Source organism: Sphingobium abikonense NBRC 16140 (assembly GCF_001598335.1).
Classification (GTDB): Bacteria; Pseudomonadota; Alphaproteobacteria; order Sphingomonadales; family Sphingomonadaceae; genus Sphingobium; species Sphingobium abikonense.
Window position 1 is genome coordinate 1 of sequence record NZ_BCYT01000005.1, and the last position, 56,546, is coordinate 56,546.

The 56,546-nt window shown below is 65.3% G+C and carries 52 protein-coding genes (1 of these 52 running past the window's edge); 24 read left to right on the plus strand and 28 right to left on the minus strand.

Translation table 11 applies throughout. The features are described 5' to 3' along the window. Positions 1-439 precede the first annotated feature (439 nt). Positions 440-1,927 carry a lipopolysaccharide biosynthesis protein gene (locus SAB01S_RS07115; RefSeq protein WP_062732391.1) on the plus strand — a complete coding sequence of 496 codons (1,488 nt, stop codon included), beginning with the start codon at positions 440-442 and terminating at the stop codon, positions 1,925-1,927. 19 nt (positions 1,928-1,946) lie between these two features. On the opposite strand, the gene SAB01S_RS07120 is transcribed toward SAB01S_RS07115, so the two are convergent. Next, positions 1,947-2,375: a CBS domain-containing protein gene (locus SAB01S_RS07120; RefSeq protein ID WP_062732392.1), complete on the minus strand. Its 429-nt coding sequence runs from the start codon at positions 2,373-2,375 to the stop codon at positions 1,947-1,949. Between the two features lie 136 nt (positions 2,376-2,511). Here SAB01S_RS07120 and SAB01S_RS07125 point away from each other — a divergent pair, with 136 nt between their 5' ends. Both SAB01S_RS07125 and SAB01S_RS07130 read left to right on the plus strand, forming a co-directional pair. Next, a complete protein-coding gene (locus SAB01S_RS07125) occupies positions 2,512-2,811 on the plus strand; it encodes a hypothetical protein (RefSeq protein ID WP_021226787.1) in 300 nt (99 codons plus the stop codon). A 1-nt stretch (position 2,812) separates the two neighbouring features. Next, a complete protein-coding gene (locus SAB01S_RS07130) occupies positions 2,813-3,193 on the plus strand; it encodes an acyl-CoA thioesterase (protein ID WP_062732393.1) in 381 nt (126 codons plus the stop codon). 4 nt (positions 3,194-3,197) lie between these two features. On the opposite strand, the gene SAB01S_RS07135 is transcribed toward SAB01S_RS07130, so the two are convergent. The 6 genes from SAB01S_RS07135 to hisS all read right to left on the minus strand — a co-directional run bounded on the left by SAB01S_RS07135 (position 3,198) and on the right by hisS (position 10,698). After that, on the minus strand, positions 3,198-4,736 hold the full coding sequence (locus tag SAB01S_RS07135) for a DUF4139 domain-containing protein (RefSeq protein ID WP_062732394.1): 1,539 nt from the start codon (positions 4,734-4,736) through the stop codon (positions 3,198-3,200). A 10-nt stretch (positions 4,737-4,746) separates the two neighbouring features. Then, positions 4,747-6,150, minus strand: coding sequence for a DUF4139 domain-containing protein (locus SAB01S_RS07140; protein ID WP_062732395.1), 1,404 nt, complete (start codon positions 6,148-6,150; stop codon positions 4,747-4,749). Positions 6,151-6,276: 126 nt separating this feature from the next. Further along, on the minus strand, positions 6,277-7,107 hold the full coding sequence (locus tag SAB01S_RS07145; protein WP_062732396.1) for a DUF4167 domain-containing protein: 831 nt from the start codon (positions 7,105-7,107) through the stop codon (positions 6,277-6,279). A gap of 317 nt (positions 7,108-7,424) precedes the next feature. Continuing rightward, on the minus strand, positions 7,425-8,258 hold the full coding sequence (gene prmC / locus SAB01S_RS07150) for a peptide chain release factor N(5)-glutamine methyltransferase (RefSeq protein ID WP_062732397.1): 834 nt from the start codon (positions 8,256-8,258) through the stop codon (positions 7,425-7,427). A gap of 14 nt (positions 8,259-8,272) precedes the next feature. Then, complete coding sequence (gene prfA / locus SAB01S_RS07155) at positions 8,273-9,358, minus strand: peptide chain release factor 1 (protein WP_062732398.1); 1,086 nt, start codon at positions 9,356-9,358, stop codon at positions 8,273-8,275. Continuing rightward, the gene (gene hisS, locus SAB01S_RS07160) at positions 9,358-10,698 is read right to left on the minus strand and encodes a histidine--tRNA ligase (RefSeq protein ID WP_245646424.1); all 1,341 of its coding nucleotides are present in this window, start codon (positions 10,696-10,698) and stop codon (positions 9,358-9,360) included. The genes prfA and hisS overlap by 1 nt, the downstream gene beginning before the upstream one ends. Before the next feature lie 167 nt (positions 10,699-10,865). Here hisS and SAB01S_RS07165 point away from each other — a divergent pair, with 167 nt between their 5' ends. Further along, the gene (locus tag SAB01S_RS07165) at positions 10,866-12,806 is read left to right on the plus strand and encodes a M61 family metallopeptidase (RefSeq protein ID WP_062732633.1); all 1,941 of its coding nucleotides are present in this window, start codon (positions 10,866-10,868) and stop codon (positions 12,804-12,806) included. Between the two features lie 38 nt (positions 12,807-12,844). Beyond that, positions 12,845-13,387 carry an inorganic diphosphatase gene (gene ppa, locus SAB01S_RS07170; RefSeq protein ID WP_021226778.1) on the plus strand — a complete coding sequence of 181 codons (543 nt, stop codon included), beginning with the start codon at positions 12,845-12,847 and terminating at the stop codon, positions 13,385-13,387. 82 nt (positions 13,388-13,469) lie between these two features. On the opposite strand, the gene yczR is transcribed toward ppa, so the two are convergent. Further along, on the minus strand, positions 13,470-14,933 hold the full coding sequence (gene yczR, locus SAB01S_RS07175) for a MocR-like transcription factor YczR (RefSeq protein WP_062732399.1): 1,464 nt from the start codon (positions 14,931-14,933) through the stop codon (positions 13,470-13,472). Between the two features lie 186 nt (positions 14,934-15,119). Here yczR and SAB01S_RS07180 point away from each other — a divergent pair, with 186 nt between their 5' ends. Continuing rightward, on the plus strand, positions 15,120-16,319 hold the full coding sequence (locus tag SAB01S_RS07180; RefSeq protein ID WP_062732400.1) for an NHL repeat-containing protein: 1,200 nt from the start codon (positions 15,120-15,122) through the stop codon (positions 16,317-16,319). A 40-nt stretch (positions 16,320-16,359) separates the two neighbouring features. Here the strand turns inward: SAB01S_RS07180 and SAB01S_RS07185 are convergent, their stop codons facing one another. From SAB01S_RS07185 to SAB01S_RS07200, 4 genes are all read right to left on the minus strand, one after another. Then, positions 16,360-16,701 (minus strand): SWIB/MDM2 domain-containing protein, encoded by a 342-nt coding sequence (locus SAB01S_RS07185; RefSeq protein ID WP_009823378.1) that lies wholly within the window; start codon positions 16,699-16,701, stop codon positions 16,360-16,362. A gap of 77 nt (positions 16,702-16,778) precedes the next feature. Next, complete coding sequence (gene argB, locus SAB01S_RS07190) at positions 16,779-17,696, minus strand: acetylglutamate kinase (RefSeq protein ID WP_031298406.1); 918 nt, start codon at positions 17,694-17,696, stop codon at positions 16,779-16,781. A gap of 98 nt (positions 17,697-17,794) precedes the next feature. Next, on the minus strand, positions 17,795-18,472 hold the full coding sequence (locus tag SAB01S_RS07195) for a queuosine precursor transporter (protein WP_062732401.1): 678 nt from the start codon (positions 18,470-18,472) through the stop codon (positions 17,795-17,797). A 73-nt stretch (positions 18,473-18,545) separates the two neighbouring features. Beyond that, the gene (locus tag SAB01S_RS07200) at positions 18,546-19,163 is read right to left on the minus strand and encodes an ankyrin repeat domain-containing protein (RefSeq protein WP_062732402.1); all 618 of its coding nucleotides are present in this window, start codon (positions 19,161-19,163) and stop codon (positions 18,546-18,548) included. Positions 19,164-19,203: 40 nt separating this feature from the next. Between SAB01S_RS07200 and SAB01S_RS07205 the strand changes: the two genes are divergently transcribed. The 4 genes from SAB01S_RS07205 to SAB01S_RS07220 are packed head-to-tail and all read left to right on the plus strand — an operon-like array spanning position 19,204 to position 21,243. Further along, a complete protein-coding gene (locus tag SAB01S_RS07205) occupies positions 19,204-19,857 on the plus strand; it encodes an SCO family protein (RefSeq protein ID WP_174525627.1) in 654 nt (217 codons plus the stop codon). After that, the gene (locus SAB01S_RS07210) at positions 19,854-20,282 is read left to right on the plus strand and encodes a YcgN family cysteine cluster protein (RefSeq protein ID WP_062732403.1); all 429 of its coding nucleotides are present in this window, start codon (positions 19,854-19,856) and stop codon (positions 20,280-20,282) included. Before SAB01S_RS07205 ends, SAB01S_RS07210 begins: the two co-directional genes overlap by 4 nt. Beyond that, the gene (locus tag SAB01S_RS07215; RefSeq protein WP_062732404.1) at positions 20,263-20,979 is read left to right on the plus strand and encodes a M48 family metallopeptidase; all 717 of its coding nucleotides are present in this window, start codon (positions 20,263-20,265) and stop codon (positions 20,977-20,979) included. The genes SAB01S_RS07210 and SAB01S_RS07215 overlap by 20 nt, the downstream gene beginning before the upstream one ends. Positions 20,980-20,982: 3 nt before the next feature. Further along, positions 20,983-21,243, plus strand: a complete 261-nt coding sequence (locus tag SAB01S_RS07220) for a hypothetical protein (RefSeq protein ID WP_062732405.1) — start codon at positions 20,983-20,985, stop codon at positions 21,241-21,243. Positions 21,244-21,257: 14 nt separating this feature from the next. Here SAB01S_RS07220 and trhO read toward each other — a convergent pair whose 3' ends face one another. Next, positions 21,258-22,109 (minus strand): oxygen-dependent tRNA uridine(34) hydroxylase TrhO, encoded by an 852-nt coding sequence (gene trhO, locus SAB01S_RS07225; RefSeq protein ID WP_062732406.1) that lies wholly within the window; start codon positions 22,107-22,109, stop codon positions 21,258-21,260. A gap of 65 nt (positions 22,110-22,174) precedes the next feature. On the opposite strand from trhO, the gene pdeM reads away from it, so the two are divergent. Both pdeM and SAB01S_RS07235 read left to right on the plus strand, forming a co-directional pair. After that, entirely contained in the window at positions 22,175-22,834 is a 660-nt protein-coding gene (pdeM, locus tag SAB01S_RS07230; RefSeq protein WP_062732407.1) for a ligase-associated DNA damage response endonuclease PdeM, read from the plus strand. Between the two features lie 186 nt (positions 22,835-23,020). Beyond that, positions 23,021-25,825 (plus strand): TonB-dependent receptor, encoded by a 2,805-nt coding sequence (locus SAB01S_RS07235; protein ID WP_062732635.1) that lies wholly within the window; start codon positions 23,021-23,023, stop codon positions 25,823-25,825. Positions 25,826-25,947: 122 nt separating this feature from the next. On the opposite strand, the gene SAB01S_RS07240 is transcribed toward SAB01S_RS07235, so the two are convergent. Continuing rightward, a complete protein-coding gene (locus SAB01S_RS07240) occupies positions 25,948-26,688 on the minus strand; it encodes a YggS family pyridoxal phosphate-dependent enzyme (RefSeq protein ID WP_062732408.1) in 741 nt (246 codons plus the stop codon). Positions 26,689-26,704: 16 nt separating this feature from the next. Between SAB01S_RS07240 and SAB01S_RS07245 the strand changes: the two genes are divergently transcribed. The 4 genes from SAB01S_RS07245 (at position 26,705) to SAB01S_RS07260 (ending at position 34,089) form a co-directional block, all read left to right on the plus strand. Continuing rightward, positions 26,705-27,268: a thiamine phosphate synthase gene (locus tag SAB01S_RS07245; protein ID WP_062732409.1), complete on the plus strand. Its 564-nt coding sequence runs from the start codon at positions 26,705-26,707 to the stop codon at positions 27,266-27,268. An 88-nt stretch (positions 27,269-27,356) separates the two neighbouring features. Then, positions 27,357-30,716 (plus strand): transglutaminase family protein, encoded by a 3,360-nt coding sequence (locus SAB01S_RS07250; RefSeq protein WP_062732410.1) that lies wholly within the window; start codon positions 27,357-27,359, stop codon positions 30,714-30,716. Beyond that, on the plus strand, positions 30,713-33,199 hold the full coding sequence (locus tag SAB01S_RS07255; protein ID WP_062732411.1) for a circularly permuted type 2 ATP-grasp protein: 2,487 nt from the start codon (positions 30,713-30,715) through the stop codon (positions 33,197-33,199). Before SAB01S_RS07250 ends, SAB01S_RS07255 begins: the two co-directional genes overlap by 4 nt. Continuing rightward, entirely contained in the window at positions 33,196-34,089 is an 894-nt protein-coding gene (locus tag SAB01S_RS07260; RefSeq protein ID WP_062732412.1) for a transglutaminase family protein, read from the plus strand. The genes SAB01S_RS07255 and SAB01S_RS07260 overlap by 4 nt, the downstream gene beginning before the upstream one ends. On the opposite strand, the gene SAB01S_RS07265 is transcribed toward SAB01S_RS07260, so the two are convergent. Next, on the minus strand, positions 34,082-35,455 hold the full coding sequence (locus SAB01S_RS07265) for a cytochrome P450 (RefSeq protein WP_062732413.1): 1,374 nt from the start codon (positions 35,453-35,455) through the stop codon (positions 34,082-34,084). The two genes, SAB01S_RS07260 and SAB01S_RS07265, sit on opposite strands and share 8 nt — an antisense overlap. Further along, entirely contained in the window at positions 35,452-36,585 is a 1,134-nt protein-coding gene (locus SAB01S_RS07270; RefSeq protein WP_062732636.1) for a hypothetical protein, read from the minus strand. Before SAB01S_RS07270 ends, SAB01S_RS07265 begins: the two co-directional genes overlap by 4 nt. 21 nt (positions 36,586-36,606) lie before the next feature. On the opposite strand from SAB01S_RS07270, the gene SAB01S_RS07275 reads away from it, so the two are divergent. Continuing rightward, the gene (locus tag SAB01S_RS07275) at positions 36,607-36,900 is read left to right on the plus strand and encodes a hypothetical protein (protein WP_021226756.1); all 294 of its coding nucleotides are present in this window, start codon (positions 36,607-36,609) and stop codon (positions 36,898-36,900) included. 7 nt (positions 36,901-36,907) lie between these two features. Next, on the plus strand, positions 36,908-37,735 hold the full coding sequence (gene kdsA, locus SAB01S_RS07280) for a 3-deoxy-8-phosphooctulonate synthase (RefSeq protein WP_062732414.1): 828 nt from the start codon (positions 36,908-36,910) through the stop codon (positions 37,733-37,735). A gap of 78 nt (positions 37,736-37,813) precedes the next feature. On the opposite strand, the gene SAB01S_RS07285 is transcribed toward kdsA, so the two are convergent. From SAB01S_RS07285 to SAB01S_RS07300, 4 genes are all read right to left on the minus strand, one after another. Next, positions 37,814-39,079, minus strand: a complete 1,266-nt coding sequence (locus SAB01S_RS07285; RefSeq protein ID WP_062732415.1) for a glutamate-5-semialdehyde dehydrogenase — start codon at positions 39,077-39,079, stop codon at positions 37,814-37,816. A gap of 188 nt (positions 39,080-39,267) precedes the next feature. After that, entirely contained in the window at positions 39,268-40,368 is a 1,101-nt protein-coding gene (locus tag SAB01S_RS07290; RefSeq protein ID WP_062732637.1) for a helix-turn-helix transcriptional regulator, read from the minus strand. Positions 40,369-40,475: 107 nt separating this feature from the next. Continuing rightward, on the minus strand, positions 40,476-41,123 hold the full coding sequence (locus tag SAB01S_RS07295; RefSeq protein ID WP_062732416.1) for a class I SAM-dependent methyltransferase: 648 nt from the start codon (positions 41,121-41,123) through the stop codon (positions 40,476-40,478). A gap of 127 nt (positions 41,124-41,250) precedes the next feature. Next, positions 41,251-43,539 carry a CDC48 family AAA ATPase gene (locus SAB01S_RS07300; RefSeq protein ID WP_062732417.1) on the minus strand — a complete coding sequence of 763 codons (2,289 nt, stop codon included), beginning with the start codon at positions 43,537-43,539 and terminating at the stop codon, positions 41,251-41,253. 337 nt (positions 43,540-43,876) lie between these two features. On the opposite strand from SAB01S_RS07300, the gene SAB01S_RS07305 reads away from it, so the two are divergent. Together SAB01S_RS07305 and SAB01S_RS07310 are read left to right on the plus strand one after the other, a co-directional pair. Continuing rightward, positions 43,877-44,758, plus strand: a complete 882-nt coding sequence (locus SAB01S_RS07305) for a LysR substrate-binding domain-containing protein (protein ID WP_062732418.1) — start codon at positions 43,877-43,879, stop codon at positions 44,756-44,758. Positions 44,759-44,829: 71 nt separating this feature from the next. After that, the gene (locus SAB01S_RS07310; protein ID WP_062732638.1) at positions 44,830-45,990 is read left to right on the plus strand and encodes a GGDEF domain-containing protein; all 1,161 of its coding nucleotides are present in this window, start codon (positions 44,830-44,832) and stop codon (positions 45,988-45,990) included. 35 nt (positions 45,991-46,025) lie between these two features. Here the strand turns inward: SAB01S_RS07310 and SAB01S_RS07315 are convergent, their stop codons facing one another. Beyond that, the gene (locus tag SAB01S_RS07315; RefSeq protein WP_062732419.1) at positions 46,026-46,697 is read right to left on the minus strand and encodes a glutathione S-transferase family protein; all 672 of its coding nucleotides are present in this window, start codon (positions 46,695-46,697) and stop codon (positions 46,026-46,028) included. A gap of 185 nt (positions 46,698-46,882) precedes the next feature. Here SAB01S_RS07315 and acs point away from each other — a divergent pair, with 185 nt between their 5' ends. Together acs and SAB01S_RS07325 are read left to right on the plus strand one after the other, a co-directional pair. Then, positions 46,883-48,829 carry an acetate--CoA ligase gene (gene acs, locus SAB01S_RS07320; RefSeq protein WP_062732420.1) on the plus strand — a complete coding sequence of 649 codons (1,947 nt, stop codon included), beginning with the start codon at positions 46,883-46,885 and terminating at the stop codon, positions 48,827-48,829. A gap of 41 nt (positions 48,830-48,870) precedes the next feature. Continuing rightward, entirely contained in the window at positions 48,871-49,383 is a 513-nt protein-coding gene (locus SAB01S_RS07325) for a cytochrome b (protein WP_062732421.1), read from the plus strand. A 50-nt stretch (positions 49,384-49,433) separates the two neighbouring features. On the opposite strand, the gene SAB01S_RS07330 is transcribed toward SAB01S_RS07325, so the two are convergent. Both SAB01S_RS07330 and SAB01S_RS07335 read right to left on the minus strand, forming a co-directional pair. Then, the gene (locus SAB01S_RS07330; RefSeq protein ID WP_062732422.1) at positions 49,434-50,642 is read right to left on the minus strand and encodes an FAD-dependent monooxygenase; all 1,209 of its coding nucleotides are present in this window, start codon (positions 50,640-50,642) and stop codon (positions 49,434-49,436) included. A gap of 62 nt (positions 50,643-50,704) precedes the next feature. Next, the gene (locus SAB01S_RS07335) at positions 50,705-51,796 is read right to left on the minus strand and encodes a branched-chain amino acid aminotransferase (protein ID WP_062732423.1); all 1,092 of its coding nucleotides are present in this window, start codon (positions 51,794-51,796) and stop codon (positions 50,705-50,707) included. Positions 51,797-51,953: 157 nt separating this feature from the next. On the opposite strand from SAB01S_RS07335, the gene SAB01S_RS07340 reads away from it, so the two are divergent. Continuing rightward, entirely contained in the window at positions 51,954-52,964 is a 1,011-nt protein-coding gene (locus SAB01S_RS07340; RefSeq protein WP_062732424.1) for a threonine aldolase family protein, read from the plus strand. Positions 52,965-52,966: 2 nt separating this feature from the next. Next, positions 52,967-53,881, plus strand: a complete 915-nt coding sequence (locus SAB01S_RS07345; RefSeq protein ID WP_062732639.1) for a DMT family transporter — start codon at positions 52,967-52,969, stop codon at positions 53,879-53,881. On the opposite strand, the gene SAB01S_RS18420 is transcribed toward SAB01S_RS07345, so the two are convergent. The 5 genes from SAB01S_RS18420 to SAB01S_RS07365 form a co-directional block, all read right to left on the minus strand. Continuing rightward, positions 53,878-54,030 (minus strand): hypothetical protein, encoded by a 153-nt coding sequence (locus tag SAB01S_RS18420; protein ID WP_157078291.1) that lies wholly within the window; start codon positions 54,028-54,030, stop codon positions 53,878-53,880. The two genes, SAB01S_RS07345 and SAB01S_RS18420, sit on opposite strands and share 4 nt — an antisense overlap. A 73-nt stretch (positions 54,031-54,103) precedes the next feature. Then, positions 54,104-54,904, minus strand: a complete 801-nt coding sequence (locus SAB01S_RS07350) for a Rossmann-fold NAD(P)-binding domain-containing protein (RefSeq protein ID WP_062732425.1) — start codon at positions 54,902-54,904, stop codon at positions 54,104-54,106. Positions 54,905-54,925: 21 nt separating this feature from the next. Continuing rightward, the gene (locus SAB01S_RS07355; RefSeq protein WP_062732426.1) at positions 54,926-55,285 is read right to left on the minus strand and encodes a HesB/IscA family protein; all 360 of its coding nucleotides are present in this window, start codon (positions 55,283-55,285) and stop codon (positions 54,926-54,928) included. Next, on the minus strand, positions 55,285-55,743 hold the full coding sequence (locus SAB01S_RS07360) for an SUF system Fe-S cluster assembly protein (RefSeq protein WP_062732427.1): 459 nt from the start codon (positions 55,741-55,743) through the stop codon (positions 55,285-55,287). Before SAB01S_RS07360 ends, SAB01S_RS07355 begins: the two co-directional genes overlap by 1 nt. Continuing rightward, positions 55,740-56,546, minus strand: partial view of a cysteine desulfurase gene (locus SAB01S_RS07365; RefSeq protein ID WP_062732428.1) — the 3' portion only. 399 nt of this gene lie beyond the right edge of the window; only the last 807 of its 1,206 coding nucleotides appear in the window; its start codon lies beyond the right edge, outside the window; it ends in the stop codon at positions 55,740-55,742. Before SAB01S_RS07365 ends, SAB01S_RS07360 begins: the two co-directional genes overlap by 4 nt.

Sequence of the window (56,546 nt, forward strand, 5' to 3'; positions counted from 1 at the left end):
TAGCCAGGCGGAATAAGCCCAACCAAAACCGCTCATTCTCTAGGAGCCGTTCCTGCACAAATACATATTACTGTGGATATGTATAAGGACATATGAAACGGCTTACGCTTTCACGATAATCCAGCACCCTAAAGCGTGCCAGACACCGAGCCGCCGCCCACATGTCCCTTCATCTAACCTACAATGTCAAAGAACCAACCAACACTTATAGGGAACAGCGTACCTTCCTCGAAACTGCTTCCGAGGGAGAGTGTCCCGCAAATGTTGGCGACCGTCCCGTCAGCGCCTCGTAAAAGGCAGCGTCCCGTCCGGTGAGGCGGCATATATGGGTGGCTTTCCGAACCGTCAAACCCTTTTTGCAATTTTATTTCAGAAATTTTTGGGACCTTCCCTGATAAAGGCTCGGGCCAGCGGTCAGGATCGAGGAACGGATAGGCATATGGGTTTGCAGGATGCGGATGCGAATGACGCGGGCTTTGGCGCGCGGATACGCAGCGCCATCTTCTGGCGGTCGGGCAGCCAGATCGTCTCTCAGATGATGAGCTGGGTGGTGACGCTGGCCGTCATCCGCCTGCTCGATCCGGCCGACTATGGCCTGTTCGCGATGACGCAGGTGATCCTCAATTTCGCGACCTTCCTCAACGGCTATGGCCTGGTGAGCGCGCTGGTGCAGTCGGACAGCGTCGAACCGCATCGGCTGCGCCAGGCCTTTGGCATCATGCTGCTGCTGAACGGCACGCTCGCCCTGCTGCAACTCGCCATCGCGCCCCTGGCCGCCGACTATTATGACCAGCCCATGGTCGCCGACCTGCTGCGGGTGCAGGCGCTGCTCTACCTGTCCACCCCCTTCATCTCGATCCCCGAAGCGATCATGGGTCGCGCGCTGGATTTCAAGCGACCCGCGCTGGTCAACCTAATCGCAGCGGCCGCCTCTGCCGGCGTCGCGCTGACCGGCGCCCTGTCGGGATGGGGCGTATGGACGCTGGTGTTCGCGCCGATCGCCGGTTTCTGGGTCAAGGCGGCGGGCTATGTCATCGTCACCGGATTCCGCCCGATCCCGAGCTTTGATTTTCGCGGCACCGGCGCGATGGTCGGCTATGGCGCATCGCTGCTGGGCGGGCAGCTTTTCTGGATCGTCCAGAGCCAGGCCGACATCTTCATCGGCGGCCGCGTGCTCGATCCCCATGCGCTCGGCCTTTATGCCGAAGCCCTGTTTCTCACCCAGATTTTCGTCAGCAAATTCGTGCCCCCGCTCAACGACGTCGCTTTTCCCGCCTATGCGCGGATGCAGAAGGATGTGAGCCGGGTATCCTGGTCCTTCTGCAAGGCGGTGAAGCTGCTGTTGCTGCTGACCTGCCCCATCTACCTTGGCATGGCGGTGACCGCCGGGCCGCTTGTGGAAACGCTGTTCGGGGCGAAATGGAGCGCCATGGCGCCCTTTGTCACGATATTGGCGCTCGCCATGCCGTTCATGACGGTGCAGGTGATGTTCGCGCCGGTCAGCAATGCGCTCGGCCGCCCCGGCACCACGGCGCGAATCGCCGCGGTCGGCGCAGTGCTGATGCCGGCGGCCTTTCTGATCGGAATCCAGTTCGGGGCGATCGGCCTGGCCTGGGCCTGGCTTGCCGCCTTTCCGCTATTGACGCTGGTGACGGCGCGCCTCGCCGGTGCGCCCATGGGCCTGCGCCTTGCCGACCTGGCGCTGGCGGCCGCGCCGGGCCTGGGCTGTTCGGTGCTGATGGCCGGCGTCGTGCTGGCGCTCGATTCGGTCCTGCCGGTCCTGCCCGCACCGCTGCGACTCGCGATCCTGGTTCCCGCAGGCGGCCTCGCTTTTTTAAGCGCCCTTCTGCTGTGCGCCCGCGCCACGCTTGCGGAACTGGTCGCGCTGGTCATCCGCCGCAAGCCGCCGGTACAGGCCGCCGCCTGACCCGGCGGTCGCGCGCCGATCAGGCGGTCTGGATATAGTCGCGCATCGCCGCGGCTTCCGATTCGATGCTGTCGATGCGGAATTTGACCAGATCGCCGATCGAGATCATGCCCGCCAGTGCGCCATCGACCACCACCGGCAAATGACGAATGCGGCGCTTCGTCATCAGCGACAGGCCCTGCATGACCGATGTCTGTTCATCGATAGTGATGGCGGGCGCCGTCATCACCTCGCCAACGCTATGGTCCAGCGCGGACGGCCCGTCCTGCGCCACGCGGTAGACCAGGTCGCGCTCCGAAAAAATGCCCACGACCTTGCCATCGGCAACCACGGGCACGCAGCCGATTCGCTGGTCCGCCAGCAATCGGACGGCGCTCAGCACGCTGTCGGTGGGTTGGACCTGGACGACATCGGTCCCCTTGCGCTGCAAAATCGCTGCGATGGTCATGGCCTGCTCTCCTTGTTCGCCTGCATCCGCCGGAGCTGTTTTTCTGTTCCGCGATGGACGAGCCGCCAGCCGGGCGTGGCGACCCAAATCGTGTCCGGCGCTTGATGATCCCACGATCACGCCCCAAAGAAAAGGGATGACACGCAAGGAAGCGCTCGACGACCCGCAGATCGCGGCGACCGCCTGGGGCCGGTTTCGCCGGATCATGGCCTGGATGGCGGCCGGCGGCGTCGCCTGCGTCGGCGCGGCGCTGCTGTTTCTCTATTGGTGGACGGGCGCGCTGCCCTTGCATATGGCGATCGCCACCACATTGGGCGTCTGGCTGACCTTCATGCTGGGCACGGGGCTGATGGCGCTGGCCTTCCTGTCCAGCGGGACGGGGCATGACGAACAGGTGATTGACCGGGCGAAGGACGAGGTGCCGCTGGATGACTGACATGACGAAAGACGATCGGGGCGAGGCGGTGCTGCGCGTGATGCCCAAATTGTCGGACATCAACGCCAATGGTCATATCTTCGGCGGCTGGGTGCTCAGTCAAATGGATATTGCCGGCGGCATCATCGCCCATCGCATGGCGCAGGGGCCGGTCGCGACCGTCGCGATCGAAAGCATGAAGTTCATCGCCCCCATTTTGCTGGGTGATATCGTGTCCGTCTATGCGCGCGAAGAACGGCGCGGTCGGACGTCGCTGGCGATCCGCATCGACGTCGTGGCGACGCGCGGAATCGCGCAGGAAGAAGTACCGCTGACCAGCGGCGTCTATACGTTCGTGGCGCTGGACGCCGATCACCGGCCCCGGCCTTTTCCGACCGCCTGACGGTTCAGCGGTCGAGCCGCTCATCATAGCGATAGTCCGCTTTACCGTTCGCCGGCACGACCATGCGCCAGACCCAGCCATCGCCCCGCCGCTCCAGCCCCTTGGGGCGGGGCATGATATCCTGTAGCAAGGTCACTTCCGCCGTAACCGGCTGCGGCCGCCCATTGGTGACGCTGACGATCCAGCGCCGGCGCTTGGCGCTTTGCTGCGCGACCGTTGCGGTGATCCGCACGTCGGGGCTCTGCATCAGATCATAGTCGATCCGTTCACCCGCCGCCTTGTCCGCGACGTCCGCCTCCCCCGCCAGCAGCCGCTGCCCCGCCACTTGCTCGAACAGCGCGACGCGGCCCGCCGGCATGGCGATGCCCAGCCCGTCCTCCGCCCGGTTCTGCAAGCGTAGCCGCAATGTCATCGGCAGCGAGGGCGCAGGCCCGCCGATCGTCGCGGCGTACAACCGCTCTGTCACCACGCCGGGTTGGCGGAGCAGCGCCACCTGCTTCTGCCCGCTCGCCGCGACATCGACCGCGAATGGAATGCGATAGAGTTTGAGGTCGCCGACATCCTCGGGCGGTGGCGGCGGAGGGGGTGGTGGTGGCGGCGGTGGTGGTGGGGGTGCTGGGGCCGCCAGTCGCGCGCCGGTCACGACGATATCCTCGGCCCGCTCCATCCGCTGCGCCATCGCCGCTGGCGGCACCCCCCAGCGCGGATGAGTGCTGGTGCCATCCATCGGCCAGCAGCGTAAGCTGAGCGCGCCAGCCGCCTGCCGCCGCAGCAATGCTTGCGCTTCCCGATTGGGATGCCCGGCAATCACCGCGACCTTTGCATCAGCAAAGTCCGTCACGCCGCCATTGGCCAGCGTCAGCCACGCCATCAGGTCGATGCGACCGTCCGCGCGCCGCTCGGCGACATAATTGGCCGCCCAGTCGAACCCCTGCGCCAGATAGGTGAGCTGCACGGTCGCACGCATTGGCCGGTCGGCGGTGGCGATAACGGACAGCGTCGGCCGCGCCGACAGGCCGGCCGGCACCTCCGGGTACAGCATCCTTTCGGGCAGGCCGCTGCACCCCAACGCCTCATAGCCCTGCGCCGTGCGCACGATGACGCCGCCCGCCGGCCCCGCCGTGATGACCGCATCCTGCTCCGTCACCCGGCCCGTCGCGCGATCGGTGCGGCGCAGCCTCACGCTGCGTTTCAGATAGGCGTCGACCAGTCCTGCCGGCGACAAGAGCCGCGCATCGCGATTCTTTTCCCGCACCCCGTGCGGCAGACCGGACAGCACGGCCGTTTCGGGCATCAGTCCTTCGGCCACGCCCTCGAACCGGATCACGCTTTCGCCCCGGGGCAGGTCGATCGTGCGGGTTTCCGTGACGAGCGCATAGCCGCGCGGCCATTGCGGATCGATCGCGCCGCGCGTGCGGCCGGGCTGGCGATAAATGGTGAGTGCCACCGCATCGGGCCTGGGCGACACCAGCATCTGCGCGCGCGCAGGCCCTGCCGCCGCCAGCATCAGCGCAAGGACAAGGATCAGCCGACCGCCCATCATGGCGCCGCGCTCAATAGCGCGAATCGAACGTGACCAGCAGTTCGGCCGACCCGTTGGCAGGCACCGGCACGCTCCATTCCATGCGCTCGGCCGACACGCGCCGTCCCTCCAGGCTCTGCTGCACCACCCGGCTATCGCCCCACAGGCCCAGCTGCGCCAGATCGACCGTCACCGCCTCGGGCCGCGCGTTGGTCAGCGTATAGCGCATCCGCGTTTCCCAGCGATCCGCGCCCTTACGCGTGCGCTGCTCGACGGTCGGGCGGACCTTGACGTCGAAGGCCTCGCCTGTGCGCAGCGCCATGGACGATCCCATGGGCGTATGGTCGATGCGATTTTCGCCGATGAACTGCGGATCGCCGCGCGCATCGCGCATATAGACGCGGATCGTGCCGGCGGGCAGTTGATCGCCCAGGCCGCCCTGTTTCGACGTGGAAAATTTGAGCACGCTCGACGCGCTCATCGGTTCGGCGGAACTGCCCAGCCACCCGTTTACATATTCATAGGTCGACCGCGCCGGCGTGCCCTGCACATCCAGGAAACTCACCTGCTTCTGCTGCGCGTCGGCGATCGTCGTGCGCGCGGCCAGCGGATAGAGATAATAGTCGCCAAGCCGTTCGCGCGTCCCGCTTTCGGTTCCGGCGGCATCGATCGCGCCCGCTCCGGGCGCAAAGCCGCCTTGCCGGCCGCCGCCATTGGCCGGGTCGCCCGCAACCAGCAAAGTGCGCGCATTGGTGTAGGTCGTGCCGCTATTGTTGGTCAGCGTCACCCATCCCTGCATGTCCATCGCCTGCTTCGCCGCGTCGAACATCGCGACATAATCGGCGGTCCAGCCCAGATTGGGGGTCAGATAGGACAGGCGGGCCGGCAACGTGCCGTCGCGATCCGCTTCCACCGTCACCGACAATGTCGGCCGCGCACGCAAATTGGGCGGCACCCGGTCGAACACCACCCGCACCGGCAGCCCGTCGTCGCGCAGCACCTCGATCCGATTGCCGATCTGGAGCACGATGCCGCCATTGGCCGCCAGCACCTTCGCCCGTTCCCGCGTTTCCGCCCCGGTCGCGACATTGGTGCGGACCAGCGTCACCTCCTGCCCCACCGCCTTGTCCATCAGCTTGTCGGGCGACAGCAGGTCGAAATCGAAATTCTGTTCGACGATGGACAGGCCCGGACCCGACAGGTTCACCGTTTCGGGCCGGATGCGCGCCGACACATCGGGAAATTCGATGCGGTTGCGGCCCTGCGTCACCGACAGTCGCCGTTCATCCTGCACCAGCGACTGGCCGCCATTATAGATGGTGACGGCAATGTCCCCCTGCGCGCTGGCGCCCACCGGGTCGTTCCCACCCTGCGCATGGGCGCTTGCCGCCATCAGGGCCAGCAGCAACGGGGCGGGCAGGCGCGCAGCGATCATGTCTCTCTCCGGTCTTTGCCTCCGCCTTGTGCCGGATCGCGTGCGACTTTGCAAAGCGTGCAGCAAAAAGGGGACGATGCGCGCTGGCATCGTCCCCTCCTATCCCTGCAACCGGGCGCGACGCGGTTATTCGGCCGCTTCGGCCGCCTTGGCGCGCGGCCGGCGGGTGCGCTTCTTGGGCGCTTCCTCGGCCTGTACGTCCTCGTCATTGTCGGCCCGCGCGATCGAGGGCGGCAGGATCGCGGCATCCATCCCATGCGCGTCATCGGCGACCTTGGCGGCATCGACCTTGCGCGGGCGGCCGCGACGCGGCTTGGGCGCTTCGGTTTCAGCGGCAGGAGCAGCAGCGGGCGCGGCCTGCGCGGCCTCGCTCATCGCGTCGGCAGGCGTACCGGCCGGTCCCTCGACGCCACGCTCCATCCGGGGCGACGCATCCTCGTCACTGCCCTGATAGTCGCGGCGGGTGCGATCGCGACGATTGCCGCGCGTATCGCGCTGGTCGTCCTGGTCGCGGGTCTGATCCCTACCCTGGTTCCGCGATTGATCGCGGCCTTGGTCACGGCCCCGGCCCTGATCGCGCGATCCGCGCTCGGACTGGTCGGCGCGCGCATCGTCGCTCCCATAATCGGCGCTGTCGAAATCCTCGCCGTCATCGCCATAATCATCGTCATTACGACGGAAGCGCTGCTGCTGTTCTTCCTGGCGGGCGCGATTGTCGGCCAGCACACGGAAATAATGATCGGCGAACTGCAAATAATATTCGGCATTCACGCGGTCGCCGGCCATCTGCGCATCGCGGGCCATATTCTTGTATTTCTCAAGAAGCTGGGCCGCATTGCCGCGGGCGCGGTTGTCGATGCGGTTGCCATTGTCGCCGCCGCCCCGGTTGCCACCATTGGGTCGACCGTTATTGTTCCGGCCGCGATTGCGACGGCCGGATTGCCGGTTGTTGATCAAGACATGGTCCTTGCGTTCGCTATGTCAAAACTCACTGAAGACACTGTTCAGTCGCCATCCCCAAGCACGGCCATCCATCTGGCCGAATATGGCTCCGCCGGGCCTGGCCGGATGATCCGGGCCAATTGCCTGGCCGCCACCGGCGCTAGCGCAGCGAACGCCGTCATGACTTTAAGGAGCGTAAAAAACGGCCTTTTCTGTCCATGGCCATAGTAGCCAGATCACGAGATGGAGCCGTCCCTAGACCCGATGTAGTGGCTTTCCCGGCATAAACCAAGCGATTTTCGTTTTCCTGGGCGTAAATCACCCATTGCCGATCATGTCCGCGTGGCGACGATGCAGCGATCCAGCCCTGCCAGGTCGCGACGGATGGCAATGTTCAGCCCCTGCGCCGCCACCAGCGCCCCGACGCTTTCGCCCTGCCTGTGGCCGATTTCGATCGCCGCCATGCCGCCCGGCGCGATCAGGCGCGGCAGGTCCGGCGCGATGCGGCGATAATCATCCAGTCCGTCCGTTCCCGCAAACAAGGCGCTCGCCGGTTCGCGCAGCACATCACCGCTCAGCGGTTCATCGACGCCGATATAGGGCGGGTTGATGAGCAGCAGGTCAAACGCCCCCTTTACCCCCTTCGCCCAGTCGCCAATGCAGAAATCGGCCCGCCCCCCCAAGTCCAGCCGCGCCGCATTGCCCCGCGCCACCGCCAGCGCGGCCGCCGACGTGTCGATCCCAAGCCCGCGCGCCTGCGGCCATTGCGCCAGCGCGGCGAGCAGCAGCGCGCCCGACCCGGTGCCAAGGTCCAGCACCGTCTGCGGACCCCGCGCGCCGAAATGATCGACCGCCGCCTCGATCAGCGTCTCGCTGTCCGGGCGCGGGATCAGCGTGTCGGGCGTCACGGCCAACGTGATCGTCCAGAAATCACGCGTGCCGATGATATGCGCGACCGGCTCTCCCGCCGCACGCCGCGCGACCAGCGCCGCGAAATCGGCCGGCACGCTCAGGTCGCGATGCCGCATCAGCATCTCGCCGCGCGACAGGTCCAGTGCGTGCGCCATCAGCAATTCCGAGTCCAGCCGCGCCGTGTCGCTAAAACCGGCCAGACGATCGGTGGCGGCGCGGAGCGCGTCCGGGATGTTCCCGCTCGTCAGGCACATGGGGGAAGACCCCGTCAACTCACCCCGTCCAGCTGCGCCAGCCGCGCCGCTTCATCCTCGGCGATCAGCGCGTCGATGACTTCGGCCAGGCCCGGCCCTTCCAATATTTCGGGCAAGCGATGCAGCGTCAGGTTGATGCGATGGTCGGTGACGCGGCCTTGGGGGAAATTATAGGTTCGGATGCGTTCGGACCGGTCGCCCGATCCCACCATCGCCCGCCGCGCCCCTGCCTGCTCGCTCTGCGTGCGTTCGCGCTCGGCTTCATACAGGCGCGCGCGCAGCACCTGCATCGCCTTCGCCTTGTTCTTGTGCTGCGACCGCTCGTCCTGCTGCGTTACCACGATGCCGGTTGGCACATGGGTGATGCGCACGGCCGAATCGGTGGTGTTCACATGCTGCCCGCCCGCGCCCGATGCGCGATAAATGTCGATCTTGAGGTCCGCGTCGGCAATCTGCACGTCCACTTCCTCGGGTTCGGGCAGCACGGCGACGGTCGCCGCGCTGGTGTGGATGCGCCCGCCGCTTTCCGTCACCGGCACGCGCTGTACCCGGTGCACGCCGCTCTCGAACTTCAATTTCGCGAACACGCCCGCGCCATTGATGCTGGCGACCACTTCCTTGAACCCGCCCTGTTCGGACGCATTGGCGGACAGCATCTCCATCTTCCAGCCCTGCGTATCGGCATAGCGCTGATACATGCGGAACAGGTCGCCAGCGAACAGGGCCGCCTCGTCGCCGCCAGTGCCGGCGCGGATTTCCAGCATGGCGGGCCGCGCGTCGGCGGCGTCACGAGGCAGCAATTGCAGCGCCAGCGCGCGCTCGGCGGCGGGCAGCTGGCTTTTTAGGAGCTGCATTTCCTCCTGCGCCATGTCGCGCATGGCCGGATCCGCCTCCTCGCCCCCGGTCATCATCTCCAGCGCCGACAATTCCTGCCGCAAGCGCCGCAATTCGCGCGCGGCCGCCGCCACCGGCTCGATCTCGGCATATTCCTTGGACAGCCGCACGAACTGCTCGGGCGCCAGATCGGCGCGCGTCATCGACGCCTGCACCTCATCCCGGCGCGCCTCGATCTGCGCAATACGTTCGGCGGAAATGTGCATCAGGGTTTCAGTTGCTCGTTACCGGCGAAGCCACTCAACGCCAAAGCAGCTTCATGCCGCTGTCGAAATTCTTCCTGTTCGATCGCGCCCAGTAGATGCGCATCCAAATCGATAAATGAAATTGAACCTTGCTCGCCAGTCTGAAGATTCTTCACGGTCGCACATCCTTGAGCGATCTCATCATCGCCTAGAATTGCGGCGAAAGCGGCCCCACTCGCATTGGCTCGCTGCATCCGCTTTTTCATATTGCCACGATAGCTCATATTACAGGGGATGCCCGACCGGCGTAGATCGGCGACGATGCCGATTGCCTTTGCCTCGGCCGCTTCGCCCATAGGAATGACAGCTACGGCCGGTTTGTCGATCTCTGGTGCATCCACCAGCATCGCGAGCCGCTCGATCCCCGCCGCCCATCCGACCGCAGGCGTGGCGGGGCCGCCCAGATTTTCGATCAGCCCGTCATAGCGCCCGCCGCCCAGCACCGTGCCCTGCGCGCCCAGCCGGTCGGTCACGAATTCGAACGCGGTGTGGCGATAATAGTCCAGTCCGCGCACCAGCCGCGCGTTGCGCTCCCACGCCACGCCCGCCGCGTCCAGCCCCGCCGTCACCTTCTCGAAAAAGCCGCGCGCCTCGTCGGTCAGATAGGCGTCGATGTCCGGCGCGCTGTCGGCGATCGGCCGGTCGCGCGGGTCCTTGCTGTCCAGGATGCGCAGCGGGTTCTTCGCCAGCCGCTCGACGCTGTCTTCCGACAAATCGGCCCGGTTTGCCTCGAAATGCGCGATCAGCGCCGCGCGCCAGGCGTCCCGGCTCGGCGCGTCGCCCAGCGTATTGAGCGTCAGCGTCACGCCCTCGATCTTCAGCTCGCGCAGCAGCTGGTCGCCCATCACCAGCAATTCGACGTCCGCGCCCGGCTCGCCCGCGCCGATGATTTCCGCGTCCAGCTGATGGAACTGGCGGAACCGCCCCTTTTGCGGCCGTTCATAGCGGAACAGCGGCCCGTGCGTCGCGACTTTGAGCGGCGCATATTGCTGCCAGCCTTCGGTGATGTAGGCGCGGCTGATCCCGGCGGTGAATTCGGGCCGCAGGGTGATCGAATCCCCGCCGCGATCCTCGAACGTGTACATTTCCTTGGACACGACATCGGTGCTTTCGCCCAGCGACCGGGCGAACACCGCCGTCGCCTCGAACACCGGCACCTCGACCCGCTGGAACCCGTAGAGCCGGCGCACGCGATCAAAGGTCGCGACCACATGCGCGAACCTCTCCTGGAAAGCATCGGGCGTGCCGCCCAGCATGTCCTGCGTGCCGCGCACCGGGCGCGGGGTATCTATTCTGGCCATGGGGCAGCGCCTTTAGCGGCATTTCAAGTGCAAGGAAACGCGGTTTTTCGGTCGCCTGCCCTTTCCGGGCGCGTCCGCATTTCGCTCAGGGGTGGACGCACGCGCGCGCAGCCGCCATGCTTGGGCCATTCGGGCCGACCGGCCCCGCCCATCTTTCGGAGACCTCCATGATCCGCAGCCTTGCTGCCGCCCTCTGCCTGTCGACAGGCCTTGCCACCGCCATCGTTACGCCGCTCCATGCGCAGGACGCGCTACGCTCCAAGCCTACCGCCCTGCCGGTCGATGACGCGACACCTGCGCCCCGCGACACGCCCTATCCCGGCACGATCAGGCTGGAAGTCGACGCGACCGACACCACCCAGCGCATCTACCGCGTCAAGGAAACCATCCCCGTCGCCCAGGCGGGACGCATGACGCTGCTGATGCCCGAATGGCTGCCGGGCAATCACGCGCCGCGCGGCCAGATCGAAAAGCTTGCCGGCCTCACCATCACCGCCAATGGCCAGCCGATTGAGTGGGTGCGCGATCCGCTCGACGTTTACGCCTTCACGATCGACGTGCCCCAGGGCGCGACCGAGATCGTCGCCTCCTTCCAGTTCCTGTCCGCCACCCAGCCCAATCAGGGCCGCGTCGTCATGACGCCCAAGATGCTGAACCTCCAGTGGGAACAGGTGTCGCTCTACCCGGCGGGCTATTACACCCGCCAGATCCCGGTGCAGGCGACCGTCACCTACCCCGCCGGCTGGCAGGCCGCGACCGCGCTGCGCGGCACGAAGACGGGTGATAGCGTCGCCTATGAAACCATCGATTATGAAGCGTTGCAGGATTCGCCCGTCTTTGCCGGCCGCTATTTCAAGCCGGTGGACCTGGGCCATGACGTGACGCTCAACATCGTCGCCGACGACGCCGACGAGCTCGCCTACAAGCCCGAACAGATCGCCAAGCATAAGAAGCTGGTCGATGAAGCCGGCGCGCTGTTTGGCGCCTATCATTTCAACCATTATGACTTCCTGCTCGCCATTACCGATGAAATGGGCGGCATCGGCCTGGAACATCAGCGCAGTTCGGAAAACCAGGTGGAACCGGGCTATTTCAAGGATTGGGATTCGGGCAAGGCGCTGCTTGACCGCAACCTGCTCCCGCATGAATTCACTCATAGCTGGGACGGCAAGTTCCGCCGCCCCGACCTGCTCTGGACGCCCGATTTCCGCACGCCGATGCAGGATAACCTGCTGTGGGTCTATGAAGGGCAGACGCAATTCTGGGGTTATGTGCTGGGCGCACGGTCGGGCATGTTCACCAAGCAGGAAACGCTCGACGCCTATGCCAATATCGCCGCCCGGCTCGACACGGCGGTCGGCCGGCAATGGCGTCCGCTGGAAGACACCACCCATGATCCCATCATTTCCGCCCGCCGGCCCAAGGGCTGGAGCAGCTGGCAGCGATCGGAGGATTATTACAACGAAGGGCTAATGATGTGGCTGGAGGCCGACGCCATCATCAGCAAGGCGACCCGTGGCCGCAAGGGCCTCGATGATTTCGCCAAGGCCTTTTTCGGCATCAAACCGGGCGACTGGGGCCAGGTCGTCTATAATCGCGACGACATCATCGCGACGCTCAACGGCATCGCGCCCTATGACTGGGCCGGTTTCTTCCAGAAATATGTCGATCGCCCCACCGGCGAAACGCCCAAGGGCGGCTTCTTCATGGGCGGCTACAAGCTCGTCTACACCGAAGAGCCCAACAGCTTCACCAAGGCGGCCGAAACGTCGGGCAAATATGTCGACCAGGGGGCGGGCATCGGCGCGATCGTCAAGAATGACGGCGACATCAGCAGCGTCATCTGGGACAGCGCGGCGTTCAAGGCGGGTCTGGTCGTCGGCGCCAAGATATTGGCGGTGAACGGCAATGAATTCTCGCCCGAAGACTGGAAGGCGGCAATCACCGCGGCAAAGGACGGTAAGACGCCGATCCAGATCATCGTCAAGCAGGACAAATATTACCGCACTTTGTCGCTCGCTTATTCAGGTGGCTTGCGCTATCCGCGCCTCGAAAAGACAGGAGAGGGTGAAGGCAGCCTCGACCGGCTGCTCAAGCCAAGAACATGACTCACCCGCAGCGAAAATTGTAGGAAGAAGGCGTTTTCATGAATATCGAACTGATCTCCGTTGGCGACGATCCGCCCAACAACCTCAATGTCATCATCGAGGTGCCGGTGGGCGGCGAGCCGGTCAAATATGAGTTCGACAAGGCGTCGGGCGCGCTGTTCGTGGATCGCATCCTGCACACGCCGATGCGCTATCCGGCCAATTACGGCTTCGTGCCGCACACGCTGTCGCCCGACGGCGACCCGCTTGATGCGCTGGTCGTCGCGCGCTCGCCCTTCATTCCCGGCTGCGTCGTGCGCGCCCGCCCGATCGCGGTGCTGAACCTGGAGGATGAAGCGGGCGGCGATGAAAAGCTGGTCTGCGTGCCGGTGGATTCGACCTTCCCTTATTATTCCAATGTGGGCGAACGCGACGACCTGCCGGAAATCGTCTTCCAGCAGATCGAGCATTTCTTCACCCACTATAAGGATCTGGAGAAGAAGAAGTGGGTGCGCATCGGCACCTGGGGCGGCGCCGAAGACGCCCGCCAGATCACCGTGGAAGCGATCGAACGCTATCAGGCGGCCAAGAAGACCGCCTGATCCGCGTCCATCGGGGTTTCACGAAAAGGCCGCGCGGTTCCACACCGCGCGGCCTTTTTCCTTGGGGCACGCGCGCCGCGCCTCAGATCAGCCGGTCCGCCTCCATCGCCAGCGCGAAACTGTCGCGCCCGCGCGGCAGGCGCGCATGCAGCCGCGCGTCCGCCTCGACCAGCCGCGCCACCCCCGCCTCCATCTGGCCCTCGTCCAGCGTGAAGGGCAGGCGCAGGAATCGCTCGAACGCGCCGCCCACGCCAAAGCGCGGCCCCGCCGCCACCCGCACGCCCAGGCTTTCGGCCAGCGCCGCCAGCGCCGTCGCCTCCGCGCGCGGCAGCTCGGCCCACAGCGACAGGCCACCCGTCGGCGATTCGACCCGCCAGTGCGGCAGATGCGCGGAAATCAGGCCCAGCAGATGGTCGCGCCGGTCGCGCAGCACTTGCGCCCGCGCACCCAGCCCGACATCCGCGTCGATCAGCTGCGCCACCGCCAACTGCTCCACTACGGGGCTCGCCATATCCATCGTCGTGCGCAGCCGCCCCAGCGCCGCGACCGTCTGCGCATCGGCGCGAATCCATCCCACGCGCAGCCCGCCCCAGAATATCTTGCTCGCCGACCCCAGCGAAATGACCTGCCGGCCCGATGGATCATGGCAGGCGACCGGCGGCGGCGGCGCGAAGTCCAGCCCCATCGCCACCATCGTTTCATCGACGATCAGCGGCGTGTGCGTGCGCGTCGCCGCCGCCACCAGCGCGCGCCGGGTGGCCGGGTCCATCGAGCGCCCGGTCGGATTGTGGAAATCGGCGATCACATAGGCAAAGCGCGGCGCGGTCTGGCGGAACGCCGCCTCCATCGCGTCAATATCCCACCCCTGTTCGGGCAGGCCGACCGGCACCGGCACGACATGGGCGCGCTGCAACGCCTGGATGACATTATGATAGGTCGGATGGTCGATCACCGCCCGGTCGCCCGGCCCCGCCAGCCATTTGAGCAGCAGCGAAAATCCCTGCTGCGCACCGTTCGTGACCATGATCTGGTCGGGCGACGTCGGACAGCCGCGCCGCTCATAATGGGCGGCGATCGCGCGGCGCAGCACCATCAGGCCGAACGGATCATAGCCCAGATCGCCCAGATAGGCGGGCAGCGCCTCGACCGCATGGCCATAGGCGCGCGCAACGCCAGGCGCGGCGGGCAATGCCGCATGGGTCCAGTTAAGCAAATTGCCCCCACTCGTCGTTTCCGGCTCTGCGGCCGGCGTCGTCGCATGGCCGGCGGGCAGGCGCGTGACGCTGCCCGACCCCTGCCGGCTCTCCAGGAACCCCTCGTCGCGCAGCCGGTCGAAGGCTGCGGCAATGGTAGTGCGCGACAGGCCGAGCGCGGCGGCCAGTTCCCGTTCGCCCGGCAGCCTCACATTCAACCCGACCCGCCCGTCCAGCACCAGCATCCGCAACGCCTGCGCCAGCTGCCGATAGGCCGGCTCCGCGCTGTCCTGCGCGCGCCATGCGCCCAGCAGGCGCAGCAGGGACGGGGGGCGAAGCAGCGAAGTGGACATGCGCAATCCTCCGGGTAAGGGGATGATCCTATCCACTTATGCCAAACTGGCCCTGATCGAAAAGGCCAGTTGGGCGAAAGCTGCCTTGTTCCCTCGCGCGCGCGCGCAGCAGGTTGCGCGGGCAATCCTTGACGCCGCGCCGCCCACAGGCATGATCCCACCACCTCGCAATCCGGGAGCCTGCCCATGCGCCGCCTGCTTGCTATCCTTCTTTCCCTGCCGCTCCTCGGCGCGACCAGTCCCGCGCCCGACGCGCCGGCCCCCGCGCTCGCCCCGCTCGCCTTCGAACAGATCGCGCCTGGGGGCACGAAGATGCCGCGCTTCATGATCGACGCTGCCTGGCCCGCCATGCCGCCGGACCTGTTGCTGGGGCAGGTGAGCGGCGTCGCGGTTGGCCCTGACGATAGTGTCTGGGTCGTGCATCGCCCCCATTCCCTCACCGCCACCGATACGGGCCTGGCGCAAGACCCGCCGATCGCCGTCTGCTGCAAGCCCGCGCCTCCCGTGGTGCGCTTTGCGAGCGACGGTCGCTATCTTGGCGGGTGGGGCGGCCCCGACAGCGCGCCCAGCATCGATGGCGTCAGCCAGTGGCCCTCAAGCCTGCACGGCATCTTCGTCGACAAGGCCGGGACGATCTGGTTCAGCGGCAATGGGAAGGGCGATCATGTCGTGCTGAACTACAGCGCCGATGGCCGCTACATCCGCAGCTTCGGCCGTCGCGACAAAACCGGCGGCAACGACGCGACCGACCTGCTCGGCAATCCGTCGGACGTCAATCATAGCGAGGACATGGTGCTGATTTCGGACGGTTATATCAATCGTCGCGTCATTGGCTTCGGCGCGAAGAGCAACGCCTATAAGGGCCGCTGGGGCGCCTATGGCAAGCCACCGGTCGCGCCCACCCGCACCGGCGATTTCGACCAGAGCCATGCCGTCGACCCCGGCAAGGTCGCCGATCCCAAGGCGCCGATTTTCGCCGATATCGTCCATTGCGTGGTGCCGACGCGCGACGGCCATGTCTATGTCTGCGATCGCAACAACAACCGGGCGCAGCTATTCAGGCGAAGCAAGACTGGCGATCTGATCTTCGTGCGCGACCTTGTGATTGCAGGCGACACCGGCGGCACCCATACCGTCACCGACATCGCCTTCTCGCCCGACCCGGACCAGACCTATCTCTATGTCGCCGACATGATGAACGGCCGCATCTGGATCCTGCGCCGCGCAACCCATGAAGTGCTTGGCGCAATCGGCCGTATCGGTCGGCACGCGGGCCAGTTCACATGGCTGCACAGCATCGATACCGACAGCCAGGGCAATCTCTACGCGACCGAAGTCAACACCGGCCGCCGGGTGCAGAAATTGGTCTTTACCGGGATCGAATAAGCGGCGTTGGGCGACCGAGCGTTCCGGCCGCCCCTGCCGATCACGCCTTCTTCGCGGTCAGATGCTGGCTCAGATGCTTGTTCATTTCGAACATGCTGACTGATTTCTTGCCGAAAATCTTTTCCAGCTTGGCGTCGGCGTTGATCTGCCGCCGGTCCTTCGCATCCTGCAAGTCATGCTTCTTGATATAGTCCCAGACCTTGCTCACCACCTCGCTGCGGGGCAGGTCCTTGTCGCCGACAATCTCGGCCAGCTCCGGGGAGGGCGTGACCGGCGCGGTGATGCCGCCGCGCGCGCCGCCGGCTTTCTTGCCGGTCGCCTTGACCGTCTTTTCGGCGGCCTTGGTTTCATCCTTGCCGCGTTTTTCCGCCGATTTCGCCACGTCATGCTCCTCACCTTGCAGGGTCGATAGCCATATACGCGGCGCGCCGTCATTGGTTGCGGCCCGCGCGGCCGCGCTTATTTGTGGACCAAAGTGCCCGCGCCCTGATCGGTAAAGATTTCCAGCAGCATCGCATGGGGCACCCGCCCGTCCAGGATGACGGCGGCATCGACCCCGCCTTCGACCGCGCGCACGCAGGTTTCCAGCTTCGGGATCATACCGCCGCTGATCGTGCCGTCGGCTTCCAGCCCATGGATCGCCGCCGGATCGAGGTCCGACAGCAACTGTCCCTGCTTGTCGAGCACGCCCGCAACATCAGTGAGCAGGAAGAAGCGCGACGCCTTCAACTCCGCTGCGATCGCGCCCGCCATCGTGTCGGCGTTGACATTATAGGTATGGCCGTCCGCGCCGATTCCCACCGGCGCCACCACCGGGATGATGCCGTTATTGGCCAGCGTGTCCAGGATTGAACGGTCCACCGCGACCGGATCGCCGACAAAGCCCAGGTCGACATTGCGCTCGATGCCCGAATTGGGGTCCGCCTCGCGCTTGCCCAGCACCTTTTCGCAGACGACCAGGCCACCGTCCTTGCCCGAAATGCCGACAGCCTTGCCGCCGGCGCCCGCGATCCAGCCGACGATTTCCTTGTTGATGGAGCCTGCCAGCACCATTTCGGCGATCTGCGCGGTTTCCTTGTCGGTGACGCGCAGGCCGCCGATGAACTGCGATTCGACGCCCAGTTTCTTCAGCATCGCGCCGATCTGCGGCCCGCCACCGTGAACGACGACGACGTTGATGCCCACTGCCTTCATGAGGACGACATCCTCGGCGAAATCGCGCGCGGCTTCCGGATCGCCCATCGCATGCCCGCCATATTTCACGACGAAGGTCTTGCCCGCATAACGCTGCATATAGGGCAGCGCCTCGACCAGGGTTTCGGCCTTGGCCAGGAGCGCGGGATCGGGGGCGTGCTTGCTGTTCATGCGCGCGCGCATAGGCGTATATGCGCGCACCCGCAAGCAATTGCCAATAACTTAGCTAGCTAACTAAGTAAAAGCCCCCATTCTTGGATATGTCGCGCTCGCTGTCATTGTCACCCCTGCCGGTCCAGCCGCCGTCCCAGCCCGACCAGCAAATAGATGACCGGCGGCACCAGGATCGCCGAAAGCAGCACCTTCGCCAGCATCTGCCCCAGCAGCAATTCGCCGATCGGGAAGACGCCGTAAAAGGCGATGGTGACGAACAGCAACGTGTCGACGATCTGCGACAGGATGCTCGCCGTCGCGGCGCGCAGCCACAGCAGCCGGCTGCCCTCCCGCCCCTTGAGCGCCGCAAACAGCGTCACGTTCAGCGTCTGGGAAATGCCATAGGCGATGATCCCGCCCAGCCAGATGCGCGGCGTGCCGCCCATCATCAGCGCGAAGGCGTCGGCCCGCGCCGGGTCCATGTCCCCCGCCGCCGGGGCCGCCAGCACCAGGATAGACAGCAGGATCGACGCGATCAGCGGCAGGAAACCGATCTGCACCAGCCGGTTCGCCACCGCGCGGCCATGCAGTTCCGCCACCGCGCTGGATATCGTGACCAGCAGCAGGAAGGCGAAAATCCCCGCCTCCACCGCCAGCGGCCCCAGCCCGACCATCGGCCCGATGCCCGACAGCGGGCCGAGCGCCACCTGCTTGTTCCCCAGCACGCCCGCGATGCAGACCATGCCGCCATAGAAGATGGAAAAGAAGAAGAGCGATCGGCTGATGGGCGCGGGCGAAGTCGTCATCGGCCGCCCATATCGCCATTTGCGCGGCGGGGAAAGAGAGCGGGACTTTACGCCCCCGCTCACACCCCGCCGATCAGAAGACCGGACCCTGCACCGGCCCAGACGGCTTTGCCGCATTGCTGTCCTTGGCCGCGTCCAGCGCGTCGGCCAGCCCCGGCGTGCGATTGTCCCGTGCCGCATAGTCGCGCGCCGACATGCCCGCCAGGCTGTCGCGCTTGTCGACATTGGCCCCCTGCGCCACCAGCAGCCGCACCAGCCCTACGTCGCGCAACTGCACGGCGCGAATGAGCGGCGTTTCGCCATTGTCATTGGCCTTGTCGACCTGCGCCTTATAGGCCAGCAGCGTGCGCACCCCTTCCTCGAATCGCGCCTGCACCGCGTCCATCAGCGGCGTGTTGCCGTCATTGTCCGTCAGGTTGGGATTGGCGCCCTTGGCCAGCAGGAATGTCAGCCAGCTATTGTCGCGCCGAGCGACCACGATGTGCAGCGCATTTTCGCCGCTGGTGACATCGCGGCTGTTGATGACCGTCGAACCCGGCTTCTGGATGAAGTCCGTTACCTTCTGCCCGTCGCGATCCTTCACGGCTTTCAGGAAATTATAATTGTCCGAAAACTGCGCCTGCGCGACGCCGGGCGCGACCATCGCCATGGCGACCGGAATCAGGAAAGCGGAACGGAAGGTCTTGGTCATGCTGCGCCCTGTCTGTTTGCAAATCGGCTTCTAGCAGGGCATGGCTGGCGATGCCATGAACAAAGCCATATTGACCTGCACCCTGCCGATGCTCGCCCTGCTTTCCGCCTGCGATACGGGGGGCGGCAACGCCGCATCAAACAACGGCGCGGCGCAGGGCGACCTTGCGGGCGCACGCATCGGCGGCCCCTTCACCCTCACCAACCAGGACGCAAAGCCGGTCCGCTGGGATGATTTCAAGGGCCAGTATCGGCTCGTCTATTTCGGCTATACCTATTGCCCGGACATCTGCCCGGTCGACCTGCAACGCATCATGCAGGGCTTTGCCCAGTTCGAAAAAGCCAGTCCGCAATTGGCCGCCAAGGTGCAACCGATGCTCATCAGCGTCGATCCCGCCCGCGACACGCCTGCCGTGCTCAAAACCTATGTCGCCGCCTTTCACCCGCGCCTCATCGGCCTTACCGGCACGCCGGACCAGATCGCCAAGGTGGCCAAGGATTTCGCGGTCATCTATGGCAAGGAAGACAGCGCGGGCGCCAGCGACTATCTGGTGAGCCACAGCCGCACCCCCTATCTGTTCGGACCCGATGGCCAGCCGATCGCCCTGGTCCCGGTGGATGATCCGGGCACCCCAGACGTGGATGAAGGCGCGCCGGACAAGGTCCGCGCCTTCCTGCAACAATGGATCAAATGACCCCCTTCTGGGAAAAGCCGCTGGACCAGCTGGATCGCGCGCAGTGGGAAGCGCTGTGCGACGGCTGCGGCAAATGCTGCCTGCACAAGGCGGAGGATGAGGATACGGGCCGCATCTACCCCACCAATGTCGCCTGTCGCCTGCTCGACCGCCAGAGCGGCCAATGCAGCAATTACAAGGATCGCCGCCGCTTCGTGCCCGACTGCGTTCGGCTGACCCCGGCCAAGGTGCGCAACCTCAGCTGGCTGCCGCGCACCTGCGCCTATCGGCTGCGCGGGGACGGCTTGCCCCTGCCCGACTGGCATTATCTGGTCAGCGGCGACCGGGAAGCGGTGCATCGCGCCGGCGAATCGGTGCGCGGCTGGACCGTGGTGGAGGCGGAGGCTGGCGATTGGGAACATCATCTTGTCGACCGCGAGCTTTGAAGGCGACGCCGCAATCCTGGTCGATGGCTTGGCCGTGCTGGTGCGCGTCCGCCGATCGGCCCGCACCCGCGCCTATCGGCTGACGATCGACAGCACGTATGGCGGCCTTCGCCTCTCGCTGCCCGCGCGCGCGAACCTCAAAAAGGCGCTGGCATGGGCGCAGGATCATGAAGCCTGGGTGCGCGACCAGCTGGCCAGGCAACCCGCCATAACCCCGCTCGCCGATGGCGCGACTTTTCCGCTCGAAGGGCGCGATGTCACCATCTGCTGGGTCGCAGGCGCGACCCGCACGATCCGACTGGAGGACGACCGGCTCCTGCTGGGCGGTCCGGCCGAATCGGTCGGCCCGCGCGTCCAACGCTGGCTTGTCGCACGGGCGCGGGCGGTGCTGGATAGCGAAAGCCATGCCCTGGCGCGCGACCATGGCCTGATCGTCGCTTCGGTGGGCGTTGGCGATCCGCGCAGCCGCTGGGGCAGTTGCGCTTCGTCCGGGGCGATCCGCTATAGCTGGCGGCTGATCCTTGCTCCGCCGGACGTGCGCCGCGCCACGGTGGCGCATGAACTGGCGCATCTGCTGCACATGGACCACAGCCCCGCCTTTCACGCCGCCCATCGCCGCATCCTGGGCGCCGATCCCCGCCCTGCGCGCGCCTGGCTTCGCGCCCATGGCGCCGGCCTCCACCGCTACCGCGCCTGATCCATGGCCCGCCGCAAACGCTATCTCGTCGCGACCATGGCGGATGGCTATGTGAAACGCATCGGCCCCACCGCCGACCCGCTCACCCATTATTGGCGGATCGTCGCGCAGCTGGAAAATGGCCGGACGGAGGTGTTCTGGGGCCACACCCGTTCGCTGGCCGAAGCGAAGAAGCTAAAAGCGCCGGCCGCCGATGGCGCGAAGAGGCGCGGCTGGACCAGCTACGCCTTCGAAATCGCCGAACTGGTCGAAGAACCGCTCTGAGCGCGCATAACCGCCTAGCCCCGATGCGGCCAGGCCCCCGTTTCGTCCCCGGCGCAGACATGCTCCCCCTCGCGCGGATAGGGCAGGCCACAGGCGGGGCAGGCGACATGATTGCCCGGCTTCAGTCCATGGCCCACCGTCACCCGCTCGTCAAAGACATAGCATTCGCCCTGCCAGCGGCTCTGCGCCTCCGGCATCTCCTCCAGATAGCGCAGGATGCCGCCCTTCAGATGATAGACCGCGTCGAAGCCCCGCGCCTTCACCAGCGCGGTCGATTTCTCGCACCGTATTCCGCCGGTGCAGAACATCGCGATTTTGGGCTCCCGTCCCTTGGCGCGCAGCTGTTCGGCCAGCCCGTCGAACCAGGCGGGAAATTCGCGAAAGGACCGCGTCGCCGGGTCGATCGCATTCTCAAATGTGCCGCAGGCGACCTCATAGGCGTTGCGCGTGTCGATGACGATCGTGTCGGGATCGGCGATCAGCGCGTTCCATTGCGCCGGGTCCAGATAATCGCCCGCCTGGGTCGCCGGGTCCAGATCGCCCGCGCCCAGCGTCACGATCTCCGCCTTCACCTTGATCTTCATGCGCGCAAAAGGTGGCGCATCGGCGCGCGCATATTTGACGTCCAGGTCCATGCAGCCCGGCAGCGTGCGGATATGCCCGACCAGCGCGGCGATGGCGTCATCGCTGCCCGCCACCGTGCCGTTGATCCCCTCGCCCGCGACGATCAGCGTGCCGCAGGTGCAAAGGTCGCTGCACAGCGCCCGCAACCGCGCGGCGATCGCATCGGGATCATCGAACCGGGCGAAGCGATACAGGGCGGCAATGGCATAGGCGGATTGGGTGGCGGACGATGTTGCGGGCATGGCAGCGCCTATAGGCCTGTGCGCGGCCACTTGAAAGCCGCGACGGACAGGCGCATAGGCGCTGGATGGTTCCCCTTTCGTTCGCAGGAGAGGCGTTTCTGGCCCTGCCCGAAGCCGCGCTCTATTGGCCCGCGCGCCGCGCGCTGCTGGTCGCCGACCTGCATTTTGAAAAGGCGAGCTGGTATGCGCGCTTCGGCCAGTTCCTGCCGCCGCATGACAGCCAGGCGACGCTCGACATGATCGACGCGCTCGTGGCGCGCACGGGCGCGCAGGCGGTCTATTCGCTGGGCGACAGTTTCCACGACAGCGACGGCGCCGCCCGGCTCGACCCGCAGGCGCGCGATCGGCTGGCGGCCCTGACCGGTCGGCTGGACTGGACCTGGATCACCGGCAATCATGACATTGGCGTGGCCGCTATGCCCGGCGGCCGGCGCGTCGCCCAGGCGCAGGTCGGCGGCATCTGGCTGCGGCATGAGGCGCAGCCCGATGACCCCGCCCCTGAAATTTCCGGCCATTTTCACCCCAAGCTGCGCCTGTCGCTACGCGGCCGTCATGTGTCACGCCGCTGCTTCGTCGGATCGGCGACCAAGCTGATCCTGCCCGCGCTCGGCGCGCTGACCGGCGGGCTGGATGCCGGCCATGGCGAGATTCGTCGGGCCGTTGGGCCGGGTGCGGCCGCGCTGGTGCCCGTCGCGGACCGGCTGCTGCGCTTTCCGCTTTCGTAAAGCGACGTTACGGAAAGCAAAGCGCAAATGTTGCCACTGTGCAACAGCGCCGACATGGATGCATCTCGCACCTGCGTAAAAGCCCCGGAAAAGCGGGCGACTCTTGCCAAGCCCCTGCTGTGGCAGCATAATCGCACCTGAACCCGAAGCGCCAAAAAGCCGCGCGGGTCAGGAGAGGATGATATGATGCTGACAGACAAGAGTCTCTGGCTGACCACCACCGGCGCGCTGGCGCTCGGCATGCTTGCCCCCGCCGCGCTGGCGCAGGACGCCGCTATGCCGCAGGCCGCGGCCGATGATCCGGGCGCCGACATCATCGTGACCGCCACCCGCCGCGCCAGCCCGCTGTCCGACGTGCCGATCGCGGTGTCGGCCGTCAGCGCGCAGGCGATGGAGAATAGCGGCGCCAGTGACATCCGCACCCTCAATCAGCTCGCGCCATCGCTGCTCGTTTCCTCCACCGGCTCCGAAGCCAATGCCTCGGCCCGTATCCGCGGCATCGGCACAGTCGGCGACAATCCGGGCCTTGAAAGCTCGGTCGCGGTCTTCATCGACGGCGTCTATCGTTCGCGCACGGGCGCGGGCCTCAACGAACTGGGCGAAATCGAGCGGGTCGAAGTGCTGCGCGGGCCGCAGGGCACGCTGTTCGGGCGCAATGCATCCGCCGGCCTCATCAACATCATCAGCAAGGCGCCCGAGCGTGAATTTCATGCCAAGGGAGAAGTCACCTACGGCAATTATGATTATTGGCGCCTGTCTGGCCGCGTCACCGGGCCGATCAGCGACAGCATCGCGCTGGCGCTCGATGGCGTCTGGAGCAAGCGCGACGGCTTCTACAAGCTGGTCGACGGCACCGGCGCGACCGTGGGCGACACCAATGATCGCGACCGCTATTTCCTGCGCGGGCAGGCGCTGATCGAACCCAATGACGCCCTCTCCATCCGCCTGATCGGCGACTATACCAATCGCGACGAAAGCTGCTGCGGCGCGGCCTATATCGAATCGCGCGAACGCCTGCCCGCCGCCGGGGGCGGCTATACCGACGCGCCCTTCAACCGCATCGCCGCGATCCTGGCGGGGCAGGGCAGCGTCATTCCCGCCGACCCCTATGATCGCGAACTGTCGATCACGCCGGGCCGCGACTATGTCAGCAAGTTGAAGGACTGGGGCGTTTCGGGCGAGATCAATTATGATTTCGGCGGCGCCAAGCTCACCAGCATCACCGCCTATCGCGACTACAAGTCCCGCGACTATGGCGATTACGACTATAATCGCGCCGACCTTCTCTATCGCGATCCCAACACCTATCGCCAGTTCAAGACCTTCACCCAGGAATTGCGGCTGCAAGGATCGGCGTTCAGCGACGTGCTCGACTGGCTGGTGGGCGGCTATTACGCCAATGAACGGCTGACCTTACAGGACAATATCCGGTTCGGCGCCGACTATGGCCGCTTCGCCGCCTGCCGCCTGATGGCCGGGGCCGGCGCGACCAGCAATTTCACGGCGCAGCAGCTCGCCGCCTGCGGCAGTGGCCTTGCCACCCAGCCGCTGATCGCGGGCACGCAGGCCAATCTCAATTCGGGCCTCACCGCCGCCTTCGTCAATGCCGGCCTGCCCCCGGCCCTTGCCGCGGCGCAGGCGGGCGCGATCTCGACCGGCCTTGGCAATGGGTTGCGCGCGCTCGCCGCCATTCCCGGCGGCACCGGCGATACCGCGTCGATCTACCGGCAGAAAAGCGAGAATTGGGCGCTCTTCACCCATAATATCATCCATGTCACCAACCAGCTCGATCTGACGCTGGGCCTGCGCTATACCCATGAAAGCAAGCGTTTTTCGGCCGATTTCAACAACAACAACGCCACCTGCGCGGCGCTGCAGTCGTCGGCGCTGCCGGGCATCGCGACCAATCCGCAACTGGGCACCGCCGCGGCGCTCGCCGGCGGTATCCTGACGCTAGGCTGCCTCGGCAATGGATCGACCAGCCTCAACGCGCTCGACCTCAACGACCACATCAGCGACGGCGAATTTACCGGCACGGCGGTATTGTCATGGAAGCCGATCGACGACCTGCTGCTCTATGGCAGCTATTCGAAGGGCTATAAGGCCGGTGGCTTCAACCTTGATCACTTTCAGCTGGGATCGACCGGCCTCAACGCCATTCCGGCCGTCTTCGCGCCGCGCACCAATGCCGACGTCACCAGCCTGCGCTTCGCCGCTGAAAAGGTCGATGCCTTTGAAATCGGCCTCAAATATGCGCAGCCCAAATGGAGCGCGAACATCGCCGCCTTCCGGCAGGAGTTCAAGAATTTCCAGCTCAACACCTTCAACGGCACCAGCTTCGTCGTCCAGAATATCAATGGCTGCGACAGCGCACTGACTGCCGCGCGTACCTGCGACAGCGGCGATGTGGGACCGGGCCTCATCAGCCAGGGCGTGGAACTGGAATTGTCAGCAAGCCCGGCGCGCAATGTCCGTGTCTCCGGCGGCCTCACCTATGCCCGCGCCAAATTCGCCAACCGGCTGGTCGGCAGCGGCGATGGCAGCGTGCCGCTCGATCCCGCGCTGTTCCTGCTGCCCGGATCGATCAACTCCAACGCGCCGCAACTCGTCACCACCGCCAGCGCCGCCTGGACGCCGCAACTTGGGTCCAGCGGCCTTTCCGCGCTGTTTTACGTCGATGGCCGCCTGACCAGCGACTATAATACAGGCTCCGACCTCTTCCCCGAAAAGCGGCAGGATGGCTATGCCATCGTCAATGCGCGCATCGGCATACGCGGCAAGGATCAGCGTTGGGCGATCGAATTCTGGGGCCAGAATATCTTCAACCAGGATTTCACCCAGGTCGCCTTCTCCAGCCCGCTCCAGTCCAGCAGCCCAGCGACATCGACCACGGGCCAGTTCGCCGCTGGCGCACCCATGGCGAACCAGCTGATTTCGGCCTATCTCGCCGAACCGCGCACCTATGGCATCACCCTGCGCGGCAGTTTCTGAAGTCGCCATCCTCCCCTGGCGGGGGAGGTAGCAGGGCGAAGCCTGGACGGAGGGGTGTCGCGCTCTTCAAGAGGTGACACCCCTCCACCACTCCCCATCATGGGGAGGATCGAAAGACGGGCTTATCCCCCCGAATTGCGGATCATCCCCCGCCCGCTGCCTGGCACCGGGCGGGCGGGGGCGGGCCGTTCGCCGAACAGCGCGGTGCCCACGCGAATGTCGGTCGCGCCCAGCATGATCGCGGTTTCATAATCACCCGACATGCCCATGGACAGGCGCTCCAGCCCCTCCTCCCGCGCCATCTTGGCCAGCAGCGCGAAGAAAGGCGCCGGCTCCACGTCGGCGGGCGGAACGCACATCAGGCCCAATATCGGAATGTCGGCATCGCGCGCCGCCGCAACCAGCGCGGGCGTATCCGCGATCGGGCATCCGCCCTTCTGCTCCTCCGCGCCGATATTGACCTGAATGAAACAGGGCACGCGCCTGCCCGCCCCGTCCATCGCCCTGGCCAGCGCGGTTAGCAGCGATGGCCGGTCCAGCCCGTGGATCACATCGAACAGCGCGACCGCCTCGGCCGCCTTGTTCGATTGCAGCTGCCCCACCAGATGCAGTTCGATATCGCCCTGCTCCTCGCGCAGCGCAGGCCATTTCTGCTGGCTTTCCTGCACGCGATTTTCCCCGAAGACGCGCTGCCCGGCTGCGATCAGCGGACGGATCGCGTCGGCGTCATGCGTTTTCGACACCGCGATCAGGCGGATGTCGTCGGCGCTTCGGTCGGTCAGGCGGGCGGCGCGGCTCATGGCGTCGCGCACGGCGGCCAGCCGCTGGGCGGCCGGATCGGCGGGGATGCTGGCGGTCGTCATGCGCGCTGCTATAGGGATGGCCATGCATCGCCGCCACCGCAAATCGCTGCCCGGCCTCTGGCTGATGACCGACGAGCGCGTGGCCGATGACCGGTTGCTGGCCGCCGCCCGAGCGTTGCCGCGTGGCCGGGCGGGCATCATCCTGCGCCATTACCGCACGCCGCCCGGGCAGCGCCGCGCACTGTTCGATGCCCTGCGCGCCATCGCCCGGCGACGGCGGCTCATCCTGTTGCTGGCAGGCCCGGCGCGCTTGGCGGCGTCATGGCGCGCCGATGGCTGGCATGGCCGCGATCCGCGCCGCGCGGCTCGTCCCCTGCTCCGCAGCGCGCCCGCGCATGACCGGCGGGAAATCAGGATGGCACAGCGCGCGGGGGCCGACCTTCTTTTCCTCTCACCCCTTTTCCCCACTCGTTCGCATCCCGGCGCGCGCGTGCTGAGGCGCGCGCGCTTCGCGGCGCTGGCCCATGCCACGCCCCTGCCGGTCATTGCCCTGGGTGGCGTGACCGCCCGGCACCGGCGCAGTCTGGCCGGGCTTGGCGCTATGGGCTGGGCCGCGATCGACGGGCTGACGACCATCTGAACCACCACGCCGTTGCCCCGGCGAAGTTTCTTGCGCCGGCGGACAGTTTCGCATTGCATTGCAACAGAGCGTGGCGTTTGATCGCGCCATGCTCAAGGCCGCGCTGCACCACCTCACCGCCTATTCCTACAGCCGCCCGATCCGGCTCGGCCCGCAGGTGATCCGCCTGCGCCCCGCGCCGCACAGCCGCACCAAAGTTCCCAATTACGCGCTGAAGATCGAACCGGCGAACCATTTTCTCAATTGGCAGCAGGACCCGCATGGCAACTGGCTGGCGCGCATCGTCTTTCCCGATCCGGTCGATCATTTCTCGATTCAAGTCGACCTGCTCGCCGATCTCGACATCATCAATCCGTTCGATTTCTTCGTCGAGCCTTATGCGGAAAACTACCCCTTCGCCTATGACGACCAGCTGAAGACCGACCTTGCCGCCTATTTCGACGTGGAGGATCAGGGGCCGTTGTTCGACGCGCTGGTCGCCGAACATCAGGGGCATGAAGGCCGCACCGTCGATTTTCTGGTGGAGGTCAACCGCCGCCTGCAACAACGGGTCGGCTATGTCATCCGCATGGAAACCGGCGTGCAGACGCCGGAGGAGACGCTGGACATCGGCACCGGCTCCTGCCGCGACTCCGCCTGGCTGCTGGTGCAACTGCTGCGCCGGCTGGGGTTCGCCGCCCGCTTCGTGTCGGGCTATTCGATCCAGCTGGTTGCGGACGTGGAACCGATCGAAGGGCCAAAGGGCGTCAGCCAGGACGTCGTCGACCTCCATGCCTGGGCCGAAGCCTATGTGCCGGGCGCTGGCTGGGTCGCGCTCGACGCCACCAGCGGCATGTTCGCGGGCGAAGGGCATATCCCGCTGTGCGCCACGCCCCATTATCGCTCCGCCGCGCCGATCAGCGGCATGGCCGAACCGGCCGAAGTCGATTTCCGCTTCGAAATGTCCGTCAGCCGCATCGCCGAAGCGGTGCGCATTACCAAGCCCTTCACCGATGCCCGCTGGGACGCGGTCATGGCCCTGGGCGAGCAGGTCGACGCGGACCTCCAGCGCCAGGACGTGCGCCTCACTATCGGCGGGGAGCCGACCTTCGTCGCGCAGGATGGCGGAGACGCGGGCGAGTGGAATGGCGACGCGGTTGGCCCGACCAAGGCCGCCTATGCCGACCGGCTGATCCGCAAGCTGCGCAGCGACTTCGCGCCCGGCGGCCTGCTGCATCATGGGCAGGGCAAATGGTATCCGGGCGAAAGCCTGCCGCGCTGGGCCTATGCCGTCTATTGGCGGCAGGATGGCGTCCCGCTCTGGCGCGACGAAAGCCTGATCGCGACCGACACGTTGCCCGAAGGCGCTCGCCAGACCACGGCGCAGGACGCGCAGGACTTCCTTGTCGCGCTGGCCGGCAATATGGGCTTCACGCAGGAATATACTCACCCGGTCTATGAAGACCCGGCGGTCTGGATGGTGAAGGAGGGCGATCTCCCCATCAACACCGACCCGCAGGACCCGGCGATCGCCGATCCCGAAGCGCGTGCCCGCATGGTCAAGACCTTCGAGCGCGGCCTCGACAAACCGGTCGGCTATGTCCTGCCGGTCCAGCGCTGGCAAAGCCAGGCGGCAACGCCGCGCTGGCAGAGCGAAATCTGGCAGCTGCGCCGGGGCAAGCTGTTCGCGGTCCCCGGCGATTCGGCGCTTGGCTATCGCCTGCCGCTGGGGTCGCTGCCCCACGTGCCCGAATCCGACTATCCCTATATCCATCCGCGTGACACCAGCGAGCCGCGCGGGCCACTGCCGGATGTCCGCGCGCAGGTTAGCGAACAGGCCAGTCGCGAGGAAGCGCAGCGCGTCCAGCGCGTCGCCGATGCCGAAGGCGGCGCGGCCGCGCAGGACCGCGTCGAACAAGTGATCATCGAAGGCGCGGTGCGCACCGCCATCACGGTCGAACCGCATGGCGCGCATCTGTCCGTCTTCCTGCCCCCGGTCCGCGAACTGGAGGATTATCTGGAACTGATCGCGCAGGTGGAGCGGGTCGCCGAAGCCACCCGCATCCCCGTCCGGATCGAAGGCTATGCGCCGCCGCCCGACCCGCGCCTCAGCGTGCTCAAAGCCACGCCCGACCCCGGCGTGATCGAAGTCAATGTCCACCCCGCCGCCAGCTGGCGGGACACGGTCGACATTACCGAGAAACTCTATGCCGCCGCGCGCGAATGCCGGCTGACGGCCGACAAATTCATGGTCGATGGTCGCTCGATCGGCACGGGCGGGGGCAATCATATCGTGCTGGGCGGCCCGACCCTTACCGACTCGCCCTTCATCCGCCGCCCGGACCTCCTCAAAAGCTTCGTCCTCTACTGGCAGCGGCACCCCTCGCTTTCCTATCTCTTTTCGGGCCTGTTCATTGGCCCGACCAGCCAGGCGCCGCGCATCGACGAAGCCCGGCATGACGGGCTCTACGAACTGGAAATCGCGCTCGCGCAGGTGCCCGATCCGACGCGCGAGGGCGAGGACAAGCTGCCGCCGCCCTGGCTGGTCGACCGCCTGTTCCGCAACCTGCTGGTTGACGTGACCGGCAACACGCACCGCACCGAAATCTGCATCGACAAGATGTTCTCGCCCGACGGCCCGACCGGGCGCCTCGGGCTCCTCGAATTTCGCGGGTTCGAAATGCCGCCCGAAGCGCGGATGAGCCTCGTGCAGCAATTATTGCTGCGCGCGCTCACCGCCTGGTTCTGGCGCCAGCCGCAACAGGGCGGCTTCGTGCGCTGGGGCACGGCGCTGCATGACCGCTTCATGCTGCCGCATTGCGTCTGGTCCGATTTTCTCGACGTGCTCGCCGACCTGCGCGGCGCGGGCTATGGTTTCGATCCCAATTGGTTCGAAGCGCAGCGCCAGTTCCGCTTCCCCGTCCATGGTCAGGTGGATGCGGGCGGCGTGGGCCTGGAAATCACCCATGCGCTCGAACCCTGGAACGTGCTGGGCGAAACCGGCGCGATCGGCGGCACGGTGCGCTACGTCGATTCATCGACCGAGCGGCTCCAGGTGCGCGCCACCGGCCTCGTCGCCGGCCGCCACATCGTCGCCTGCAACGGCCGCCATGTGCCGATGAGCCCGACCAGCGTCCCGGGCGAAGCCATAGGCGGCGTGCGCTACAAGGCGTGGACGCCCGCCAATTGCCTCCACCCGCAGCTTCCCGCCAATGCGCCGCTGACCTTCGACATATTCGACAGCTGGAGCGGCCGGTCGCTGGGCGGCTGCGTCTATCATGTCGCGCATCCGGGCGGGCGCAATTACGACACGCTGCCGATCAACGGCTATGAGGCCGAATCCCGGCGCAAGGCGCGGTTTCAGGATCATGGCCATACGCCCGGCCCGGTCGACATGCCCGCCGCGGAACTACCCGGCGAATTTCCCATGACGCTGGACCTGCGCCTGCCCCGCCAGCCCGGCGCATGAACCAGGCGGACGCCCTCGCACCGTTGCAGGGAACAGAAAGCTGGGCCGACGCCTATCTCGCCGCCGCGCCGCGCGGCGACCTGTTCGCCGATGCCGACCCGGACACGGCCGGGCACTGGCGGGCCATGCTGGATCGGCTGTCCGCGCAGGCAAAGGGCGATCCCGCGACGCTTGCCGATCATGTCGCACGCCAGGCGGCCGACCTTGGCCTTGCCTTTCGCCTCACCGGCGACGAACAGGAACGCGCCTGGCCGCTCGGCCCGCTGCCGCTGCTGATCGACGCCGCGCAATGGAGCCATATCGAATCCGGCCTTATCCAGCGCGCGGAATTGCTCGAACGGATCGTCGGCGACATTTATGCCACCCAGTCGCTGGTGCGCGACGGGCATCTGCCGGCCAGCGTCATCACCGGCAGCACCCATTATTGGCGGGTGATGACGGGCACCGCGCCACCCAACGGCCATGTCCTTCATTTCTATGCCGCCGATATCGGCCGCGGACCGGGCGGCGAATGGCGCGTGCTGGCCGATCGCGTGCGCACGCCGGTGGGCGTCGGCTATGCGCTGGAAAACCGCCTCGCTTTCTCCCGCGCGACCGGCGACCTGCTCGGTGCGATGCACACACGCCGCCTCGCCCCCTTCTTTTCCGACCTGCGTCGAGGCCTCGCCGCCGACTGCGCCCGGTCGGACCCGCGCATCGGCCTGCTCACGCCCGGCCGTTTCAACCAGAGCTATGCCGAACAGGCGCATCTCGCGCGCTATCTCGGCCTCATGCTGGTGGAGGGCGACGACCTCATCGTCTCTGACGGTCGCCTGTTCGTGCGCACCATCCAGGGGCTGAAGCGCGTCGATGGCCTGTGGCGCTGGATGGACAGCCGCTTCCTTGATCCGCTCGCCTTTGACGGTCAGTCGCGGATCGGCGTCGCCGACCTCTTCGACGCCTGCGCGCGCGGCGGGTTGATGGTCAGCAACTGGCCGGGCGCTGGCGTCATCGAATCGCGCGCGCTCGCCGCCTTCCTGCCGCAACTGGCGAGGGCCGTGCTGGGCCAGGACCTGCTCCTCCCCAATATCGCCACCTGGTGGTGCGGCCAGCCGCGCGAGCGCGATCATGTGCGCGCCCGGCTCGACCAGATGGTGATCGGGTCCGCCTTCGACCAGCCGGCCGATGGCCTGCCCGACGCGCCCTTCCTGCCCGCCGCGACGCTGGACGCTGACCAGCGCGCGCGCCTGCTGGACGCGATGGACCGCCGACCGATGGATTATGTCGGGCAGGAAATGGTGAAGCTGTCCACCACGCCCGCGATCATCGACGGGCGATTGACGCCTTTGCCCTTCACCCTGCGCATTTTCGTCGCGCGCGACGGCGCGGGGCACTGGCGCGTCATGCCCGGCGCCTTTGCCCGGCTTGCCGCCCATGGCGATATTCGCGCGGCGCTGATGGGCCGGGGCGACATCTCCGCCGACATGTGCGTGATCGATCGTCAGCCGGCGTCCGCCGATAGCCTGCTGGGGGGCGGCACGCCCGCCATTCGCCGGATGGGCGGCATGTTGCCGGCCAAGGCGGCGGACAATCTTTTCTGGCTCGGCCGCTATATCGAACGGACCGAAGCAACGCTGCGCCTGATCCGCGCGGTCGCCGGCGGCTCGATCGAGGCCGATCTTGGCCCCTCGCTCGCCAGCCCGACCATGGGGCGGCTCGTCGGTCTGCTCGCCGCCTGGGGCGCGGTGCCCGCCGGTTCGGGCGCGCCGGGCGCCGCCGTCGGCGCGCTCTGCGCCACTGCGCTGGGCGATGCACGCCAGCCCGGCAGCGTCCGCGCGCTGATGGCGACCGTGGCCAATATCGGCGAAGGGCTGCGCGATCGCCTGGCGAGTGACGTCTGGCGTCTCGTGCGCCTGCCCCTGCCCACCTTCGACGGCGCGGTGACGGAAACATTGCTCGACGCCTCGTCCCGCATGATAGAGCGGATTTCGGCGCTTTCCGGCCTCGCGGCGGAAAATATGGCGCGCGGCGATGGCTGGCGCTTTCACGACATGGGCCGGCGGCTGGAACGCGCGATCAACGGGTGCCGGCTCATCAAACAGTTCGGCGGCGATCAGGCGTCGGACGACGACCTCACTGTCCTGCTCGATCTGATGGACAGCCAGATCAGCTATCGCACCCGCTATCTGGCCGGCCCCGCGCTCGCGCCGGTGCGCGACCTCATCGCGCTGGAGCCCTATAATCCCCGCGCACTCGCCTGGCAGGCGCTGCGCCTTGCCGAACATGTCGCCGCCCTGCCCACGCTGCGCGGCGACGGCATGCCCGAAGAGCCGCGCCGCATCGCCGATGCCTTGGTGGGGCAGCTTCAACCCCTGACCGGCGACAGGCTGACCATGGATCATGTCGCGGACGCGGAACGCCGGCTGATCGCCCTCTCCGACGCGATCGGGCAACGCTATTTCCTGCAAGTCCGCAAGACGGAAAGCGCCGAGATACTGGCATGATCTATCAGGTTCGCCATCGCACGCTGCTGCGCTATGCTGCGCCGGTGCGCCTCGCGCGCTTCAACCTGCGCCTGCAACCCGTGTCCTGGCCCGGCCAGTGGACATCGGACTATCAACTCGACGTCGACCCCGCGCCGACCATCATCGAATCGCGGCCGGGCGGCTGGCCCGTCCAGGTCGCCCGGCTGGTGATCGAAAGCCCGATCCGCCAGCTCAGCATCGAAAGCCGATTCCGCTGCGGCGTGCAGGGCGGCATCATCACGCCGCAGGATGATGATCCCACGATCGGCGCGGTGGCGCAGGCCGCGCTGCTGGATCGCGATATGGGGCCGACCGCGCCCGCCCATTATCTCTACGCCGGCGCGCGCACGCCGATGCTGGCGGCGATCGGCGACTGGTCGCGCGCCCGGCTCGCGCCCGATGCACCTGTTATCGCCGCCGCGCTGGACCTTGCCCTGCATATTCAGGACGTTTTTGCCTATCGGCCCGGCGTTACCGATGCCGACACGCCGGTCGCGGACGCCTTTGCCGGGCGGCATGGCGTGTGCCAGGATTTCGCCCATATCATGGTCGTGGCCCTGCGCCTCGCCGGCCTGCCCGCCGCCTATGTCAGCGGCTATCTGCGCACGCTGCCGCCGCCCGGCATGCCGCGCCTCGTCGGGGCCGACGCCATGCACGCCTGGGTCATGCTCTGGTGCGGGCCGACGCGCGGCTGGATCGGCTTTGATCCCACCAATGGCTGCATCACAGGCGACGGGCATCTCTTCGTCGCCATGGGCCGCGACTATGCCGATGTCGCGCCGATGGACGGGCTGTTCGTCGGCGGCGCGGGGCAAGGCCAGTCCGTCATGGTCGACGTCGCGCCGGAGGAAGAAGCCGCGCTCAGCTGACCGGCGCGAACATCAACGGCATGCCCGTCCGCGGCCGGATCGTCAGCCGGCTGATCGGCTCAGGCGTGAATCCAGCCGGCACGCTGATCTGGAAACGCCGCACCACACTGGCGATCACCGTCATCACCTCCTGCTGGGCAAAGCCCGCGCCCACGCACACGCGCGGTCCCCGGCCAAAGGGGAACCAGGCCTGCTTGGCCATCTCGGCATATGCGGGATCATCGAACCGGTCGGGATCGAACCCGTGCGGGCAGGCCCAATTATCCTTGTTCCGCTGCGTCAGCCATGGCGCCACCACCAGCATCGCGCCCGCCTCCATGTGCTTGTCGCGCATGTCCATCGGGCATGTCACCTCGCGCGGCAGGAAGGATACCGGCGGATAAAGCCGTAGCGTTTCCTTGAAGATATTGCGCAGCTGGCTCATGTCCTTGAGCATTGCGCCGTTCAGCGGCTCGTCGCCCGCCACCCGCGCCACTTCCCCGCGCACCCGCGTCTGGATATGCGCGCATTCGGCTAGCATATAGAGCGCCCAGGTCATGGTGCTCGCCGACGTCTCGTGCCCCGCCAGGAAGATGGTCGACACCTGCTCCATCACCTGCTCGCAGGTGAAAGGCGCGCCCGTCTCGGGATGCTTCGCCTCGATCAGCGATTGCAGGATGTCGCGCGGCTCGGCCGCTCCCCCGCCATGAAAGCCCGCATAGCGCGCCTCGACGATCGGGCGGAACACGTCATGGATCGCCCGCGCCGGACCCTTGGACCGTTTCTCGAACCAGCCGGCGGGCAGGCCGTAAAGCCGCAACATGGAGGCGGAATGCGCCAGCCGCTGAAACCGGCCAAAGGCCGTGTGGATGATGTTGGAACGCTCCGCGTCCAGAGTCTCGCTGAACAATGTGCGGAATATGATATCGGCCGCCACATGGGTCATCATGGGATCGATATCGACCGGCCCGCCGGCCCGCGCCGCCGCCTCGATCCGCGCGACCAGATCGTCCGCCGCCGCGACCATCAGGGGCATCGACCGGCCCAGCGCGGTATGGGCAAAGGCCGGGTTGACCATCGCCCGCTGGCTTTCCCAGTCAGCGCCATTGGCCGAAAACACCGAATTGCCGATTAACGGATCAAGGTTGCGCACCAGTTCGCTATGCTTGGGGAAGGCGGTACCGCCGCGCAATATCTTGTCCACCAGCGGCAATTCGTTGGCGATATACATGGTCCGACCGGGCAGGCGGATCTCGCCCATCTTCATCGTATAGCTTTTGTCGAACAGGACGTGGATCCAGCTGTGCCAGCCGCGCAGGAATCGCTTTACCAGCCCCCGCTTGTTCCTGGGCGGGCGGGGATAGGGCGGGGTGAAAATCTCGGTCATGCGATCGTCCTGAAGGCAGCGACAGCCTCATCCACGGAGCGGCGGCCCGCGGTCAGGCTGATGAAGTCCAGCGGCGAGAGCCGGTCGCCAACGCGCAGATAGTCGAAATGCGCCTCATATTTGTTCGACCAGCCGCCATGGTAATTTTGCGGCTCGTAAAAAAGGTGAAAGCGCGGCGAGAGCATGTCGACCCGCGCGGCATAAGCGGGGGCGACCAGCCGGAACGGGTTGACGTCGAAATAGGCTGCGCCATCGGGCGGCGAACTGATGTCGACATAACGGAAGGGCGCATCCGCCAGCGCTTTCAAATCCTCATGATACCAGCGCGCGTCGCGCCGCAGCGCGATCACGGGCACCACCTGCCCCAGCCCCAGCATCACGAACCGGTCGGGCAGCGCCCCGCCCCGCAGCGCGATCACCCGTCGCAACAGCCGCATGCCAAGAATCGTGCCCGCGCTGTGCGTCACCAGCTGCACTTCGTCCCAGTCACCATCCAGCGCCGCCGCGATCCGCTGCGCGAAGGCGTCGATCCGCGCGTCCAGCGCCGCGCCCGGCCCCTGCGCCGCCAGCGCGCCATGATAGGTCATGAACCGCAGCAACCATGGCACCACCAGCTTGGCCAGAATGCGCCCGGACAATAGCGCGCTCACGAGCATGCCGATGATCGCCGCCGCCCACCAGGGCAAGGCCAGCGACAGGATCAGGGCGGGGACGAGCGCCAGCAGCAGCGGGATCAGCACCGCCAGGATTGGGGGATACAGGATGGTAATGACCGGCCCCTGGCGCAGCCGCCGCATCCTCGCGAAATCCATGCGCCGGGCATGGCCCGCATAGGCGCGCGCCGATTTGAGCGCGAGCGCCAGGGGATTGCGGATCCACACCTTGCCGATCACATCTTCCCAGCGCAGATATTCATAATCGGTTTCAACCCCGGCGGTCGCATTTGCGATGCGCCAGCGCGCCGACACCGCCGCCCCAGCCTCGCCCGCCTGACGCCCGCTCACCGTCACATCCTCACCGGTCAGCGCGGCATAACGCGCCGCCTGCTCGCGATAGAGCTGGTGATAGAAGCGGACGCCGCGCGGATCGAAACCGCCGAGGTAAAAGACTTTACGCTTGAACTTTTCCAACACCGCCGCCCTAATCGGGGCATGAGCACGCCCGAACGCGATTACTGCTATTTCATCGACCACCGGAAATACAACCGCAATGTCGGTTGCCGGCGCCATGACAATCTCTACGGCATCAATGGCGGCGGCAGCGAACGTGACCGCTGGCGCGCCGACATGGAATTCTACCGCCATATGCGGGCCAATGGCGATCCGATGGCGCTGCCCTCGCTGCTGGCCTGCCTCGCCTTTGGCTGGTTCTGCTGGAATTATCATCCCGGCAAGGGACTGTGGCGCGGGCAATTGTTGCGCCGCTTTGCAAAAGCGCCCAAATGATCGCGCCATGACCACCCCTCGCCATGTCGCGGTCGGCCCGATCACCATCGGCAACGACCTGCCCTTCGTCCTCATCTCCGGCCCCTGCCAGATCGAAAGCCGCGACCATGCGCTATTCATGGCCGACGCGCTGGCGCGCACTGCCGCGCAGGCGGGCGTGCCCTTCATCTTCAAAAGCAGCTTCGACAAGGCCAACCGCACATCGGTATCGGGCAGGCGCGGCGTCGGCATCGACGCCGGCCTCGCCATCTTGGCGGAGGTCAAGGCAGCGCTCGGCTGCCCGGTGCTGACCGACATTCATGGCCCCGATCAGGTGGAGGCAGCCGCGCAGGCGGTCGATATCCTCCAGATTCCCGCCTTTCTCTGCCGCCAGACCGATCTGCTGTTGGCTGCCGGTCGCACCGGCGCAGTCATCAACGTCAAGAAGGGTCAATTTCTTGCCCCTTGGGACATGGCGGCGGTGGCGCAGAAGGTCGCCTCGACCGGCAATGACCGCATCCTGCTCACCGAACGCGGCGCCAGCTTTGGCTACAACACATTGGTCAGCGATATGCGCGCGCTGCCTGTGATGGCGCAGACCGGCTATCCCGTGATTTTCGACGCCACCCATTCGGTGCAGCAGCCCGGTGGCCTCGGATCGGCGTCGGGCGGCCAGCGCGACTATGCGCCGCTTCTGGCCCGCAGCGCGGTCGCCGCCGGCGTTGCCGCCATCTTTGCCGAAGCGCATGACGATCCCGACAATGCGCCGTCGGACGGCCCGGTCATGCTGCCGCTCGACTGGGTCGGCCCGATGCTGGAGAGGCTCAAGGCGATAGACGCAATCGCCAAGGCCTGATCCTACACTTCGTTAGCTAACTAACGAAGTGCGAAATCTTCCGATATGTCGCACTTGCTGTCGCAAACGGCTTATGGGTCAGGGCCGCGCCTGCCCGGTCCCCCGGACAATCCATTTATATGTCGTCAGCCCTTCCAGCGCGACCGGCCCACGCGCATGCAATCGCCCGGTCGAAATGCCGATCTCCGCGCCCAGCCCGAACTCGCTGCCATCGGCGAACTGGGTCGATGCGTTCCACATGACAATCGCGCTGTCGACGGCGTTGAGGAAGCGCTCGGCCCGCGCGCCGTCTTCGGTGATGATCGCATCGGTATGATGGCTGGCATGAGCCGCGATATGGGCGATCGCCTCGTCCAGCCCGTCGACCATCCGGATTGATACGATCGCGTCCAGATATTCGGTGTCCCAATCCACCTCCTGCGCGGTCTTCACCCGCGCATCCATGCCCTGCACCGACTCATCGCCCCGCACTTCGCAGCCCGCCTCGATCAGCGCCCGTACCAGGGCCGGCCCTTCCGCATAAGCCCGGTCGATCAGCACCGTCTCGGTCGACCCGCAAATGCCGGTCCGGCGCATCTTGGCGTTCACCACTAGCTTTTCCGCCATCGCCGGGTCGGCCGCGCCATCGACATAGCTGTGGTTGATGCCGTCCAGATGGGCGAGCACGGGCACACGCGCTTCCTCCTGCACCCGCGCCACCAGGCTCTTGCCACCGCGCGGCACGATCAGGTCGACAAACTCCGCCGCCTTGAGCAGCGCACCGACCGCCGCGCGATCGGTCGTCGGAACCAGTTGCACCACGGCGGCCGGCAGGCCCGTCGCGACGATCCCCTCCAGCATGGCGGCATGGATGGCGCGATTGCTTTCCTTCGCCTCGCTGCCGCCGCGCAGGATCACCGCATTGCCCGCCCGCAGGCACAGCGCGGCCGCGTCAGCGGTCACATTGGGGCGGCTTTCGTAAATGATGCCGATCACGCCCAGCGGCACGCGAACGCGGCTTAGTTCCAGTCCATTGGGCCGCACCTGCCGGTCGATGATCGATCCCAGTGGGCTGGGGAGCGTCGCGACCTGTTCGACGCCAGCCGCCGCGCCCGCGATCCGCCCCTCGTCCAGCTTCAACCGGTCCAGCATGGCGGCGGACAGGCCATTGGCCGCGGCATTTTCCATATCCCGCGCATTGGCGGCGATGATCGCCGGGGCCTGGTCGCGCAACGCCTGCGCGGCGCGGCGCAGGGCATCGGCCTTCTGCGCGTCGCTCGCCTGCGCAATGGTCGCGGCGGCGCGGCGCGCCCGTGCGCCCATGGTCGCGATCAGCATTTCGGGGGTCTGTGTCAGGTCGTTCATCGCATGTCTCGCCACTCGGTCGCGCGGCGACTTAGCATGAAAGGCGGGCGATCCAAAGCCGGCGGCCGGACCATGGGTCGCATATGATCCGGCAGCCGACAGACAGCGATGCTGTCACGCCGACCCTTCTAGCGATTCGCCCAAGCCGACGCATACCCCGCCGGGGGTAAGGTCACCATGCCGTACCGTCACTGCATCAGCAGTCCCACCAGCCGGACCAGCTGCGCCTCGCGCCCGCAGCCGGTCTTGTCGTAGATGCTGCGCAGCTGCACCTTGAGCGTCTCGGGCGTCACCCCGCGCGCGGCGGCGACCTGCTGCCGGCTTTTGCCGGACGCGATGCGCACGGCGATGTCAGCCTCTGCGGGCGTCAGCTGAAACATGCGCATCAACTGCTGCGCCTGACGATCGGCAGGCGGGCCGGTGCGCGCGACGATGATGGCGCGCGGCGCAAAGGGCAGCGCCCATGGACGCGCGGGCAAGGGATAGCATTCGACCGACAGGCGCACATGGCCATCCTGATCAGTCACGATCACCGGGTCTGCGGCCAGCGCAGGCGCAGCCAGAACGGCGCGCACGGCCCGGGCCAGAGCGCGGCTGTCTGCGGCCCGATCACAGGTCAAATATCCTTCGGCCAGCCGCAGAACGCCTATGCTCAGCAGCGCCTCCGCCGCCGGCGTCATGCCGCCCACCCGCCCCGTGGCATCGACCAGCCAGCAGGCGCGATCCATCGCCTCGAACGTGCCCGCGAGCAGCGCGAATCCCTGCCGCTCGATCGCCTGCTGCAACCGCACCGCCGCACGGGCATGGCCGGCAATCTGACCAAACAGGTCGCGCTGCTCGGGCGTGGTGCGCCCATCTTTTGCCGATCGCAGCAAGGCCAGCCCGATCATCCCGTCCGGCCCGACGTGCATGCGGGTCTGGCATCCGTCGAAAATGTCGAAATCGGCGCATAAATCCAGATAGTCCGCCTCACCCAGCCTCTGGCGAGCCTCGTCATAATGCGCCTCATGCACGATTGCCGGCTGGTTCGGTAGCAGGTCAGCGCCGACCCGATAATTTACGCTGGGGGAGCCATGATCGATGGACAGGCTGGCTGGTATCAGGGCGGAGTCGACATCACTGATCCAGTTGAATGCCGCGCCCGTCGGACCAAAGCCTACCATCTGTCCATGCTGCGATCCCGTTGCCTGCGCCATTGCCCGCAACGCCTCGTCCCACCGATGCGGCTCCAACGCCGCAGCGGTGAAAATATCCGCCCATTGTTCGCCATTCCCGACAGCAGATGCCATCGCCAGCCCCACCTGTTACCCCCGACTTTCGTCCTCTACAAAAGGGGCCAAGTCAATCGCCAGGCATAGCGAACAAAGATGCAGCCGTTGACGAACTTCGGACAGTCTCACGCCGCCTGAGCCAATGCCTCGTCACTGGTGGCCCGAATCACTCGGCACGGCGGAATATTGCGCCACTCCAGCCGATCGCTGATGGCACCGAAGACCGGCGTCAGCAGGCGCATCACATAGCGCGAATATTGATAAATGAGGAACTCGCCGCCCGGTCTAAGCGCCGCGCGCGTCTCCGCGCAGATCGCCGCACCCACGCCATCCGGCAACGTCGAAAAAGGTAGCCCGGACACGACATAATCGGCCTGCTGATATCCCGCCTCACGAATGAAGCGGCGCACATCGATGGCCGACCCGTGCACGACACGCAGCCGGGAGTCGTCGATCTGCGCGTCCAGCCAAGCCACGAAATCCAGATTGAGGTCGATCGCGATCAGCGTCGCATCGGGATGCATCCGATCCAATATCGGGCGGGTGAAGGTGCCGACGCCCGGTCCATATTCCACGAACAACCGCGTCCGCTCCCAATCCACCGGCTCCAGCACGGCGTCGACCAAGGTGCGAGACGACGGGATCACCGACCCGATCATGCCCGGATGCTTCAGGAACTGGCGGAAGAAGATGGTCCACTGCTTCAGGAAGGAGCCGCCATGGGTGCTTTTGAAACCTGAGTTATGCTTGTCCTTGAAGGGGAGGGACGCCATCAAAACCGCCTGTCTGTCATGTTCGTTTCGGCCTCGCAAAATCAGAGTCCGCTGGCAAGCGGCTTTGCGGGTCATGGGGCGGTAACGTGCGGATGACGGAAGTGTTCATTCCGTCATCCGCGCGATCCTAGCGTTCTCGGGCGCGCAACATGCCCGGCGACACGAAGCCGATCGGATCGAGCTGCATCGCGCTCTGCTTCAATGTCGCCTGGATCTGCTCATATTCGCGCTCCATCTCCGGCGTGACGGATGCACGGGTTTCGTCCAGCGCCGCCTCGAAATGCGCCATGGTGACGGCATCGACCGACAGTGACTGACGAAGCGCGATCAGCCCCGCGCGCCGCGCAAGGTCTTCCAGGTCCGCGCCGGTAAATCGCTCGGTTCGATGCGCCAGCGCATCCAAGTCGACATCGTCGGCCAGCGGCATCTTGCGCGTGTGGATATCCAGGATGCGGCGGCGCCCCGCTTCCTCTGGCACCGGCACATAGACGAGTTCGTCAAACCGACCGGGCCGCAATAGCGCAGGATCGACCAGGTTGGGCCGGTTGGTCGCGCCGATCACTACGACGGACTGCAACTCTTCCAGACCGTCCATTTCGGCGAGGATCGTGTTCACCACCCGCTCCGTCACCGCCGGCTCGCCAAGCCCGCCGCCGCGCGCCGGGACCAGGCTGTCCAGTTCGTCGATGAAAATGACCGTGGGCGCCACCTGTCGCGCACGGGCGAAGAGGCGGGCAATCTGCTGCTCGCTTTCGCCATACCATTTGCTCAGCAGGTCGCTGGACTTGGTGGCGATGAAATTGGCCTGCGCCTCACGTGCGACCGCCTTCGCCAGCAGTGTCTTGCCGGTGCCCGGGGGACCATAAAGCAAAAAGCCTTTGGCCGGACGGATGCCGATCCGGCGGAAGGCATCCGGGTCCTTGAGCGGCAGTTCGACGCCTTCTTTCAAGCGCATTTGCGCATCATCCAGACCGCCAATGTCGGACCAGCCGATATTGGGCGCCTGCACCATCACCTCGCGCATTGCGGACGGCTGCACCCGCTTGATCGCGGACATGAAGTCCTCGCGCGTGACCGACAGCTCTTCCAGCACATCGGCCGGGATCGTCCCTTCCTCCAGATTGAGGCGCGGCATGAAGCGGCGCACCGCTTCGATCGCCGCTTCGCGGGTAAGCGCGGCCAGGTCAGCGCCGACAAAACCGTAGGTCATCCGCGCCAGTTCGGTCAGGTCGACGCGATCGCCAAGCGGCATGCCACGGGTGTGAATACCCAATATCTCACGGCGGCCGCGCTCGTCCGGCACGCCTACGACAATCTCCCGATCGAAGCGGCCGGGCCTGCGCAATGCTTCGTCGATGGCTTCGGGCCGATTGGTCGCCGCGATGACCACCAGATTAGTGCGCGGCTCCAGCCCGTCCATCAGCGTCAGCAATTGCGCGACCAGACGCTTTTCCGTCTCGCCGGTCACATTGCCGCGTTTGGGCGCGATCGAATCGATTTCGTCGATGAACAGGATCGACGGCGCGGCCTTGGCCGCCTCTTCGAAAATCTCGCGCAGTTTCTTTTCGGATTCGCCATAGGCCGAACCCATTATTTCCGGGCCGTTGATCAGGAAGAATTCGGCTTCCGATTCATTGGCGACCGCGCGGGCAAGCCGGGTCTTGCCCGTGCCCGGCGGTCCGTGCAGCAGGACACCCTTCGGCGGATCAACGCCCAGCCGCTCGAACAATTCAGGATAGCGAAGCGGCAGTTCGACCATCTCGCGCAGCTGGTCGATCGTTTCGGCCATGCCGCCGACATCGTCATAGGTAACGTCCGCGCGGCGGGATTCGCGCGGCTCCTCATATTCGGCGCGCAGTTCCACCTCAGTATCCGCATCGATGTGAACGATGCCCTTTGGCGTCGTCGACACCACGACCAGCCGGATTTCCTGCAAGGCATAGGCGGGCGCCGCGAGCATCTGGCGCAATTGCGGGGGCATATCCCCTGGGGGCACCTGTTGCTGCCCAGCCGTCGCCACGACATCGCCCGCCGCGAGCGGGCGTTGAAAGAACACGCGCTTCAGCGCCTCTGGATTGCCTTGCAGGCGCAAGTTATTTTGTGCAGGCGCGAACACAACGCGCTGCGCCGCCCTTGGCTCGGCCTTGCTGATCTGAACGAAGTCGCCGGACCCGACGCCGGCATTGGCGCGCTGCAATCCGTCGAGCCGCAGGACATCCAGTCCTTCATCCTCCTTATACGGCCGTACCACGCGCGCGGGCGTGCTGCGTTTGCCCACGATTTCGATGACGTCGCCTTCGCTAAGCTGCAACTGGGCCATCACCGCCAGTGGCAAGCGCGCCAATCCGCGCCCTGCATCCTCCGGCCGCGCATTGGCGACCTGTATCCTTCGTCCGGTTTGTTCCTGATCAGCCACGCGGCTTCCCCATCTTTCTCGTTCCGAAACGAGATAGGGAACGCAAAGCCGGTCGGAAAGACCCTGCCGATGTGGTGACCTATAACAAAAAAAGGGCCGACCCGGTGGGCCAGCCCGTAAAGTTTTAGGAGAGGATGCCTGAAAGGCCTGTCCTATGTGCATTGCAATGCGTTCTTTCGCAAGTGCGAAATGAAAGTTGGGGTTGCAAAAAATGCATCTTGCCATTTTTCGCATTTTCCTGCTCATTGCGGACAGGATGCTTGAAACCGGGAAGCGCGCCGTTCGATAAAGAGAATTGACGCGGCGCAGCGGATCGGCTTCGGACTTGTGACAGATTATGCGCAGATTGCCGCCCCTTACGGCCCTGGAGGCCTTTGTTCAGGTCGCCCGCCTTGGCTCCGTCAAGGCTGCCGCGGAGGAACTTGCCTTGTCGACGCCGGCGCTCAGCCGCCGCGTCCAGGCGCTGGAGCGATTCATTGGGCGGCCGTTGTTCGACCGCAAGCATCAGGCGCTGGAGATCAATCTCGACGGTCAGCGACTGCTCGATGATATCGCGCCAGCGCTGGATTCGCTCAGCCAGGCGCTGGAAAATATTCAGAGCGGGGGCAACCAGCTGCGCCTGCGGCTCGCCGTCATGCCGCTGTTCGCGACGCAGCGCTTGTTCCCGCATCTGGGTCGGCTGCGGCAACAGCATCCGCAACTGCATATCGACATTGAAACCACGCCCCATGCCGTGGCGCGGCTCGGCGAAGGATTGGACGCTGCGATCGTCCTGATGGCCAAGGACATTGATCCGGCGCTGTACGCGCATGAACTCGACCATGAGCAGGTCTATCTGATCGGACGGCGACAGTTGCTGGAAGGGCCTCAGGCGCTCAAATCGCCCGAGGAACTGGCGCAGCAGACGATCCTGCTCCACCGCGACATGGCCTTGTCCTTCGATGCTTGGAAGGAAGCCGCGGGCCTTCCCGACTTGCAACCACTGGCCGTCGACAATTATGATTCGGGCCAATTGATGCTGGAAGCGGCCGCGCAGGGGCTGGGCGTGGCCGTCATGCACGCCAGCCATTTCGAGCAGTCCAAGGACCCCCGGCTCGTGCGGCTGTTTCCCATCCACGTCGAAAGTCCCTATCGCTATTTCTTCGTGTGCCGCCCGCGCGCGCTTCAGACGCGGGCCGTACGCATCTTTCGCGACTGGCTTGTGGCCGCGGAAATCTAGGCCGCACAAGGCGATACGGTTCTTTAGCGCCACGCATTTAAGCCTTTCCTTGCGTGGCCGTTATGAAGGTCATGATCGGGGCACCATCTTCATCCGCCAATGCGCAACACGGGCTGACCGACCGCCTGGCACGGTGGGCGAAGGGACTGTCCGGGCGACCGGATGAGCCGCAGGAGGCTGAGGCGGCGACCCGACAGCGGGCCGGCACCGCCGCCAATCGCGAAATCAACCGGCGGCGTCAGCTTTATGCCGACATTGGCGACTTCCTCTTCGCGCATGATCTGGACCTGACGGCAATCAATTTCAGCGTCGCGCTCGATTATCTGACCGGCGCGAATATCGGCGTCGAAAAAGCCATTCGCGCCGTCATGATGGAACGCGGCAAGATCACCAATGGCTGGGTCGAAACCCTGGCCGCTGAACAGCGCGCGGATGAGGTCACGCCCGAATCGCTCGCCACCATGTTGGACAAGGTGGAGGAAAATCTCGACCAGTTCACCGGCCTGATGCACGAATCGCGCAAGTCAGCGAAGGATTATGGTGCGGCGTTGCAGGAGCAGGCGAAGGATCTGGCTGACGTGGCCGAGGGCGAGCCGGTGCTAGCCCGCCTGGTCGGGCTGACCCGGTCGATGGTCGAAAAAACGCGGGCCGTGGAAACTCAACTGCGCGAGAATCAGAAGCAGACGCAGGCGCTGAAATCCAGTCTGGAAACCGCCCGTCGCGCTGCCGAACAGGATCATCTGACCGGCCTGCCCAACCGCCGCGCCTTTGAAGCGCGGTTGCGGGACGAAGTCGCGGAGGCCCAGGCGGCGAACGAGTCCTTGTCCATCGCCTTTTGCGATATCGACCATTTCAAAGCCATCAACGACACCCACGGCCACGATACCGGCGACCGTGTGCTGAAATTCGTGGCGGGCTTGCTTGCCAAGGTATCGGATGATCGTTGTCATGTCGCGCGACATGGCGGCGAGGAATTCGTGATGCTGTTCAGGGGCAAGACGGCTGCAGAGACATGCGAAGCGGTCGACGAAGTGCGCGAAGACCTTGCCAGCCGCAGCTTGGTCAACCGCACCAATGGCGAACGCATGGACCGGGTGAGCTTTTCAGCGGGCGTCGCCAATGTTTTGGCCTTTGACGATCCCCGCGCCGCGCTCAAGGCTGCCGACCGCGCGCTGTATCTGGCCAAGGAACATGGCCGCAACCGCGTCTATCTGGCCGCCGAGACGGATTGACCGTTTGGCCGCGAAGGCCCGCCGGCCTTGGAATCCTAGAAATCAGGCTTTTCGTAATGCGGTGGCGGCGCGATGACCTCCATCCGTTCCGACAGAAGCGGGCGGAACGACGGTCGGGACTTGAATCCGGCATACCAGCGCCGCACAGGCTCATGCCCAGCCCAGTCGATGCCACCGAGATAATCGGCGACGGACAGGTGCGCGGCCGCAGCGATATCCGCCAAGCTGAGCGTGCCGCCCGCCATCCAGCTGCGATGATCGAGCAGATAGTCCATATAATCCATATGGACGTTCGCGCGCTTCATCGCTTCGCGCAATACGCGGGCGTCGGGCGGCGCGCGTTCAATCAGTCGCTTTTTCATGCGTTCATGCAAAAGCGGGCCGACTACGTCGCCATAGAAGCTCTGGTCGAAAAAGGCGGTCAGCCTGCGGACTTCGGCGCGCCCTGCGGCGGTCCCTGAGATAAGAGGGACCTTCTCCACCGTCTCTTCGAAATATTCGCAAATCGCCTGGCTGTCGAGCAGCGTGACGCCCCGTTCCTGATCCGTCATCACCGGCGTCAATCCGGCGGGATTGAGATCCAGAAATTCGTCGCGCATCGCCCATGGCGATTCGCGCACCAGATCATAGCCGATGCCCTTTTCGCCCAGCAGCAGCCGGACCTTGCGGGAAAAAGGGCATAGGGGGAATTGATAGAGCAGCCACATAGAAACCGTCTGTTAGGCGCAGGCGCGTCGCGGGGGAAGCGGCAAAAGCGATCGCATGACACCCATGGTCGTCCAGCGCATTGGCCAAAAGGATGGCGGCTGCCGAGCGCATCGCCCCTTTCGGCAACGGAAACCGGACGATAGAAGGGCGCCGATAATGGATTTCGCCTTGGAAAGGATAGCCGATGCCTGAAGATTTCTTCCCTGTGCCGCAAGCCTGGGTCGAGGCAGCCTATATGGATCGGGCCAAGCGCGAAGCCGATTATGCCCGCTCGATCGAAGACAGCGACGCCTATTGGCTGGAGAGGGCGCAGCGACTGGATTGGATAACCCCACCCACGCGCGCCGATGAAAGCAGTTTTGACGAAGCGGATTTCGGTATCAAATGGTTCGCGGACGGTGTCTTGAATGTCAGCGTCAATTGCGTGGACCGACACCTTGAAGAGCGTGGAGACCAGACCGCGATCATCTGGGAACCCGATTCGCCCGATGCCCAGACGCGCCGTTACAGCTATCGCCAGGTTCATGCCGAAATATGTCGCTTCGCCAATGTGCTCAAGGCAGCGGGCGCGAAGAAGGGCGACCGGATCACGATCTATCTGCCGATGATACCGGAAGCGGCGTTCGCGCTGCTCGCCTGCGCGCGGATCGGCGCGATCCATTCGGTGGTGTTCGGCGGCTTTTCACCCGATGCGCTGTGTGGTCGCATTCAAGATTGCGACTCCACCATCGTCGTGACCGCAGATGAAGGCTGCCGCGCGGGCCGAAAAGTGGCGCTCAAGGCCAATGTCGACGCAGCCCTCAACGACTGTCCCGGCGTCAAGTCGGTGATCGTGGTCAAGGCGACGGGATCCGATATCCCCATGACGCCGGGCCGCGACCTGTGGTTGCATGAAGAAGCGGAAAAGGTCGCAGCCGACTGCCCGGCCGAACCCATGCAGGCGGAGGACCCGCTGTTCATCCTCTATACCTCCGGCTCCACCGGTAAGCCCAAGGGCGTGCTTCATACGACCGGCGGCTATCTGCTCTGGGCCAGCCTGACCCATGAACTATGCTTCGACTATCGGCCGGGGGACGTCTATTGGTGCGCCGCCGATATCGGCTGGGTCACAGGCCACAGCTATATTGTTTATGGGCCGCTCGCCAATGGGGCGACGACGCTGATGTATGAAGGCGTGCCCAATCATCCCACGCCCGCGCGCATCTGGCAGATCGTGGATCGCCACCAGGTCCAGACCCTGTTCACCGCCCCCACGGCGCTGCGCGCGCTGATGAAAGAAGGCGACGACCATGTGAAGGCGACCAGTCGCGCATCGTTGCGCCTGCTCGGCACGGTTGGCGAGCCGATCAATCCCGAAGCCTGGCGCTGGTATCATCATGTGGTCGGCGAGGATCGCTGCCCGATCATCGACACCTGGTGGCAGACGGAAACCGGAGGGGCGATGATCGCGCCCATGCCCGGCGCAACTGATCTGAAACCCGGATCGGCGACCCTGCCCATGCCGGGCGTCGTGCCCCAGATCGTCGATGCCGAGGGCAAGGTCCTGGAAGGCGCGACCGAGGGCAATCTGGTCATCGCACGAAGCTGGCCTGGGCAGATGCGGACGGTCTGGGGCGATCATGACCGCTTCTTTCAAACCTATTTCACGACCTTCCCCGGCAAATATACGACCGGCGACGGCGCGCGGCGGGACGCGGACGGCTATTACTGGATCACGGGCCGGGTGGACGACGTCATTAACGTGTCGGGCCACCGCATGGGAACGGCGGAAGTCGAAAGCGCGCTGGTGCTGCATGAAAGCGTGGCGGAAGCGGCGGTGGTCGGCTTTCCTCACGATATCAAGGGCCAAGGCATTTACGCCTATGTCATGCTCAATAATGACGATGAAGCCAGTGACGAGCTGCGCAAGACGCTGGTGAACTGGGTGCGGCGGGAAATCGGCCCGATCGCGACGCCGGATGTGATCCAGTTCGCGCCGGGCCTGCCCAAGACCCGTTCCGGCAAGATCATGCGCCGGATCCTGCGCAAAATCGCCGAGGGGGAGGTGTCGGCACAGGCATTGGGCGACACCAGCACACTCGCCGACCCTTCCGTGGTGGATAATCTGGTCTCCAATCGTCAGGGTGGATAAGCGGGCCTGAGTGCCGGTTCCAGAGACGCAGGGAGCGAAATTTGACCCGTTATACCGTTGCCGCTCGGGCGCTGCACTGGATCATGGCGGCGCTCATCATCGCCAATCTGGTGCTTGGATTCGCGCATGAGGCGCTGCCGCGCGATTGGGGCGTCATGCCCCTTCACAAGTCGATCGGGCTGACGGTACTGGCGCTCACGGTCTGCCGCATCGTCTGGCGCCTGACACATCGGTCGCCGGCTCTCCCCAAGGAGATGCCGGGGTGGGAGAAGAGCGCAGCGCATGTCACGCATCTGGCCTTTTACGCCTTGATGCTGGCCGTTCCCCTGTCCGGCTGGATCATGACGTCCGCTGGCAGCCGACCGCTCACCTGGTTCGCCCTGTTCGACGTGCCCAAATTTGGGGTGGGTCGGGAGGACGCCCTCACTGGCCTGGCGCACGAAGCCCACGAACTGCTGCCATGGCTATGGAGCGCGCTGCTGCTGCTCCATATCGGCGCGGCGCTGCGTCATCATCTGGTGCTGAAGGATGATGTCTTGCGCCGCATGACCTGAACGGTGACCGCTAAGGGCTACCAGAGGCTATTGCCGCGATCACGCGGGCGTCAGAGCCTCTCGCCGGCGAGCAGCCGTGGCAATGCCCCCGATTGGCCTCGCGCTTCCGCCATGAAGCGGCCCTTGAGCATGGGCGTGCGCTGCACCATAGCCAGGCCCGCTCGCCGCGCCAGAGACGGCAGCTTGCCGGGAATATCGAACAGACGCACCAGACCGTCCATGGCGACACTGGTCATCAAGGCATCGAGGCCGCGCCAGCGCTGATAGCGCGCGAGCAGCTGCGCATCGCCAGGGTCTAGGCCCAGCCGCATGCCTTCTACCACCACCTCCACCAGCGCGGCGACATCGCGAAAACCCAGGTTCAAACCCTGGCCGGCGATGGGGTGGATCGCATGGGCACTATCCCCCACCAGCGCCAAGCGGGTATCCGTGATGCGCGCGGCATGGTGAAAGCCCAACGGATAGGAGGAACGCGGTCCGGCCAGGCTGATGTCTCCCAGGAAGCCGCCAATCCGCTTTTGCGCCTCTGCCAGCCAGGCCCGTTCGGATAATTTGAGCATGGCGGGCGCCTGACCCGTCGGCACGGTCCAGACCACAGCCGACCGGGTCCCTGGCAACATCGGCAGCAGGGCGAAGGGGCCGCCCACATAGAAAATCTCATACGCGGTATTGGCATGCGGTATCTCATGGTCGATCGCCGTGACCATGGCCGTGTGGCTATATTGCCAGCGGGTTGTGCGGATGCCCGCTGCTTCACGCGTCGGGCTGTTTCGCCCCTCGGCCGCGACCAGCAAGGGCGCACCGATCGTCGCGCCATTCTGCAACGTCAGTGTTACCCCATCGCTGCCGCGATCGACGGCCGTCGCGCGATCGGGCTGATAGAAGGTCAGATGATCGGCCTCCGCTGCCGTTTGCGCCAGCGCGATCCGCAGATCCCGGTTGGGGAACATCGTTCCCATCAGGCCGTCATCGGCATCGGGCACGAAATCCAGCGCGCCCCGTTCCAGCCCGTCGCTGACCCAGATGCGATCGATCGGGCAGCCCTTGCCATCCAGATGCCGCGCGACACCAATGGCCTGAAGCATGGCATAGCTTGTCGAACTGATCGCCGACACGCGTGCGTCGAACCCCGCCGCCGTCACATCGACAGGGTCGGCAGGATCGACGATGGCGGTCTTCACGCCATGTCCGGAAAGGGCGATGCCCAAGGTGAGGCCGACCAGCCCCCCGCCCAGGATGACGACGTCGTAGCGTTCCATGCCCTGTATCTAGGTCCTGCCGCGGGAAATGGAAAGACGGCCCGGCAGCGGACCAAGCGAAATCAGACGATATGTACCCAGCCTGCTGGATCGGTGACGGTGCCGCGCTGAATACCGGTCAGCTGCGCGCGCAACTTTTCAGTCACAATGCCGCCATCGCCGTTGCCGATCGTAAAGTCGCCACCGCTGCTCTTGACCGTGCCGATCGCCGTGACGACGGCAGCGGTGCCACAGGCAAAGGCCTCGCGCAGTCGGCCGCTGGCGGCATCGTCCCGCCATTGGCTGAAGCTATAGGGCTCCTCGCGCACGTCATGGCCATGGCCGCGAGCCAGATCGATAATCGACGCCCGCGTGATGCCGGGCAGGATGGTCCCACCAAGGGGCGGCGTCACGATCGACCCGTCATCCATGACGAAAAAGACGTTCATGCCGCCCAGTTCTTCGACCCATTTATTTTCGGCGGCGTCAAGAAAGACGACCTGGTCGCAGCCGTGACCGATCGCTTCCTTCTGCGCGATCAGGCTGGCGGCATAATTGCCGCCGCATTTGGCGGCGCCGGTCCCACCGCGCGCGGCGCGGCTATAATGTTCCGACACCCACAAGGTCACAGCCTTGCTGCCACCCTTGAAATAGGCGCCGGCGGGCGAGGCGATGACACAGAATATATATTCATTGGACGGACGCACGCCCAGGAATGTCTCGCTCGCGAACAGGAAGGGGCGCAGATACAGGCTGCCTTCACCCTCGGGAATCCAGTCCGCGTCGATCTTCACCAGTTCAGCGACGGCCTCCAGAAACAGGTCCTGGGGAAGCGCCGGCATGGCCATGCGCTCTGCCGATTCCCTGAACCGACGGGCATTTTCTTCCGGTCGGAACATGGCGATTTGGCCATCGTTCAAGCGATAGGCCTTCATGCCTTCGAAGATTTCCTGGGCATAATGCAGCACCGCGCAGGCAGGATCCATCTGGAAGGGTTCGCGTGGACCCACCTTATGGCTGTGCCACCCCTGTCCTTCCGTGTAACGGATGGTCACCATATGATCGGTAAACACTCGGCCAAAACCCGGGTCGGCAAGCAGGATCGCGCGCTGGTCCGCTGCCACAGCCTGGCTGCTGCGAGTGACGGTGAAGCGCGACTTCTGCTCGACGTCCATGGCGGGACTCCTTGTGCATGAATAGGACGCGCCGCCTATGTCACAGAGCAGCGCGCGAAACAATTGGTCATCTATGCTGACCTAATAAACAGGCACAGGGCCACCGCGTCCTCGATGGCCCCTTCCAGATCGGCGAACGGCTCGCTATCGCCATGCCATGCACTTTTTTTCCGACAATGCGACGCCTGTTTGCCCGGACGTCATGGCCGCCATCGCCGCCGCCGACCGGGCGGATCATGGCTATGATGGCGACGCATGGAGCGCGCGACTGGACGATGCCTTCTCCGCCTTGTTCGGAACACCGGTGCAGGCCCTGTGGATCGCCAGCGGAACGGCGGCGAACAGCATCGCGCTCGCTTGCCTCTGCCCCCCTTATGGCGGCGTGATTGCCCATGAAGAGGCGCATATCGTCGTGGACGAGTGCGGCGCGCCGGGGTTCTTCACCCATGGCGCGACGCTGATGCCGCTGCCGGGTGTCGGGGCGAAACTGACACCGGACGCCATTCGCGACCGGCTGAAGGCGATCAGGCCGGATGTGCATCAGGTGCCAACCCGCGCCATCAGCATCACCAACGCCACCGAATATGGCCTTGTCTACACGCCGCAAGAGGTCGCGGCGCTGAGCGATGTCGCCAAGGCGCATGGTCTGGGATTGCACATGGATGGCGCCCGGTTCGCCAACGCCGTGGCGCATCTGGGCTGCGCGCCGGCAGATGTGACATGGCGTGCGGGCGTGGATGCGCTGACCTTTGGCTGCGTGAAAAATGGCGGCATGATCGGCGAGGCGCTGCTCTTCTTCGGTCCGCAGGCGCGGGACCGTGCAGGAGAGGCGCGGCGCTGGCGCAAGCGGTCGGGGCATCTTTTCTCCAAAGGGCGCTATCTCGCCGCGCAATTGCTGGCGATGATCGAAAATGACCTGTGGCTTCGCAACGCCAGCGCAGCGAATGTGGCGGCCCAGCTCCTCGCCAAAGGGGCGGGAAACCGTTTGATGCACCCTGTCGAGGCCAATGAACTGTTCGTGCGCCTGACGGCCGAGGAAGCCGCGACGTTGCGTGCCCAGGGCTTTGATTTTCACGATTGGGGACATGGAGCCGCGCGACTGGTCACAAACTGGTCGCAGGACGAAGCCGCCGTCGCGCCGCTTGCTGCGGCACTCGCCCGGCTTTGATCGTGGCTGACGCGCCATCGGTTCCTGCCGACACAGCCAAGGCAGTCCTGATTCCCTTCGCGCTTGTCACGCTGATCTGGAGTTCGACCTGGATCGTGATCCGAGACCAGCTGGGCAGCGTGCCGCCCAGCTGGTCGGTCTGCTACCGCTTTTTGCTGGCCGGGATCGCCATGGCGATCTTCGCGCGCTTACGCGGCGTGTCGCTTCGCATCGGCGGGGCGGGCATGCTGTTCGCCGGCTTGCTTGGCACCGCGCAATTCGTGCTCAACTTCAATTTTGTCTATCGCGCCGAGCAGCATCTGACCTCCGGCGTCGTCGCTGTCGTTTACGCGATGCTGCTGATTCCCAATTCGCTTCTTGCCTTCCTCGCCTTTCGTCAGCCGGTCACGCGCGGTTTCATCGTCGGATCGGCAATTGCGACGGCGGGGATCGTCATGATGCTGGTCCATGAATATCGCGCGGCTGACGTCGCGCCGGACGCCATATTGCTGGGCGCGGCCTTCTCGATACTGGGGTTGCTGAGCGCGTCAGCGGCCAATGTCATGCAGGGCACCGAAATTGCCCGACGGCTTCCCATGATGGCCGTGCTGACATGGGCGATGCTGATCGGCGCGGCGATCGACGCCGTCTTTGCATGGGTCACGGCAGGCGCCCCTGTCATCGAGTGGCGGCTGAGCTATCTGGCCGGCATCGCCTATCTGGGCATTGCCGGGTCGGTCGTAACCTTTCCGCTTTATTTTCGCCTGATCCAGACGATCGGCGCGGGGCGCGCCGCCTATACGTCCGTCCTGATACCGGTGATCGCGATGCTCATTTCCACGCTGTTTGAAGGCTATCGCTGGACTGGTTTCGCCGCGCCGGGGGCTTTGCTGGCAATTGCTGGCATGGTCGTCGCCCTGCGGTCAAAAAAGGCTTAGCTTCTGCCCGGCTGATAGCGCTGCTTGGTGCTGTTCACGCGCTCGATCAGGCTGGAGAGGGACGACGCCTGGACTCTTCTAGCCTGCGGCGCCGATGGTTGATGCATTCGGTCGGAAACAGCTGCAAAGGCCTGGTCGAAGCGGGTCATCAAATATCCTCTTGGAACGATGGCCCTTTGTCGCGCAGTGTGGGTTAACAAGGCGTAAACCACACCGCGCCGCTCAAAGGCAGGCGCGCAGACCTTCGACATAGGTGGGATAGCGTGGAGCCCAGCCCAGCAAGCGCTTTGCACGACCATTGGCGACCCTGCGATTTTCCGCATAAAAGCCCCGCGCCATGGGGGACAGCCCGGCTGCGTCGAGCGACTGGAGCGGTGGCCATGGCGTCCCGACCAGATCGCACGCCAGTTCGATCACTCGATTTTGCGCGCAGGGCAGATCGTCGGCCAGATTATAGATGCCGGGCGGCCCTTCAAACGAGGCGATCACGCCCGTCACGATATCATCGACATGGACGCGGCTGAAAATCTGGTCAGTAAGGTCGATCCGATGGGCGCGTCCTTCGAGCACGCGGTCGATCGCGGAGCGGCCGGGGCCATAGGTGCCCGGAAGGCGAAATCGGCGCATATCGTCCCGCAAGCCGCCCCAATCCTCATCCGCCTGCGCGCGGGCCGTACGGCGACCAAGACCGATTGGCGCGCTTTCATCCACCCACGCGCCCTTGGTGTCGCCATAGACGCCGGTAGAGGAGAGATAGCCGGTCCAGACGGCGGGTGCGGCGGCGATGGCTGGCCCATAGCGATCAAGCACGGGGTCGACATCGCCAGCAGGTGGCACGGACGAGAGAATGTGACTGGCCTCAGCCAAAGCAGAACGAACGGCGCTGTCATCATCAAAAGCGAGGATTTCGGACCCGGTATCACCCGTGCGCCGAATGCCGGTCACGCGCCAGCCCTGCTCACGCAACCGATCCGCCAGTTGCGAAGCAGTATATCCCATGCCTAAAATAAGCATGTGGGGCATCAAAGGATCAGCCGGCCGGGGTCAGACCGTGAAGCTTTCGCCGCAGCCGCAGCTGCCCTTGGCATTGGGATTGTTGAACACGAAGCCGGCGGTGAAGTCATCCTCGACCCAATCCATGGTCGACCCGACAAGATACAGGACCGATGCGCCGTCAATGTAGAAGGTGCCGCCGGGCGTTTCGATCTTTTCGTCGAACTTGGCCTCTTCCGCAACATAATCGACCGAATAGGCAAGGCCCGAACAGCCCCGTCGCGGGGTCGACAGCTTGACGCCGATCGTCCCCTCGGGCGCCTGCGCCATCAGGTCCGCGATGCGCGCCTCGGCATTGGGCGTCAGGTTGACGGCAGCGGGGCGGGCGCGCGCTTTGGTTTCTGTCGTCATTACAGCATTCCCAATTCGAGTTTGGCCTCGTCGCTCATCTTCTGCGGGTCCCATGGCGGGTCCCAGACGAGGTTGACCTCCGCATCGCCGACGCCCGGTACGGCGCCGACGCGCAGTTCCACTTCACCCGGCATGGATTCAGCGACCGGGCAGTGCGGCGTCGTCAACGTCATGGTGACGGCGACATGCCCTTCGTTGATATCCACGCCATAGATCAGGCCCAGATCATAGATATTGACCGGAATTTCCGGGTCGTAAATTTCCTTGAGCGCGTCGATCACCGCTTCATACAGGTCGCCGCCCGGCTCTCCGACAGGTTGCGGCGCGGGCGGCTGTGACAGAAATCCGTCCAGATAGTCGCGCTGGCGTGGAGCAGGCTCAGCCGCGTCTACCCGCGCCTTCGGCGGCGCGTCGACGGCCTCCACTTCCTCGACCATGATTCTGCGTTCGTCGGTCATCCGAAAATCTTCCTTACCCGCGCCAGACCCTGCACCAGCGCGTCCACATCGCTATCATCGCTATACAGGCCGAAGCTGGCCCGCGCGGTCGCGTCAACACCCAGATGGTTCATCAACGGCTGGGCGCAATGATGGCCGGCCCGGATGGCGACGCCGCCTTCATCCAATATGGTGCCGACGTCGTGCGGATGAACCCCCTGAAGTTCAAAAGAGAGGATTCCAGCCGAAGTGTCCGGTCCAAACAGCCTTACGCTATTCAAATCCTCAAGCGCCGATCGCGCCTTTGCGACGAGCGCGCATTCATGCGCATGGATCGCATCTAGCCCGATCGCCTGCACATAATCGATCGCGGCCGACAGGCCGACCACGCCGGTGATATGCGGGGTGCCCGCTTCGAAACGCGTCGGCGCAGGGGCATAGCTCGTCTTTTCGAACGTCACCTTGTCGATCATGGACCCGCCGCCCTGATAGGGAGGCATCATCTCCAGCAGTTCCTGGCGCGCCCACAGCACGCCGATGCCGGTCGGGCCATAAAGCTTGTGCGCGGAAAAAACGTAGAAGTCGCAGTCAAGCGCGGCCATATCGACGGCAATGCGCGGGACGGCCTGGCAGCCGTCGATCAGGATTTTGGCGCCCACGCCATGTGCGATGTCGGCCGCGCGGCGGCAGTCTAGGACGCTGCCCAGCACATTGGAAACATGCGCCAGCGCCACCATCTTGTGCGCGGACGTGATCATCGCCGCCATGGCGTCAAGGTCGATACAGCCATCCTGCGTCAGTGGCACGACGTCGATCTGTGCGCC

Excerpts from the sequence above, each read along its gene's own strand:
- SAB01S_RS07115 (WP_062732391.1), top strand. The coding sequence starts at position 440 with ATGGGTTTGCAGGATGCGGATGCGAATGACGCGGGCTTTGGCGCGCGG.
- SAB01S_RS07120 (WP_062732392.1), bottom strand. The coding sequence starts at position 2,375 with ATGACCATCGCAGCGATTTTGCAGCGCAAGGGGACCGATGTCGTCCAG.
- SAB01S_RS07125 (WP_021226787.1), top strand. The coding sequence starts at position 2,512 with ATGACACGCAAGGAAGCGCTCGACGACCCGCAGATCGCGGCGACCGCC.
- SAB01S_RS07130 (WP_062732393.1), top strand. The coding sequence starts at position 2,813 with ATGACGAAAGACGATCGGGGCGAGGCGGTGCTGCGCGTGATGCCCAAA.
- SAB01S_RS07135 (WP_062732394.1), bottom strand. The coding sequence starts at position 4,736 with ATGATGGGCGGTCGGCTGATCCTTGTCCTTGCGCTGATGCTGGCGGCG.
- SAB01S_RS07140 (WP_062732395.1), bottom strand. The coding sequence starts at position 6,150 with ATGATCGCTGCGCGCCTGCCCGCCCCGTTGCTGCTGGCCCTGATGGCG.
- prmC (WP_062732397.1), bottom strand. The coding sequence starts at position 8,258 with ATGTGCCTGACGAGCGGGAACATCCCGGACGCGCTCCGCGCCGCCACC.
- prfA (WP_062732398.1), bottom strand. The coding sequence starts at position 9,358 with ATGCACATTTCCGCCGAACGTATTGCGCAGATCGAGGCGCGCCGGGAT.
- hisS (WP_245646424.1), bottom strand. The coding sequence starts at position 10,698 with ATGGCCAGAATAGATACCCCGCGCCCGGTGCGCGGCACGCAGGACATG.
- SAB01S_RS07165 (WP_062732633.1), top strand. The coding sequence starts at position 10,866 with ATGATCCGCAGCCTTGCTGCCGCCCTCTGCCTGTCGACAGGCCTTGCC.
- ppa (WP_021226778.1), top strand. The coding sequence starts at position 12,845 with ATGAATATCGAACTGATCTCCGTTGGCGACGATCCGCCCAACAACCTC.
- yczR (WP_062732399.1), bottom strand. The coding sequence starts at position 14,933 with ATGTCCACTTCGCTGCTTCGCCCCCCGTCCCTGCTGCGCCTGCTGGGC.
- SAB01S_RS07180 (WP_062732400.1), top strand. The coding sequence starts at position 15,120 with ATGCGCCGCCTGCTTGCTATCCTTCTTTCCCTGCCGCTCCTCGGCGCG.
- argB (WP_031298406.1), bottom strand. The coding sequence starts at position 17,696 with ATGCGCGCGCGCATGAACAGCAAGCACGCCCCCGATCCCGCGCTCCTG.
- SAB01S_RS07195 (WP_062732401.1), bottom strand. The coding sequence starts at position 18,472 with ATGACGACTTCGCCCGCGCCCATCAGCCGATCGCTCTTCTTCTTTTCC.
- SAB01S_RS07200 (WP_062732402.1), bottom strand. The coding sequence starts at position 19,163 with ATGACCAAGACCTTCCGTTCCGCTTTCCTGATTCCGGTCGCCATGGCG.
- SAB01S_RS07205 (WP_174525627.1), top strand. The coding sequence starts at position 19,204 with ATGGCTGGCGATGCCATGAACAAAGCCATATTGACCTGCACCCTGCCG.
- SAB01S_RS07210 (WP_062732403.1), top strand. The coding sequence starts at position 19,854 with ATGACCCCCTTCTGGGAAAAGCCGCTGGACCAGCTGGATCGCGCGCAG.
- SAB01S_RS07220 (WP_062732405.1), top strand. The coding sequence starts at position 20,983 with ATGGCCCGCCGCAAACGCTATCTCGTCGCGACCATGGCGGATGGCTAT.
- trhO (WP_062732406.1), bottom strand. The coding sequence starts at position 22,109 with ATGCCCGCAACATCGTCCGCCACCCAATCCGCCTATGCCATTGCCGCC.
- pdeM (WP_062732407.1), top strand. The coding sequence starts at position 22,175 with ATGGTTCCCCTTTCGTTCGCAGGAGAGGCGTTTCTGGCCCTGCCCGAA.
- SAB01S_RS07235 (WP_062732635.1), top strand. The coding sequence starts at position 23,021 with ATGCTGACAGACAAGAGTCTCTGGCTGACCACCACCGGCGCGCTGGCG.
- SAB01S_RS07240 (WP_062732408.1), bottom strand. The coding sequence starts at position 26,688 with ATGACGACCGCCAGCATCCCCGCCGATCCGGCCGCCCAGCGGCTGGCC.
- SAB01S_RS07245 (WP_062732409.1), top strand. The coding sequence starts at position 26,705 with ATGGCCATGCATCGCCGCCACCGCAAATCGCTGCCCGGCCTCTGGCTG.
- SAB01S_RS07250 (WP_062732410.1), top strand. The coding sequence starts at position 27,357 with ATGCTCAAGGCCGCGCTGCACCACCTCACCGCCTATTCCTACAGCCGC.
- SAB01S_RS07255 (WP_062732411.1), top strand. The coding sequence starts at position 30,713 with ATGAACCAGGCGGACGCCCTCGCACCGTTGCAGGGAACAGAAAGCTGG.
- SAB01S_RS07260 (WP_062732412.1), top strand. The coding sequence starts at position 33,196 with ATGATCTATCAGGTTCGCCATCGCACGCTGCTGCGCTATGCTGCGCCG.
- SAB01S_RS07265 (WP_062732413.1), bottom strand. The coding sequence starts at position 35,455 with ATGACCGAGATTTTCACCCCGCCCTATCCCCGCCCGCCCAGGAACAAG.
- SAB01S_RS07275 (WP_021226756.1), top strand. The coding sequence starts at position 36,607 with ATGAGCACGCCCGAACGCGATTACTGCTATTTCATCGACCACCGGAAA.
- kdsA (WP_062732414.1), top strand. The coding sequence starts at position 36,908 with ATGACCACCCCTCGCCATGTCGCGGTCGGCCCGATCACCATCGGCAAC.
- SAB01S_RS07285 (WP_062732415.1), bottom strand. The coding sequence starts at position 39,079 with ATGAACGACCTGACACAGACCCCCGAAATGCTGATCGCGACCATGGGC.
- SAB01S_RS07290 (WP_062732637.1), bottom strand. The coding sequence starts at position 40,368 with ATGGCATCTGCTGTCGGGAATGGCGAACAATGGGCGGATATTTTCACC.
- SAB01S_RS07295 (WP_062732416.1), bottom strand. The coding sequence starts at position 41,123 with ATGGCGTCCCTCCCCTTCAAGGACAAGCATAACTCAGGTTTCAAAAGC.
- SAB01S_RS07305 (WP_062732418.1), top strand. The coding sequence starts at position 43,877 with ATGCGCAGATTGCCGCCCCTTACGGCCCTGGAGGCCTTTGTTCAGGTC.
- SAB01S_RS07310 (WP_062732638.1), top strand. The coding sequence starts at position 44,830 with ATGATCGGGGCACCATCTTCATCCGCCAATGCGCAACACGGGCTGACC.
- SAB01S_RS07315 (WP_062732419.1), bottom strand. The coding sequence starts at position 46,697 with ATGTGGCTGCTCTATCAATTCCCCCTATGCCCTTTTTCCCGCAAGGTC.
- acs (WP_062732420.1), top strand. The coding sequence starts at position 46,883 with ATGCCTGAAGATTTCTTCCCTGTGCCGCAAGCCTGGGTCGAGGCAGCC.
- SAB01S_RS07330 (WP_062732422.1), bottom strand. The coding sequence starts at position 50,642 with ATGGAACGCTACGACGTCGTCATCCTGGGCGGGGGGCTGGTCGGCCTC.
- SAB01S_RS07335 (WP_062732423.1), bottom strand. The coding sequence starts at position 51,796 with ATGGACGTCGAGCAGAAGTCGCGCTTCACCGTCACTCGCAGCAGCCAG.
- SAB01S_RS07340 (WP_062732424.1), top strand. The coding sequence starts at position 51,954 with ATGCACTTTTTTTCCGACAATGCGACGCCTGTTTGCCCGGACGTCATG.
- SAB01S_RS18420 (WP_157078291.1), bottom strand. The coding sequence starts at position 54,030 with ATGACCCGCTTCGACCAGGCCTTTGCAGCTGTTTCCGACCGAATGCAT.
- SAB01S_RS07350 (WP_062732425.1), bottom strand. The coding sequence starts at position 54,904 with ATGCCCCACATGCTTATTTTAGGCATGGGATATACTGCTTCGCAACTG.
- SAB01S_RS07355 (WP_062732426.1), bottom strand. The coding sequence starts at position 55,285 with ATGACGACAGAAACCAAAGCGCGCGCCCGCCCCGCTGCCGTCAACCTG.
- SAB01S_RS07360 (WP_062732427.1), bottom strand. The coding sequence starts at position 55,743 with ATGACCGACGAACGCAGAATCATGGTCGAGGAAGTGGAGGCCGTCGAC.